42 protein-coding genes and 1 tRNA gene (1 of these 43 running past the window's edge) are annotated in these 48,931 nt (G+C 63.4%); 20 read left to right on the top strand and 23 right to left on the bottom strand.

Annotated elements, in window-relative coordinates; genetic code table 11:
- Positions 1-49 precede the first annotated feature (49 nt).
- Together V6767_RS15255 and V6767_RS15250 are read right to left on the bottom strand one after the other, a co-directional pair.
- Entirely contained in the window at positions 50-1,639 is a 1,590-nt protein-coding gene (locus tag V6767_RS15255; RefSeq protein WP_448474262.1) for a DHA2 family efflux MFS transporter permease subunit, read from the bottom strand.
- A 100-nt stretch (positions 1,640-1,739) separates the two neighbouring features.
- The gene (locus tag V6767_RS15250) at positions 1,740-2,867 is read right to left on the bottom strand and encodes an HlyD family secretion protein (RefSeq protein WP_448474261.1); all 1,128 of its coding nucleotides are present in this window, start codon (positions 2,865-2,867) and stop codon (positions 1,740-1,742) included.
- Positions 2,868-3,137: 270 nt separating this feature from the next.
- Here V6767_RS15250 and V6767_RS15245 point away from each other — a divergent pair, with 270 nt between their 5' ends.
- The 4 genes from V6767_RS15245 to V6767_RS15230 all read left to right on the top strand — a co-directional run bounded on the left by V6767_RS15245 (position 3,138) and on the right by V6767_RS15230 (position 7,745).
- Positions 3,138-3,917: a TerC family protein gene (locus V6767_RS15245; RefSeq protein WP_448474260.1), complete on the top strand. Its 780-nt coding sequence runs from the start codon at positions 3,138-3,140 to the stop codon at positions 3,915-3,917.
- A gap of 164 nt (positions 3,918-4,081) precedes the next feature.
- Positions 4,082-5,548 carry a glutamate--tRNA ligase gene (gltX, locus tag V6767_RS15240; protein WP_448474259.1) on the top strand — a complete coding sequence of 489 codons (1,467 nt, stop codon included), beginning with the start codon at positions 4,082-4,084 and terminating at the stop codon, positions 5,546-5,548.
- Between the two features lies 1 nt (position 5,549).
- Positions 5,550-7,037 (top strand): lysine--tRNA ligase, encoded by a 1,488-nt coding sequence (gene lysS / locus V6767_RS15235; RefSeq protein ID WP_448474258.1) that lies wholly within the window; start codon positions 5,550-5,552, stop codon positions 7,035-7,037.
- Positions 7,038-7,055: 18 nt separating this feature from the next.
- A complete protein-coding gene (locus tag V6767_RS15230; RefSeq protein WP_448474257.1) occupies positions 7,056-7,745 on the top strand; it encodes a phosphotransferase in 690 nt (229 codons plus the stop codon).
- Positions 7,746-7,766: 21 nt separating this feature from the next.
- Here V6767_RS15230 and V6767_RS15225 read toward each other — a convergent pair whose 3' ends face one another.
- Together V6767_RS15225 and V6767_RS15220 are read right to left on the bottom strand one after the other, a co-directional pair.
- Positions 7,767-8,948 (bottom strand): MFS transporter, encoded by a 1,182-nt coding sequence (locus tag V6767_RS15225; protein WP_448474256.1) that lies wholly within the window; start codon positions 8,946-8,948, stop codon positions 7,767-7,769.
- Between the two features lie 118 nt (positions 8,949-9,066).
- The gene (locus tag V6767_RS15220; protein WP_448474255.1) at positions 9,067-9,834 is read right to left on the bottom strand and encodes a LamB/YcsF family protein; all 768 of its coding nucleotides are present in this window, start codon (positions 9,832-9,834) and stop codon (positions 9,067-9,069) included.
- A 173-nt stretch (positions 9,835-10,007) separates the two neighbouring features.
- On the opposite strand from V6767_RS15220, the gene pyrC reads away from it, so the two are divergent.
- Entirely contained in the window at positions 10,008-11,051 is a 1,044-nt protein-coding gene (gene pyrC / locus V6767_RS15215; RefSeq protein ID WP_448474254.1) for a dihydroorotase, read from the top strand.
- Here the strand turns inward: pyrC and V6767_RS15210 are convergent.
- The 4 genes from V6767_RS15210 to V6767_RS15195 are packed head-to-tail and all read right to left on the bottom strand — an operon-like array spanning position 11,027 to position 14,502.
- Positions 11,027-11,884 (bottom strand): metal ABC transporter permease, encoded by an 858-nt coding sequence (locus V6767_RS15210; protein ID WP_448426740.1) that lies wholly within the window; start codon positions 11,882-11,884, stop codon positions 11,027-11,029. The genes pyrC and V6767_RS15210 overlap by 25 nt on opposite strands.
- Positions 11,881-12,744: a metal ABC transporter permease gene (locus V6767_RS15205; RefSeq protein WP_448474253.1), complete on the bottom strand. Its 864-nt coding sequence runs from the start codon at positions 12,742-12,744 to the stop codon at positions 11,881-11,883. Before V6767_RS15205 ends, V6767_RS15210 begins: the two co-directional genes overlap by 4 nt.
- Positions 12,737-13,621 (bottom strand): manganese/iron ABC transporter ATP-binding protein, encoded by an 885-nt coding sequence (locus V6767_RS15200; RefSeq protein ID WP_448474252.1) that lies wholly within the window; start codon positions 13,619-13,621, stop codon positions 12,737-12,739. Before V6767_RS15200 ends, V6767_RS15205 begins: the two co-directional genes overlap by 8 nt.
- Complete coding sequence (locus tag V6767_RS15195) at positions 13,618-14,502, bottom strand: metal ABC transporter substrate-binding protein (RefSeq protein WP_448474251.1); 885 nt, start codon at positions 14,500-14,502, stop codon at positions 13,618-13,620. The genes V6767_RS15200 and V6767_RS15195 overlap by 4 nt, the downstream gene beginning before the upstream one ends.
- A gap of 353 nt (positions 14,503-14,855) precedes the next feature.
- Between V6767_RS15195 and V6767_RS15190 the strand changes: the two genes are divergently transcribed.
- From V6767_RS15190 to galE, 3 genes are read left to right on the top strand one after another with little or no spacing between them, the layout of a single operon-like run.
- Positions 14,856-16,013 carry a galactokinase gene (locus V6767_RS15190; protein WP_448474250.1) on the top strand — a complete coding sequence of 386 codons (1,158 nt, stop codon included), beginning with the start codon at positions 14,856-14,858 and terminating at the stop codon, positions 16,011-16,013.
- An 8-nt stretch (positions 16,014-16,021) separates the two neighbouring features.
- Positions 16,022-17,059, top strand: coding sequence for a UDP-glucose--hexose-1-phosphate uridylyltransferase (locus tag V6767_RS15185; protein WP_448474249.1), 1,038 nt, complete (start codon positions 16,022-16,024; stop codon positions 17,057-17,059).
- A gap of 52 nt (positions 17,060-17,111) precedes the next feature.
- The gene (gene galE, locus V6767_RS15180; protein WP_448474248.1) at positions 17,112-18,104 is read left to right on the top strand and encodes a UDP-glucose 4-epimerase GalE; all 993 of its coding nucleotides are present in this window, start codon (positions 17,112-17,114) and stop codon (positions 18,102-18,104) included.
- A gap of 252 nt (positions 18,105-18,356) precedes the next feature.
- On the opposite strand, the gene V6767_RS15175 is transcribed toward galE, so the two are convergent.
- Positions 18,357-19,523: a pyridoxal phosphate-dependent aminotransferase gene (locus V6767_RS15175; RefSeq protein ID WP_448474247.1), complete on the bottom strand. Its 1,167-nt coding sequence runs from the start codon at positions 19,521-19,523 to the stop codon at positions 18,357-18,359.
- A 185-nt stretch (positions 19,524-19,708) separates the two neighbouring features.
- Here V6767_RS15175 and V6767_RS15170 point away from each other — a divergent pair, with 185 nt between their 5' ends.
- Positions 19,709-23,212: a PAS-domain containing protein gene (locus V6767_RS15170; protein WP_448474246.1), complete on the top strand. Its 3,504-nt coding sequence runs from the start codon at positions 19,709-19,711 to the stop codon at positions 23,210-23,212.
- Positions 23,213-23,228: 16 nt separating this feature from the next.
- Here the strand turns inward: V6767_RS15170 and V6767_RS15165 are convergent, their stop codons facing one another.
- Positions 23,229-24,281: a DUF475 domain-containing protein gene (locus V6767_RS15165; RefSeq protein WP_448474245.1), complete on the bottom strand. Its 1,053-nt coding sequence runs from the start codon at positions 24,279-24,281 to the stop codon at positions 23,229-23,231.
- A 349-nt stretch (positions 24,282-24,630) separates the two neighbouring features.
- On the opposite strand from V6767_RS15165, the gene V6767_RS15160 reads away from it, so the two are divergent.
- The 3 genes from V6767_RS15160 (at position 24,631) to V6767_RS15150 (ending at position 26,608) form a co-directional block, all read left to right on the top strand.
- Complete coding sequence (locus V6767_RS15160; protein ID WP_448474244.1) at positions 24,631-25,089, top strand: DUF4126 family protein; 459 nt, start codon at positions 24,631-24,633, stop codon at positions 25,087-25,089.
- Positions 25,086-26,462, top strand: a complete 1,377-nt coding sequence (locus V6767_RS15155) for an FAD-containing oxidoreductase (RefSeq protein WP_448474243.1) — start codon at positions 25,086-25,088, stop codon at positions 26,460-26,462. Before V6767_RS15160 ends, V6767_RS15155 begins: the two co-directional genes overlap by 4 nt.
- 72 nt (positions 26,463-26,534) lie before the next feature.
- Positions 26,535-26,608, top strand: a tRNA-Gly gene (locus V6767_RS15150).
- An 8-nt stretch (positions 26,609-26,616) separates the two neighbouring features.
- Here V6767_RS15150 and V6767_RS15145 read toward each other — a convergent pair.
- The 4 genes from V6767_RS15145 to V6767_RS15130 all read right to left on the bottom strand — a co-directional run bounded on the left by V6767_RS15145 (position 26,617) and on the right by V6767_RS15130 (position 30,563).
- Positions 26,617-28,494 carry a glycosyltransferase family 2 protein gene (locus V6767_RS15145; RefSeq protein WP_448474242.1) on the bottom strand — a complete coding sequence of 626 codons (1,878 nt, stop codon included), beginning with the start codon at positions 28,492-28,494 and terminating at the stop codon, positions 26,617-26,619.
- A 210-nt stretch (positions 28,495-28,704) separates the two neighbouring features.
- The gene (locus V6767_RS15140; protein WP_448474241.1) at positions 28,705-29,121 is read right to left on the bottom strand and encodes a tellurite resistance TerB family protein; all 417 of its coding nucleotides are present in this window, start codon (positions 29,119-29,121) and stop codon (positions 28,705-28,707) included.
- A gap of 24 nt (positions 29,122-29,145) precedes the next feature.
- On the bottom strand, positions 29,146-29,820 hold the full coding sequence (locus V6767_RS15135; RefSeq protein ID WP_230720398.1) for a S24 family peptidase: 675 nt from the start codon (positions 29,818-29,820) through the stop codon (positions 29,146-29,148).
- A gap of 95 nt (positions 29,821-29,915) precedes the next feature.
- Positions 29,916-30,563 carry a response regulator gene (locus tag V6767_RS15130; RefSeq protein ID WP_448474240.1) on the bottom strand — a complete coding sequence of 216 codons (648 nt, stop codon included), beginning with the start codon at positions 30,561-30,563 and terminating at the stop codon, positions 29,916-29,918.
- A gap of 255 nt (positions 30,564-30,818) precedes the next feature.
- On the opposite strand from V6767_RS15130, the gene V6767_RS15125 reads away from it, so the two are divergent.
- A complete protein-coding gene (locus tag V6767_RS15125; protein ID WP_448474265.1) occupies positions 30,819-31,166 on the top strand; it encodes a DUF952 domain-containing protein in 348 nt (115 codons plus the stop codon).
- A complete protein-coding gene (locus V6767_RS15120) occupies positions 31,166-32,257 on the top strand; it encodes a quinone-dependent dihydroorotate dehydrogenase (RefSeq protein WP_448474239.1) in 1,092 nt (363 codons plus the stop codon). The genes V6767_RS15125 and V6767_RS15120 overlap by 1 nt, the downstream gene beginning before the upstream one ends.
- Here V6767_RS15120 and V6767_RS15115 read toward each other — a convergent pair.
- Entirely contained in the window at positions 32,247-32,738 is a 492-nt protein-coding gene (locus tag V6767_RS15115; protein WP_448474238.1) for a CAP domain-containing protein, read from the bottom strand. The genes V6767_RS15120 and V6767_RS15115 overlap by 11 nt on opposite strands.
- Entirely contained in the window at positions 32,735-33,001 is a 267-nt protein-coding gene (locus V6767_RS15110) for a DUF6460 domain-containing protein (protein WP_448474237.1), read from the bottom strand. Before V6767_RS15110 ends, V6767_RS15115 begins: the two co-directional genes overlap by 4 nt.
- A 130-nt stretch (positions 33,002-33,131) precedes the next feature.
- Here V6767_RS15110 and V6767_RS15105 point away from each other — a divergent pair, with 130 nt between their 5' ends.
- The 6 genes from V6767_RS15105 to V6767_RS15080 all read left to right on the top strand — a co-directional run bounded on the left by V6767_RS15105 (position 33,132) and on the right by V6767_RS15080 (position 39,383).
- Positions 33,132-34,079 (top strand): methyltransferase, encoded by a 948-nt coding sequence (locus tag V6767_RS15105; protein WP_448474236.1) that lies wholly within the window; start codon positions 33,132-33,134, stop codon positions 34,077-34,079.
- An 88-nt stretch (positions 34,080-34,167) separates the two neighbouring features.
- On the top strand, positions 34,168-34,473 hold the full coding sequence (locus tag V6767_RS15100) for an XRE family transcriptional regulator (protein ID WP_448474235.1): 306 nt from the start codon (positions 34,168-34,170) through the stop codon (positions 34,471-34,473).
- Between the two features lie 81 nt (positions 34,474-34,554).
- Positions 34,555-35,190 (top strand): YitT family protein, encoded by a 636-nt coding sequence (locus V6767_RS15095; protein ID WP_448474234.1) that lies wholly within the window; start codon positions 34,555-34,557, stop codon positions 35,188-35,190.
- Between the two features lie 52 nt (positions 35,191-35,242).
- Complete coding sequence (locus V6767_RS15090; RefSeq protein ID WP_448474233.1) at positions 35,243-37,771, top strand: ligase-associated DNA damage response DEXH box helicase; 2,529 nt, start codon at positions 35,243-35,245, stop codon at positions 37,769-37,771.
- A complete protein-coding gene (gene pdeM, locus V6767_RS15085) occupies positions 37,768-38,475 on the top strand; it encodes a ligase-associated DNA damage response endonuclease PdeM (protein ID WP_448474232.1) in 708 nt (235 codons plus the stop codon). The genes V6767_RS15090 and pdeM overlap by 4 nt, the downstream gene beginning before the upstream one ends.
- On the top strand, positions 38,475-39,383 hold the full coding sequence (locus tag V6767_RS15080) for a phosphotransferase (protein WP_448474231.1): 909 nt from the start codon (positions 38,475-38,477) through the stop codon (positions 39,381-39,383). Before pdeM ends, V6767_RS15080 begins: the two co-directional genes overlap by 1 nt.
- Here the strand turns inward: V6767_RS15080 and V6767_RS15075 are convergent.
- The 7 genes from V6767_RS15075 to acnA form a co-directional block, all read right to left on the bottom strand.
- Positions 39,364-40,137: a TIGR02186 family protein gene (locus V6767_RS15075; RefSeq protein WP_448474230.1), complete on the bottom strand. Its 774-nt coding sequence runs from the start codon at positions 40,135-40,137 to the stop codon at positions 39,364-39,366. The two genes, V6767_RS15080 and V6767_RS15075, sit on opposite strands and share 20 nt — an antisense overlap.
- Positions 40,134-41,060 carry a sulfite exporter TauE/SafE family protein gene (locus V6767_RS15070; RefSeq protein ID WP_448474229.1) on the bottom strand — a complete coding sequence of 309 codons (927 nt, stop codon included), beginning with the start codon at positions 41,058-41,060 and terminating at the stop codon, positions 40,134-40,136. Before V6767_RS15070 ends, V6767_RS15075 begins: the two co-directional genes overlap by 4 nt.
- Positions 41,061-41,177: 117 nt before the next feature.
- Complete coding sequence (locus tag V6767_RS15065) at positions 41,178-45,182, bottom strand: peptidoglycan-binding protein (RefSeq protein WP_448474228.1); 4,005 nt, start codon at positions 45,180-45,182, stop codon at positions 41,178-41,180.
- Positions 45,183-45,373: 191 nt separating this feature from the next.
- Positions 45,374-46,111, bottom strand: coding sequence for a DUF1223 domain-containing protein (locus V6767_RS15060; RefSeq protein WP_448474227.1), 738 nt, complete (start codon positions 46,109-46,111; stop codon positions 45,374-45,376).
- Positions 46,112-46,240: 129 nt separating this feature from the next.
- Positions 46,241-46,834: an exopolysaccharide biosynthesis protein gene (locus tag V6767_RS15055; RefSeq protein ID WP_448474226.1), complete on the bottom strand. Its 594-nt coding sequence runs from the start codon at positions 46,832-46,834 to the stop codon at positions 46,241-46,243.
- A gap of 226 nt (positions 46,835-47,060) precedes the next feature.
- Positions 47,061-47,792, bottom strand: coding sequence for a hypothetical protein (locus V6767_RS15050; RefSeq protein WP_448474225.1), 732 nt, complete (start codon positions 47,790-47,792; stop codon positions 47,061-47,063).
- A 313-nt stretch (positions 47,793-48,105) separates the two neighbouring features.
- Positions 48,106-48,931 carry the 3' end of an aconitate hydratase AcnA gene (gene acnA / locus V6767_RS15045; protein ID WP_448474224.1) on the bottom strand. It continues 1,868 nt past the right edge of the window, so 826 of the gene's 2,694 nt are visible here — the last part of the coding sequence; its start codon lies off the right edge, out of view — the gene reads right to left on this strand; it ends in the stop codon at positions 48,106-48,108.

The raw sequence follows: 48,931 nt of genomic DNA, 5'->3' as shown, positions 1-48,931 counted from the left end.
ATCGCACCAAAACGGAATCCCATACGATTCATTCATCACGCCTGATGCTCTAGTGCCCGCCACCGCCGGCGCCGGCCTTGGGCTTGCGCACGACAATGATGCAGAAGCTCAGGCAGACGAACAGCACTGTCAGGATCGTGAAGATGTCGATGAACGCCATCAGCCATGCCTGCTGATTGACGATCTGGTCGAGCTGTAGCACGGCGGCCTTTTCGCCGTCGATGCCATGGCTGTTGTAGACCCCGGCGAGCCCGTTCACCCATTCCTGTGTGGTCGCGCTGGCCGCATTCACCGTTTCCGCCAGCCGGTCGAAATGAAAATCGGTGCGGCGGCTGAGCAGCGTGTTGATCACGGCAAGGCCGACCGCGCCGCCGAGATTGCGGGTCAGGTTGAACAGGCCTGATGCGTTCTTGATATCCTGCGGCGGCAGCGTGCCAAGCGCGATGTTGGAGACCGGGATCATCGAGATCATCAGCGCCACGCCGCGGCCGGCCTGCGGCCAGAACAGCTCCCAGTAATCCCATTCGGCGGTGATATGGGTCATCTGCCAGGTGCAGAGCGCAAACAGCGCCAGCCCCGCGCCCATCATCACGCGCGGGTCGAGTTTGTTCTGCAGCATGCCTGCAACCGGGGCGGTCGCCATCATGAACGCGCCGGTGACGAACATCGTCTCCCCGATCATCAGCGCGTCATAGCCGCGAATGCGGGCCATATAGAGCGGAAACAGGTAGACGAGGCCGTAGAGCCCGATGCCGAGCGAGAACGAGAAGATCGAGCCGACGGCGAAGTTGAAATTGCCGAAGGCGCGCAGGTCCACGACCGGATAGCGGCTGGTGAACGAGCGGTAGAAGAAGGCGATGGCGCCGACGATCATCACCACGAACACGACGCGGATGACCTCATCGGAGAACCAGCCCTTGATATTGCCCTCTTCCAGAAAATATTCGAGCGTGCCGAGGAACGTCGCCATGGCGGCAAGGCCGATCCAGTCGAAGTGGCGCATGATCGAAAGGTCGGGCTTGTCGAAGTCGATCAGCAGCCAGGCGCTGATGGCGACCAGAATGCCCGGGATGACGTTGATCAGAAAAAGCCAGTGCCATGACAGCGCATCGACGAGATAGCCGCCGACTGTCGGGCCGATCGTCGGCGCGAGCGTGGCCACAAGTCCGACGACCGGGATAACGGTCGAGCGCTTGGAGGGCGGGAAGGCGGTGAAGGACACCGCAAAAACCGCCGGCACCATACCGCCCGACATGAAGCCCTGCAGCGCGCGGTAGATGATCATCTGGTCGATGCTGGTCGCCGTGGCGCAAAGCGCGCTGCAGGCGGTGAACGCCGCGGCCGAAACGCTGAACACGACCCGGGTCGAGAAGATCCGCGCCAGAATGCCGGAAAGCGGGATCATGATCACTTCGGCGATCAGATAGGACGTCTGCACCCAGGCGATCTCGTCGGCGCTTGCCGAGATGCCGGCCTGAATGTCGGTGAGCGCCGAGGCGACGATCTGGATATCGAGGATCGCCATGAACATGCCGAACGCCATGACGATGAAGGCGATCCATGTGCGGGCGGAAACATGGTCGGAGGGCGGTGCCCCCGCCTCAGTCGCGACCGGCGCGTTTTCGGCTGTGTCTGTCATCGAAGCATCCGTGGGATGCGGGCGTCAGACGCCCGCTCATAGCAATTCCAGGTGAAGTGGACACCGGTTCACCGTCCGGTATTGCGTAAAAACAAAGGTGTCAGCGGTTGGCGGCGACCGTTTCGCCGATCGTGCCGTCGGGGGCGGTGCGGCTGTCGACTTCGGCGGTGACGGACAACCCGGCCTTGAGGTACTGCCCGTCAAGCACGTCCTTGGGGATCGAAATCCTCACCGGCAGGCGCTGGACGATCTTGGTGAAATTGCCTGTCGCGTTCTGCGGCGGCAGCAGCGCGAAGACGGCGCCGGATGCCGGCGAGAAGGATTCGACCGTGCCGATGAAGTCATCCTTTTCGAAGGCGTCGATCGAGACATGAACCTTCGCCCCTATTCCGAGGCGATCGAGATCGGTCTCCTTGAAATTGGCGACGATGTAGAGATCATCGGTCGGCACCAGCGCGCCGAGCCGCGTGCCGGAGGAAACGAGATCGCCGACCTGGACGTTCTTGTTGCCGAAAACCCCGTCGAAAGGAGCGCGGATTTCGGTGAAGGCGAGATTGCGCTTGGCCATGTCGATCGCGAGCTTGCGCTCCTGCAGGGCGGCCTGCTGCTGTGCAAGCTGGGCCTCGGCGGTGGTGATATTGGATTTCGCCACTTCGACTGCCGCATCGGCGGCCTGCACCTTGGCCTTCAACTGGTCGAGCGCCGCCCGAGCATCGTCGAAGGCGGCAACCGTGGCGGCTCCCTTCTCGCGCAGCGTATCGGCGCGCTGCAGCACGGTCTTGGCGTTGTCGATCTGCGGATCGAGCGCCTCGCGATTGGCCTTGGCCTGGGCGAGCGAGGCCTTGGCGCCGGCGATCTGCGCCTTGGTCGCCTCCAGCGCCACGTTCTGGGCGTGGAGCTGCGCTTCGGCCTGGGCAACCGCGTTCTGGTAGTCGCCGTCATCGATCTTGACGAGAAGGTCGCCCTTCTTGACCTGCTGGTTGTTTGAAACCGCGACGCTTTCGACATAGCCGGACACCTTGGGCGCGATCATGGCGATGTCGCCTTCGATATAGGCGTCGTCCGTGGATACGATGAAGCGGCCTTCGGTCCACCAGTGATAGCCGAACCATCCGCCGCCGGCGATCAGCGCGATGCCGATCAGCGAGAAAATGATCTTGCGGACCCCGCCGCCGCGTTTCTTCTCGGCCGGGCGCGGTTCGGGGTGCACATCTGTCTCGTTCGTCATGTTGAAAAATGCCTTTCTGGCGCTGAAGGGAGGAGGGTTCAGCACGGAGAGAGCGAATTCGAACTCGCCGGTTCGATTTGTTGACGTGGTAATGCGCCTCGCGGCGTTGACTGTCAAGCGGTGGACCGGCGGGAACTGCCGAATGTCAATTACGTTGATAGTGAAGAAATGGATTTCGCGTTATAGAACGCCGACGCTTCCGCGCCGGTTCCGGGACGCGACCGCAACAGCCGCATGCCGGGTTTGGCCGGGTTTTTGAAGGAGACTGACTTGAACGACATTCTTGTGTTGGCCGCCCAGCCCGAAGCATGGGCCGCGCTCGTGACCCTGATCGTGATGGAGGTGGTGCTCGGCATCGATAACCTCGTCTTCATCTCGATCCTCACCAATAAGCTGCCGGAGGCCAGCCGGCAGAGCGCGCGGCGCATCGGTCTCGGTCTCGCCCTTGTGCTTCGCCTTGTCCTGCTCGGCGCGGTCGCCTGGATCGTGCAGCTCACCGAACCGGTGTTCACCGCATTCGGGCACGGCTTCTCCTGGAAGGATATCATCCTGATCGCCGGCGGTCTGTTCCTTGTCTGGAAGGCCACCAAGGAAATTCATCACAATGTCGATCCGGAGGAAGAGGCCGGCGAGATCGTCGGCGGCGCGGTGAAGACGGGCTTTGCCGCCGCGATTTTCCAGATCCTGCTGCTCGATCTGGTGTTTTCGGTCGACAGCATCATCACCGCCGTCGGCATGACCGATCATCTGCCGATCATGATCATCGCGGTCGTCGTCGCCGTCACGCTGATGCTGATCGCCGCCGGCCCGCTCGCCCGTTTCATCGAGGCCAATCCGACCATCGTGATGCTCGCGCTCGCCTTCCTGCTGATGATCGGCATGACGCTGATTGCCGATGGTCTCGGCTTCCACGTGCCGAAGGGCTATATCTATGCGGCGATGGCGTTCTCGGGTCTTGTCGAGGCGCTCAACATGCTGGCGCGACGCAAACGGAAGAAGGATCGCGCCATGCGGGGCGAGAGTACAGCGAGCGCATCGACGGTTCACTGAACCTGCCGGAGAGGGCCGATGGCCGGGTCGATGGCTTGACGGAAAGGGTTGAATATGGCCTAAGGCTGGCCTGAACGGGCCGCCGTCCTCCAAGACCTTTCGCGGCCAGCACATTCAGCATTTTCAGGGAAGCCGCCGGCCCGGCCGGCGCCACGGACAAAACAATGAGCACAACCGGCCCGCGCCTTCGCATCGCGCCATCCCCGACCGGCGAGCCGCATGTCGGCACTGCCTATACCGCGCTGTTCAACTATCTTTATGCCAAGAAGATGGGCGGCACCTTCATTCTCCGCATCGAGGATACCGACGCCACGCGCTCGACGCCGGAATTCGAGAAGAACGTGCTCGACGCGCTGAAATGGTGCGGGCTGGAATGGGCCGAGGGCCCGGATGTCGGCGGCCCCTACGGCCCCTATCGCCAGTCCGACCGCAAGGACCTCTACAAGCCCTATGTCGACCGCCTGGTCGAAGAAGGCCATGCCTTCCATTGCTTCTGCACGCCCGAGCGGCTGGAGCGGATGCGCGCCGGCCAGCGCGCCGAGGGCAAGGCCCCGAAATATGACGGGCTCTGCATGCATCTGAAGGCGGAGGAAGTGAAGGCCCGCATTGAGGCCGGCGAGCCCAATGTCGTGCGCATGAATATCCCGACGGAAGGCGCGTGCAAATTCACTGACGGCGTCTATGGCGATGTCGAAATCCCGTGGGATGCTGTCGACATGCAGGTTCTGCTGAAGGCCGACGGCATGCCGACCTATCACATGGCGAACGTCGTCGACGACCACATGATGAAGATCACCCATGTGGCGCGCGGCGAGGAATGGCTGGCCTCGGTGCCGAAGCACATCCTGCTCTACACCTATCTGGGTCTCGAGCCGCCGCAGTTCTTCCATCTGCCGCTGATGCGCAATCCCGACAAGTCGAAGCTTTCCAAACGGAAAAACCCGACCTCGATCTCCTATTACTCGGCCCTCGGCTATCTGCCGGAAGCGCTGATGAACTTCCTCGGCCTGTTCTTCATCCAGATCGCCGAGGGCGAAGAACTGATGGACATGCCGACGCTCATCGAGAAGTTCGATGCCGACAACCTCAACAAGTCGGGCGCCGTGTTCGACACCCAGAAGCTTGAATGGCTGAACGGCCGCTTCCTGCGCGAAACGCTGACGGAGGAGGATTTCATCCTCCGCGTCGCCGCCTGGGCATCCGAGAACGCGCGGCTCAAGGAAGGGCTGAAACTCTCCCAGAGCCGGATCACCAAGCTTGGCGAACTGCCGGCGCTGATGGGCTTCCTGCTGCAGTCGGACATGGTTCCGGAGGCCGAAGCCTTCGCGAAAATCAAGAAGACCAATCCGGAAGAGATCCTCGAAATCCTCAAGGCCGTCCAGCCGGTGCTGGAAAAGCTGGTCGAGTGGAACGCCGCGACCGTCGAAGAAGCGCTGCGCCAGCTTGCCGAGGACATGGACAAGAAGCTGCGCACCGTGGTCGCGCCGCTGTTCGTCGCCATGTCCGGTTCGTCGCGCTCGCTGCCGCTGTTTGACAGTATGGCCATTCTCGGCCGTGCCGTTGTCCGCCAGCGGCTGAAGACGGCCGAGGCCGTTGTCGCGGGCATGGTCGCAGAAGAGGCAAAGAAATAAGATGAACAAGAAGACAGAAGAACTCTCCTCCGACGCAACGGAAGTCCGCGCCCAGAAGCTTGAAATCCTGCGCGAGAAGATCGGCGACGTCTATCCGGCGCATTTCCACCGCACCATGACCAATGCGGAACTGGCCGAAAAATACGCCGATCTGCCCGATGATGTGACCACCGAGGATGTCGTCACCGTTGCCGGCCGCGTCTATTCGATGCGCAATTCCGGCATGTTCGTCGATCTGCGCGATGCCTCCGGCAAGATCCAGATCTTCTCGCACAAGGACACGACGCCCGAAGAGGTGCGCGAATTATGGTCGCTGGTGGACCTTGCCGACATCGTCGGCGTCACCGGCGTCGTGCGCCGCACCAAGCGCGGCGAGCTGACGATCAACGCGCAAGAGCTCACCATCCTCACCAAGGCGCTGAAGCCGATGCCCGAGAAATATCACGGGCTTGCCGATATCGAGACGCGCTATCGCCAGCGCTATCTCGACATCATGAGCAACGAGGATTCCAAGCTGCGCTTCATCCAGCGCTCCAAGGTGCTGTCCGGCGTCCGCCGTTTCCTCGAGGACGAAGGCTTCATGGAAGTCGAGACGCCGATGCTGCAGTCGATCTATGGCGGCGCAACGGCCGATCCGTTCAAGACCCACCACAACGCGCTCGACATGGACATGTATCTCCGGATCGCGCCGGAGCTTTACCTGAAGCGCATTCTGGTCTCGGGGCTGACCGACAAGGTGTTCGAGGTCAACCGCAACTTCCGCAACGAGGGCGTGTCGACCCGGCACAATCCCGAATTCACCATGATGGAGTGCTACTGGGCCTATGCCGACTACGAGGACATGATGGGCCTCGTCGAGCGGATGTTCGAAAGGCTCGCGCTCTCGCTCCACGGCGATACGAAGCTGATGTTCGGCGAGACCGAACTCGACTTCAAGGGCCCGTTCAAGCGCGTGCCGATGCCCGATGCGGTGAAGGAAGCAACCGGCATCGACTTCCGTGCGATCGCGACCGACGATGAAGCCCGTGCCGCTGCCAAGGCTGCCGGCTTCGAGATCGAGAATGACTGGACCTGGGGCGAATGCCTCGCCTTCATCTTCGAGGAAAAGGTCGAGTCCACGCTGATCCAGCCGTCCCACGTCACCCATTTCCCGAAGGACATCTCGCCCTTTGCCAAGGAAGTGCCGGGCGAGCCGCGCCTCGTCGAGCGCTTCGAGACCTATGTCAATGGCTGGGAACTCGGCAATGCGTTTTCCGAGCTCAACGATCCGGTCGAGCAGCGCCGCCGCATGGTCGAGCAGCTTGAACAGTCTCACGCACGCGGCGAGACCGAAAAGCGGCTGGACGAGGATTTCCTCAACGCCATGGACCACGGCATGCCGCCCGCCGGCGGGCTGGGCATCGGCATCGACCGCCTGATCATGCTCCTGACCAACGGCCCCTCAATCCGCGACGTCATCCTGTTCCCGGCGCGGCGCCACAGGGATTGAGTTTTCTGGGAGAGCGGCATGGACGAAGAGGAGATTTCCCTTTCCGGCGGCCGCTTTACTCCCGGGGTGGTGCGGCTCGGTGACACGGTACGCCGGCCTTTGCGCGAGGGCCTTGCCGAGTCCTTGCTCGGCTACCTGGCGGAGGCGGGCTTTTCCGGCGCGCCGCGCTTTCTTGGGCGCGATGACAAGAGTAGGGCGATTCTGACCTATGTCGAGGGTAGTGTGCCCTCCGAACTTGGCCATTTCGACGATGCTGCCCTGGCTGCCGCTGCGGGTTTGCTGCGACGGTTTCATGATGCCACGGTGGAATTTCCGGTTGTCGTCGAGGCCTCTGCCGAAGTCGTCTGCCACAACGACTTCTCGCCAACCAACGCCGTTTTCCGGGATGGCCTGTCCATTGCGTTGATCGATTTCGATACGCTCGCCCCCGGAGCAAGGCTTTGGGACCTGGGCTATTCCGCCTTTACCTGGCTCGATCTCGGCAATGACGATTATTCCGGTGCCGAGCAGTTGCGGCGACTTGCCGTTTTTGCGGATGGCTACGGGCTGGCGGCATGTCCGGCCGAGGCTATCTTGTCGCATGCGGTGGTTCGCCAGAACGCGCTGGCGGCAAAGGCCCGCGCCGCCGGGCAATCCGACATGGCGGAGTGGGCGACGGCAGCTGCCGAATGGACGGCGCGCCATATGGCGTCGAAGAGCATGCCGTAACCGGGGCGCAAGCTGTGGTCTTCAGCCAACCCGCGCAAAAAGCCGGCGGCTGAACATCAGCGGCACCAGCACCAGCGCCACGGCCGGAAACACCAGCCAGTTCATCATGCTCCAGCCATTGTCGATATGCACCAGCGCGCCGGCGAGGAAGGAGGCGGTGGCGGTGGAGCCGAAGACGAGGAAATCGTTGAGGCCCTGCACCTTGCCGCGTTCTTCCGGGGTGTGGCAGTCTGTGATCATCGCGGTCGCGCCGATAAAGCCGAAATTCCAGCCGACGCCGAGCAGGATCAGCGCCAGCCAGAAATGCGTGAGCCCGAGGCCGGAAAGCGCGATCGCCGAGCAGGCGGCAATCAGCGCCAGACCGGTCGCGGCGATCGTTTCCTTGCCGAAGCGGGCGATCAGCCGGCCGGTTACGAAGCTCGGACCGAACATCGCCAGCACATGCCACTGAATGCCGAGCGTCGCCTGGCCGACGGAATGGCCGCAGGCGACCATGGCGAGCGGCGTCGCCGTCATGATGAAGGCCATCAGCGCATAGGAAACGACGCCCGTGGCGGCCGCCATGATGAAGCGAGGGGAGCGGGCGATCTCGGAAAGCGGCCTCCCGCCGGAGATGGTGACCGCGACGGGACGGGGGATTCTCAGCCGCGAGACCAGCAGCAGCGTGATCAACGCCAGCGCGGACAGTCCGATGAAGCTTGCGACATAAGGGTGGCCGGGCACGGCATCGACCGTCCAGATCGCCACCTGCGGGCCGATGATCGCGGCGGCGAGCCCGCCGATCATGACCCGCGAAATCGCCTTCGCCTTCATGTCGCCATCGGCGGTGTCGGCGGCGGCGAAACGGAAGCTCTGGATATAGGAGCCATAAAGCCCGACAGTCATGATCGCGAGGCAAAACAGCAGGAACAGACCGGCGGTGATTGCCGTTGCGGCCAGAAGCCCGCCGAGGATGCCGATCATCGCGCCGAAAATATAGCCCTCACGTCGGCCGAAGCGGCGCATGATCCATGCCGCCGGCAGGGTGCCGACGGCGACCCCCACATTGTAGAGGCTGACCGGAAAGGTCGCGAAGGCCGGGTCCGGCGCCAGCGCCGTGCCGACAATCCCGCCAAGCGAGATAACGATCGGCGGCGCGGCGCCGCCGATGGCCTGTCCCATTGTCAGGATATTGATGTTGCGGAAGGCATTGCTGTCGGTCATCGGGCGTCTCCGGCCTTGTCATGCTCCGCCTTTGGCAAGCGGAAGGGCCGGTTCGTGCCTAGCGCATTAGCGCGAAAATCGGAAACGGTTTTCGCGCTGCCGGATATATGCGCGGCAATCAGTGGATGAAATTGGCGATGGCGTAGCCCTGTTTTTCCAGGCCCGCCCGCACAGCCGCCGCAATCGGAATGGCTCCGGGCGTATCGCCATGGACGCAGATGGAATCGATCGCTGTGGGGATTCGTTTGCCGGAAAGGGTGATGATCGCGCCCTCGCGCACCATTTCGCCGACGCGGCGCGCGGCCTCCTCGGGGTCGTGGATCACCGCGCCCTGCAGGCCGCGCGACACCAGCAGGCCATCATCGCCATAAGCGCGATCGGCGAAGACTTCCGATACCACCGTCAGCCCCATTTCCGTGGCTGCGCGCTGCTGCTCGCCATGGGCGATCGTGAGGCAGATGAGGGCGGGGTCGACCGCCTTGATGGCATTGCAGATCGCGCGGGCGACCTCCTTGTTTTCCTGCGCAAGATTTCCGAGCGCGCCATGGGGCTTCACATGGGTGATCGGGTGGCCGACATATTGCGCCATCGCCTGCGCCGCGCCGATCTGATAGGCGACCAGCCGCTCGATCTCGGTCGCGGAATAGGGGATGCGCCTGCGTCCGAAGCCCATGAGATCGGGAAAGCCCGGATGGGCGCCGACGGCGACATTGCGGTCGCGCGCCAGCACGAAGGTTTTCGCCATCGTATCGGGATCGCCGGCATGGAAGCCGCAGGCGACATTGGCCGAGGAGACGATCTTCAGCATCTCGGCATCGTCACCCTTGTCCCATGCGCCGAAGCTCTCGCCCATGTCGCAATTGATGTCGATGCGCGGTGCTGTCATGTGGCTATCTCCCGGGTCGGTTGATGTGCACTATTTAAGCCCAGCACCGTGTTGAGACAACGGCCTACCGTCAAACCGCCCGAATTTCGCGGCAAGGGCTGGTGGTCGGCCGAGGCTTCCAATTTTTGCGCAGAGGCATTATGCCCTGAACGAGAGCGCCCTGGAGATATGCGATGAACAGCCTGACGATCCGCCGCCCCGATGACTGGCACCTGCATTTGCGCGATGGCGCGATGATGGAGGGCGTGATCGGCGATACCGCGCGCCATTTCGCCCGCGCGATTATCATGCCCAATCTGGTGCCGCCGGTGGTGACCGCCGTGGATGCCGCCGCCTATCGCGACCGCATTGTTGCGGCCCTTCCGGCTGGCGCGCGCTTCACGCCGCTGATGACGCTCTATCTGACCGAGACCACCGAGCCCGCCGATGTCGCATCGGCCTTCAGCGAGGGCCTGATCAAGGCGGTCAAGCTCTATCCCGCCGGCGCCACCACCAATTCGGCCAGCGGCGTGCGCAATATCGACAATGCCATGCCGGTGCTGGAAAAGATGGCCGAGATCGGGCTCAATCTCTGCGTCCATGGCGAGGTCACCGACAAGGACGTCGATATTTTCGACCGCGAAGCGGTGTTCATCGAAACCGTGCTGGACAAGATCAGGTGGCGGCTGCCGGAACTGAAGATCACCATGGAGCATGTCACGACCAAGGACGGCGTCGATTATATCAAGGACGCGCACAAGAACCTCGCCGGTTCGCTGACGACCCACCATCTGATCATCAATCGAAACGATATCCTCGTCGGCGGCATCCATCCCCATTACTATTGCCTCCCTGTCGCCAAGCGCGAGGAGCACAGGAAGGCGCTGGTCGCGGCCGCGACCTCGGGCGACAAGCGGTTTTTCCTGGGCACCGATTCCGCGCCTCATGTCGATCCCGCCAAGGAATGCGGCTGCGGCTGCGCCGGCATCTACACCGCGCCCAACACGATGAGCTGCCTTGCCCATGTGTTCGAAAACGAGGACGCGCTCGATAAGCTCGAAGCCTTTGCCTCGCTCAACGGCCCGGCCTGGTACGGTCTGAAGCCGAACGATGAGACGATAACGTTGGTGAAGCGCGACGCGCCATTGAAATATCCGGAAAAGCGGGAGACTGGGGCCGGCCCGGTAACGGTCTTCGATCCGAAATTTCCGCTCTACTGGGATGTGGAAACCGCCTGACGCGCGCGGCGTCCGGCGACCAGCATGGTCCGCAGAAAACTCGCGATGAAGGCGAGAGTCATCACCAGAACGATGGTGGGGGCAGGGGCGCTATCGATGTAGAAGCTGGCATAGATGCCGGTGAGCGTCGAGCCGAGCGCCACGGCGAGCGCGACCAGCAGCATCGCGGAAAACCGCCGCGTCCACAGGAACGCGATCGCGCCCGGCGCGACCAGCAGCGCGACCGACAGGATGATGCCGACCGCCTTCAGCGCCGCGACCACCGTCAGCGACAGCACGATCAGCAGGCCGTAATGCAGCAATTTCGTCGGCAGGCCGATGGCACGGGCGTGCTGCTCGTCAAAAGCGTGGACCAGCAGATCCTTGCGCTTCAGCACCAGAAAGGCGGTGGCAGCCAGCGCGATCAGCCCGGCCTCGATCAGATCGCGCATGGTGATGCCGAGCATGTCGCCGAACAGGATGTGGTCGAGATGCACGGCGGAATGGACCTTCACGTAAAGCACCAGACCCAGCCCGAACATGCCGGAGAACACGATGCCGAGCACCGTATCCTCCTTCACCCGGCTGTTTTCGGCGAGGAACCCGGTCGATAGCGCGCAGACCATGCCGGCGACGAAGGCGCCGAGGCCGAGCGGCAGGCCGATCATATAGGCGAGCACCACGCCCGGCAGCACCGCATGGGAAACCGCGTCACCCATCAGCGACCAGCCCTTGAGCACCAGAAGGCAGGACAACAGCGCCATCGGCGCGGCGACCATCAGCGTGATCGCGAACGCCTTCAGCATGAAATCGAGCTGGAAGGGAAAGGTGGCCATCATCCAGAAATCGCTCATGGCCTGGCCTCCGCAAGAGCAAGCCGCGCGCGCCGCTTCGCCGCCAGCAGCCCGTGTTTGGGTGCGAACGCAAAGGCAATCAGGAACAGCGCCGTCTGCATCACGATGATCACGCCGCCGGTCGCGCCGTCGAGGAAATAGGAGATATAGGCCCCGAGCGCCGAGGTGGCCGCGCCGATCAGGGCGGCGAGCGCGATCAGCCGCGGGAAGCGGTCGGTCAGGAGATAGGCGGTCGCGCCGGGGGTGACGACAAGCGCGATCACCAGAAACGCGCCGACCGTTTGGAGTGCGGCCACGGTGGAGGCGGCGAGCAGGGTGAAGAACAGCAGCTTCATGGCGTCGGGATTGATGCCGATCGAACGGGCGTGGTTCTCGTCGAAGAACACCACCATCAGGTCCTTCCACTTCACCGCCAGCAGGGCCAGCGTGACGCCGCCGATGATCGCGAGCTGGATGGTGTCGGAACGGGTGATCGCGAGCACATTGCCCATGATGATGGTCTGGATGTCGATCGGGACCGGCGAGACCGAGACCATGAACAGGCCGAGACCGAAAAAGCCGGTGAAGATCAGGCCGATGATCGCGTCCTCCTTCAGTCTGGTCTTGTTGTTGAAGAACAGCATCGCGCCCGCCGCAAGGCCGCCGGCGGCAAAGGCGCCGAGCGAGAACGGCAGGCCGAGCATATAGGCGCCGGCGACGCCGGGCACGATCGAATGGGACAGCGCGTCGCCGATCAGCGACCAGCCCTTCAGCATCAGATAGGCGGAGAGAAAGCCGCAGACGCATCCGACCAGCGCGCTGACCCAGATCGCGTTCTGCATGTAGCCATAGGTAAGCGGTTCGATCAGCCGGTCAAGCATCGCCGCCTCTCCCGCGGCTTGCCGCCGGCGCGGTATCCGTGCCGCGTTCGCCATAGATCACGAATGGACGCTCGTCATCTGTGATCACCTTCAGCCGCCGGGTGTCCTCGTCGTCGTGCAGGGCGGGGCCCTCCAGCACGAAATGGCGCAGCACGCCGCCGAAGGCCTTTTCCAGATTGGCCTGGGTGAAGGTGGTTTCGGTCGGACCATAGGCCAGCACCGTGCCTTTCACGAACACCGCCCGGTCGCAGAATTCCGGCACCGAGCCGAGATTGTGGGTGGAGACCAGCATGATCCGGCCCTCGTCGCGCAATTCGCCAAGAAGCGCGATGATCTGTTCCTCGGTCTTCACGTCGACGCCGGTGAACGGTTCGTCGAGCAGGATGACCTGACCTTCCTGCGCCAGCGCGCGGGCCAGAAACACGCGCTTGCGCTGGCCGCCGGAAAGCTCGCCGATCTGGCGTTTGGAAAAACCGGTCATGTTGACCCGTTCGAGGGCGGCGGCGACCATGTCGCGATCGATGCGGGAAGGGCGGCGCATGAAGCCCATATGGCCGTAGCGCCCCATCATCACCACGTCTTCGACCAACACCGGAAAGTTCCAGTCGACTTCCTCGGATTGCGGAACATAGGCGACGAGGTTCCGCTTCAACGCCGCGCGCGCCGGCTGGCCGAGGATGTCGACCGTGCCGCGGGCAAGCGGCACGAAGCCCATGATCGCCTTGAACAGCGTGGATTTGCCGGCGCCGTTGACGCCGACCAGCGCCGTGATCGTGCCGCGCGGGATCTCGAAACTGGCATTGGCAAGCGCAGTGTGGCCGTTGCGATAGGTCACGGTTGCTTCGCGGACCGCAAGGCCGGGCTCTGCTTTTGTCATTCGCTGAGGCCTTTCGCCACGGTTTCGGTGGTGACCGACAACAGGTCGAGATAGGTGGGCACCGGCCCGTCCGGCTCGCTCAGGCTGTCGACATAGAGCACGCCGCCATAATCCGCCCCGGTCTCGCGCGCGATCTGGCGGGCCGGCTTGTCGGAAACCGTGCTTTCGGAAAAGATCACGTGGATATCGTTCTCCTTCATGGTGTCGATCACGTGCCGGATCTGCTGCGGCGTGCCCTGCTGGTCGGCATTGACCGGCCAGAGATAGAGTTCCTTCAGATCAAGGTCGCGGGCAAGATAGGAAAACGCGCCCTCGCTCGTCACCAGCCAGCGCCGATCATCGGGCACATCGGCCAGCATGGCGCGCATCGGCTGAAGCCGGGCAGCGATTTCATCGGCATAGGCGCGGGCGTTTTCCGTATAGGCCTCGGCATTGTCAGGATCGATCTCGATCAGCGCATCGCGGATATTCATGACATAGATTTCGGCGCTGTCGGGCGACATCCAGGCATGGGGGTTGGGCTTGCCATCATATTCGCCGCCGGCGATGTCGATGGGATCGATGCCCTCGGAGACAACGACATTCGGCACATCGCCCAGATTTTGCAGGAACTTCTCGAACCAGCGCTCGAGGTTGAGCCCGTTGGACAGAATGATGTCGCCATCGCGGGCATTCAGGATGTCGCGCGGCGTCGGGGCATAGCCGTGGATTTCGGCGCCCGGCTTGGTGATCGAAACCACCTCGGCATGCTCGCCCGCGACATTCTCCGCCATATCGGCGATCACGGTGAAGGTGGTCACCACTTTCGGCTTGTCGGCGGCAAGCGCGGAGGTTCCGATCATGGCGATCGCCGCCACGGCTACGGTTCTGGCAAGGCTCATCTTTTTCCCTTTAATGCAGTTAAGAATTATTTGCAACTAATATGGCAATGTTAGATGTAGGTGTCAAACGCTATTGCAAATCATTCGCAAAAAGATTCATTCACCAGACTGCTGACAAAGCGCCAGCATTGACCATCATGTGTCATCCGCACCTCGTGCCCGGAATATGGGAGACATTTGTGAGCAGACTGATTCACTCGGCAGTGCCTAGCGTCCCCGGCCGCCGGAACGCAGCCGTCGCGCGCTGCCTGCGCATCGCCGCAAACGGCGCTGCTCTCCGCGAACGCACCGCATCTTGACGCGGCGGGGTTTTCTACCCCAAATGCACCCGGCATGAATTGGGAGGATTTGGAATGCCTGCGGTTGACTTGCTGCGCGCGCGGTTTCTTGAACATTTTGATGGCGAGCCGCAGTTCTTTCGCGCGCCGGGGCGGGTCAATCTGATCGGCGAGCATACCGATTATAATGACGGCTTCGTGATGCCGGCGGCGCTTGAATATGAAGCGCAGGCCGCGGCGGCTGCCCGGTCCGACCGGGTGATCCGCATTCACTCCCTCAACAATGGCAAGACCGCCGAAATCGATCTCGACGGCGGGAAACCCGAACCGCGCGGCGACTGGACTGATTATGCCTTTGGCGTCGCGGTCATGCTGGAGGCGGCGGGGGTGAGGCTTTCCGGCGCCGATATCGTGGTTTCCTCCTCGGTGCCGGTCGGCGCGGGGCTCTCGTCCTCGGCTGCGCTCGAAGTGGTGGTCGGCTACGCCCTGCTTTCGCTTGTGGGGCGTGAGGTCGATACGGTCGAGCTTGCGAAGCTGTGCCAGAAGGCGGAAAACGAGTTCGTCGGCATGCGCTGCGGCATCATGGATCAGTTCATCTCCTGCAATGGTGTGGTCGATCACGCGCTGATGATCGATTGCCGCTCGCTTGCAAGCCGGCCCGTTCCGATCGATCCGCGGGCGCGGATCGTGGTCGCCAATTCCATGGTGCATCACGCGCTGGCCGATGGCGAGTACAACAAGCGCCGCCAGTCCTGCGAGGAGGGGGTAAGGCTGCTCCGTCCGGCGCTCGGCGCAATCCGGGCGCTGAGGGACGTCAGCTTCGAGGATCTCGAGGAGAACCGCGATTTCCTGCCGGACCTCACCTATCGCCGCTGCCGCCATATCGTCACCGAGAACGAGCGCGTTCTGCAGGCGGCCGATGCCTTGCAGAGCGCCGATCTCGACACGTTCGGACGGCTGATGAATGCCTCGCATGTTTCGATGCGCGACGATTACGAAATTTCCTGCGAGGAGGTCGATAGCCTCGTTGATATCGCGCAGGCGCAGAAGGGCGTCTATGGCGCGCGCATGACCGGCGGCGGTTTCGGCGGCTCGGTGGTGGCTCTGGTGGAAAGCGGCGCGGTGGAAAGCTTCATCGCCAATGTCCGCACCGCCTATCAGGATGCCACCGGGCACATATCGGAAATCTTCGCCTGTGCGCCGAAAAATGGCGTCGGGCCACTTACGGATTGAGCGTAGACATGAGCACATTCACCGATCACCCGCATCGTCGCTACAATCCGCTTGCCGGCGAGTGGGTGCTGGTATCGCCGCATCGTTCCAAACGCCCGTGGCAGGGGCAGGTGGAGGATGCCGAGGTGCCGGACATGCCGGCGCATGATCCGGACTGCTATCTCTGCGCCGGCAATACCCGCGTCAACGGCGCCAAAAACCCCGGTTACACGCACACCTTCGTGTTCGACAACGACTTCGCCGCGCTGACAGAAGATGCGCCCGCCGAGAGCTTCCGTGACGGGCTGTTGATGGCGGAGGGCGAGAGCGGCATCTGCCGGGTGATCTGCTTTTCGCCCCGCCACGATCTGACGCTTGCCCGCATGGCCGTGGACGATATCGCGCGGGTCGTCGATGCCTGGGTGGAGCAGTATGTCGAGCTCGGCGCACGGCCGGATATCGGCCACGTTCAGATCTTCGAGAACCGGGGCGCGATGATGGGCTGTTCCAATCCCCATCCGCACGGCCAGATCTGGGCAAGCCGCAACCTGCCGAATGCCGCCGCCAAAGAGACCGAAACCCAGCGCGCCTATTACGATCAGCACGGCACGCCGCTGCTGATGGCCTATCTCGATCAGGAACGCGGGCTCGGCGAACGCATCCTGTTTGAAAATGACGGCTTCGTCGTGCTGGTGCCCTATTGGGCGGTGTGGCCGTTCGAGACCATGGTGCTGCCGAAGCGCCATATCCGCTCGATGGAGGAGATGGAGGCGGACGAACGGGTGCAGCTTGCCGAGGCTTTGTCCAAGGTCACGATCCGCTACGACAATCTGTTCGCCACCTCGTTTCCCTATTCTATGGGCTTCCACCAGCGCCCGACCGATGGGGCGGCGCATGACGAATGGGTGATGCACGCCCATTTCTATCCGCCGCTGTTGCGTTCGGCGACGGTGAAGAAATTCATGGTCGGGTTTGAGCTGCTCGGCACGCCGCAGCGCGACCTGACCCCGGAACAGGCGGCTGACCGCTTGCGCGGCCTGTCCGATATCCATTATCTCGCCGGCTGAGCCGCGCCATGAAAGAACCCGCCGCAGCGTTGGCGGGCAAGGGAGAACCAAAATGACCATTCTCGTTACCGGCGGTGCCGGTTATGTCGGATCCCACATGGCCCACGCGCTGGTCGATCGCGGCGAGAAGGTGGTGGTGCTGGACGATCTGTCCACTGGTCACGGCGAACTGGTGCCGTCGGCCGCCAAGCTCGTCAAGGGCGATATCGCCGACCGGAAACTGGTAAGCAAGCTGATCGCCGATGAGGGCATCAACGCGATCGCCCACTTCGCCGGCTCGATCGTTGTGTCGGATTCGGTCGCCGACCCGCTGACCTATTACGACAACAATACCGTCAAATCCCGCGCGCTGATCGAAACGGCGGTCGCCGCCAAGGTCGAGGCGTTCCTGTTCTCCTCCACCGCCGCCGTCTATGGCGAGCCGGGCGCGGACCTGCTGGACGAGGAGCAGAACCTGCAGCCGGTCTCGCCCTATGGCTGGTCGAAGCTGATGACCGAGGTGATGCTGCGCGATAGCGCCGCCGCCTACGGCCTCAGATATGCGGCGCTGCGCTATTTCAACGTCGCCGGCGCGGATCCAGCGGGTCGCACCGGGGAGACCCGCGAACACGCCACCCACCTGATCGAGATCGCCGCCCAGGCGGCAACCGGCCGGCGCAACCGCATGGAGGTGTTCGGCACGGACTACCCGACGCCGGACGGCACCTGCCTGCGCGATTATATCCACGTCACCGACCTGATCGATGCTCATGTCAAGGCGCTGATGCATCTTCTGAACGGCGGCGAGAACTTCGTCGCCAATTGCGGTTACGGCCATGGCTTCTCGGTGTTGCAGGTGGTCGACGCGATCAAGCGCGTCTCCGGCGTCGACTTCCGCGTCGACATGTCCGACCGCCGACCCGGCGATCCGCCGGCGCTGGTGGCCGACAGCGCTCGCGTGCGCGAAATCCTCGGCTGGGAACCGCAATATGACGATCTCGACACGATCGTGAAACACGCGCTGGCGTGGGAGGATCAACTGGTGAAGGGGCGGGTGAAGCTGTAGGGGGCGAGGTCGCGGCTGTTTTCGTGCTCGCGTGCAAAGCGACAGCCTCGGCCTTCGCCGCATAGCCCCCAATCTTCTCGCCCCGGAGGGGAGAGATGTCGCGAAAGCGACAGTGAGGGGGGAGTCCATCCCCGCGAACGCCCTCACGATCTGATATGCTGCACCACCCTCACTGCCCCTTTCGGGGCATCTCTCCCGCCAGCGGGAGAGAGTATTGGGGGGCTATGCGGCAATCTTTGTGCCGCAACCCCCTCAAAGCCGCGTGATATAATCCGCCAGCCGGTCGGCGGCCTCGGCGAGTTGATCGCCATTGCGCAGGAAGCAGGCGCGCAAAAACGGGTCGCTTGGGTTGCCGAAGGCGGAGCCCGGGGCGAGGCCGACGCCGGTCTTGTCGACGATGTCGAGCGCGGCCTTGCGGCTGTCGGTGATGCCGTCGATCTTCAGATAGGCGTAGATCGCGCCAGCGGGCTTCAGCGTCTCGACCCGATTGGTCGCAAGCAGCCGGTCGCAGAAGATGTCGCGGCCGGCCGTTGCCCGGGCAATGTTCTCGGCAATAAATTCGTCACCCTCCGTCACCGCCGCTACGGCCCCGCGCTGCATGAACTGGGCGACGCCCGAGGTCGTGTACTGCACGAGATTTTCGATCGCATCGCCGAGTTCCGGCGGGGCCACGACCCATCCGACGCGCCAGCCGGTCATCGACCAGTTCTTGGAGAACGAATTGGCGAACACCACCCGGTCGCCTTCCTCGATAATGTCGAGGAAGGAGGGCGCGCGGTTGCCGGCATAGTGATAGAGCGCATAGATCTCGTCGGCCAGAATCCAGATGCCGTGGCGGCGCGACAGGTCGAGCAGAGCCTTGAGATCGGCGAGGCTCGCCGTCCACCCGGTGGGGTTAGCCGGCGTGTTGACGAAGATCATCCGCGTTTTGGGCGTGATCGCGCGCTCCACCTCACCGATATCGAGCGACCACTGGCCATCGGCGAAGGTCAGCGGCACGCCAACCTTGCGGGCGCCGGAAACGCCGAGGGCGGCCGCGATATTGGGCCAGCATGGCGTGAAATAGATCGCCTCGTCGCCGACATCCGTCAGCGCCTCGACCATCAGCTTGATCGCATGCATGCCCGAGCCGGTGACATAGATGTGCTCCGGCAAGAGACGCGCCTTGAAATGGCGGGCGTAATAATCGGCGATGGCGCTTCGAAGCTCGGGAATGCCGCGCTGATAGGTGTAGAAGGTCTCGCCATTGTCGAGCGCGGTTTTAGTGGCGTCGCTGATGAAGGCGGGGGTCGGCAGATCGCCTTCGCCGGCCCATAGCGGCAGCAGGTTGTCGCGGCCGCGGGCATGATTGATGATCTCGACGATGCCGCTTTCCGGGGCTTCGAGGGCGCGGCGGCTGAGGTTTTCGGTAAGGTGCATGCGGGGTCTCCTGTCGCACCAGTCATAAAACGGCGCAGGTGGTGAATGCCATGAATTTTAAGCTTTGATCAATTGATTCTTTTGATGGGTGTGCTGCGACAGTCGCATTTGAAAATCTCGGGCCTTGGCATATCGTGAGGGCCTGCGGCCGGGAGCGCCGCAATGGGAAACGGGAGAATGCGCGGATGTTGCCCGGCTGGCTGATATTGTTGTCGGCGCTGCTTTACATCCTGCTGCTGTTTGCCGTCGCCAGTTTTGGCGATCGGCAGGCCAAGCGGCAGATGCGGCCGCGCGACGGGCGCAATATGGTCTATGCGCTCTCGCTCGCGGTCTACTGCACCTCCTGGACCTATTTCGGCGGCGTCGGGTTGGCGTCAACGCGCGGTCTCGAATTCCTCGGCATCTATATCGGCCCAATTCTGGTGTTCACGGTCGGTATGCCGGTTGTCAGGCGGATCGTGGCGCTGGCAAAGGCGGAAAAGCTGACCTCGGTCGCCGATTTCCTTGCCGCCCGCTACGGCAAGAACCCGATCGTCGCCGCCCTTGTGGCAATCATTTCGCTCGCCGCGGCGATCCCCTACATCGCGCTGCAATTGAAGGCGGTGTCGGATTCGGTCTCGGTCATGGTCGGCGGCGAAACCGGGTTTCTCTCGGCGGGCGCCGCCTATGGCGTCGGCCTGCCGCTTGCCGTTACGCTGGCGCTGGCAAGCTTCGCCATCGTGTTCGGCACCCGCCACACAGACGCCACGGAACACCAGGACGGCCTGATCCTGGCGATCGCGATGGAATCCGTGATCAAGCTGGTGGCCTTCGCCTCGGTCGGCCTGTTCGCTTTGTTCATTCTGTTTGACGGGCCTGCCGATCTTCTGACCCAGGCGCGCGAAAACGCGGTGACGGCCGCAGCCCTCAGCTATGAAACGCCGATCAGCCGCTGGATATTGCTGACCGGGCTTTCGGCCTGCGCCATCCTGCTTCTGCCGCGCCAGTTTCATGTGACCGTCGTCGAAAACCGCTCGGAAGGCGAGCTGAACCTCGCCCGCTTCCTGTTCCCGCTCTATCTGATCGCGATCAACCTGCTGGTGCTGCCGGTTGCGATCGGCGGAGCGATGACCCTCGGCCCCGGCGCCGACCCCGATCTCTACGTGCTGCAACTGCCAATCGCCGCCGGCCAGCGGTTGATTTCGCTGATCGCGTTTCTCGGCGGTTTTTCGGCCGCCACGGCCATGGTCATCGTCGCCTCAGTGGCGCTGGCGATCATGCTGTCGAACGATATCGTCAACCCGATCTTCCTCAGGCGTCGGATGATGTCGGGCGAGGGCCGACGGCATGATTTCTACGCCCTGCTGCTCAATGTCCGCCGCGCCTCCATTCTCGGCGTCATGCTGCTCGGCTATGCCTATTATCGCCATATCGACAGCGATCGCGGCCTGTTCTCGATCGGGCTTCTGGCCTTCGCGGCGATCGCGCAGGTCGCGCCGGCGCTGTTCATCGGGCTGGTATGGCGCAACGCCAATGCCCGCGGCGCGATCGTCGGCCTGTCGCTCGGCTTTATCACATGGGTCTATCTGCTGTTCGTGCCGAGCCTTGGGGGGCCGGATCAATCCGCCGTCGCCGGCATGGTGATGAATTTCCTGATCCCCGGCACCCACCTCTTTACCGGGCCGGATGCCGATATCCTGCTCAACGTCACCTGCCTGTCGCTGCTGGTCAATATTGCCGGCCTCGTGATCGGCTCTCTCAGCCGCCCGGCGCGGCCGTTGGAGCGCATCCAGTCCGGCATTTTCGTCAAGCGCCAGGCGCGCTGGCAGTCGACCGCGCGCGGCATCGGCACCGGCGTCTCCGTCGGCGTGCTGCGCGAAACGCTGAAAGGCTATCTCGGCGCGGAGAGAACGGCGCGGTCTTTCGCCACCTTCGAACGCACGGCCGGGCGCAGGATGGCCGATGACGAGCAGGCCGATATGGCGCTCATCCATTTCTCCGAGCAGTTGCTGGGCACCGCCATCGGCTCGTCCTCGGCGCGGCTGGTGCTGTCGCTGGTGCTGCAGCGCGCCGAGGCGGCTTCCGGCGATGCCGCCTTCCTGCTCGATCAGGCAAGCGAGGCGCTGCAGTATAATCAGGGCCTGTTGCAGACGGCCCTGTCGCAGATGGATGAGGGGATTGCCGTCTTCGACGCCGCCAACCGGCTTACCGTCTGGAACAAGCGGTTTCGCGCGCTGCTCGATCTGCCGGAGGAGGTCGGCCAGGTCGGCTATCCGCTGATCAACATCATCGGCCGGCTGTCCTCGCGCGGCGACCTGACCGGCGATGAGGCGAAGGAGGCGCTGCGCAAGCTGCGCGCTCACGAAACCGCCTTTCCGCTGGTGCTGGAAAGCGGCAAGCGGATCATCGAGGTGCAATCGCGCGCCATGCCGGATGCCGGCATGGTCGTGACCTTCACCGACATCACCCGCCGCGTCGAGGCCGATCTGGCGCTCAAGCAGGCGAACGAAACTTTGGAGCAGCGCGTCGCAGCCCGCACCGCCGAACTCACCGAGGTCAACAAGGCGCTGCGGCTGGCGCGGGCGGCGGCCGACGAGGCCAATATCGGCAAGACCCGGTTTTTCTCCGCCGCCGGCCACGACATTCTCCAGCCGCTCAACGCCGCCCGGCTCTATGCCACAGCACTCGGCGAGCGGTTGCCGGCCGAAAGCGAGGTGCGCGGCTTTTCCGACAAGATTGATTCCGCCCTGCAATCGGTCGAGGATATTCTCGGCGCCGTGCTCGACATCTCGCGGCTCGACGCCGGCGCGATGAAGCCGCATTTCGCCACCGTCAATCTCGGCGACACGCTGAAGCGGGTCGAGACCGATTTCAGGCCGCTTGCCGATGAAAAGGGCCTTGAACTGGTGGTGGTGCCGTCCTCGCTCAAGGTGCGCTCGGATGCGCAGGCGCTGAGGCGGCTGGTGCAGAACCTCGTGTCCAACGCGATCAAATATACGGTCAGCGGCAAGGTGCTGGTCGGCGCCAGGCGGAGGGGCGATCACGCGGTGATCGAGGTGCATGACACCGGCATCGGCATTCCCGCCGAAAAGGCCGAAAGCGTGTTCAAGGAGTTCACGCGGCTGGATGAGGGCGCGCGCGCGGCGCAGGGGTTGGGGCTTGGCCTGTCGATCGTCGACCGGCTGGCGCGCATGCTCGAACATCCGGTGACAATGGCCTCTGCGCCCGGCGAGGGGACGGTATTCCGCCTCTCCGTTCCGCTGGCCGAGGCCGGCGTCGAAAGCGGCCAGCCCGCAGTGAAGCCGGCCGGCAAGCTGCCCGGTCACGCGATCGCCGGGCTCAAGGTGCTGTGCATCGACAATGAGGAGGCGATCCTGGAGGGCATGCGGGTGCTGCTCGGCGGCTGGGGCGCCGACGTGCATGTGGCGCGGGGACAGCGGGAAGCCCGCGCGCTCGATATCGTTCCCGACGTGATCATCGCCGACTATCATCTCGACAATGGCGCAAGCGGGGTCGATGCGGTGACGATCCTGCGCGAGCACTACCAGCGCCATATCCCGGCGCTGCTGATTACCGCCGACCGCACCCAGGAGGTGCGCGATCTGGCCGAGGAGGAGGACATCGCCGTTCAGCACAAGCCGCTCAAGCCCGCGCTGGTGCGCGCCTTCCTCAACCAGATCGCGATCTTCCACAAGGCGGCCGCCGAATAGTCCGGCGGTCCGGCTGTCAAAGCGTCTCGGCGAGTTCCTGCAGCTTGCGCCACCGGATCGATGACCATAGCGAAAGCGCGATCAGGCCCGCGCCCACAAGCCCGGTGATCGCCTCGGGAATGTGCAGCAGCGTCTGGGCATACATGATCACCGCCAGCACCAGGATGGCGTAGAACGCGCCATGCTCGAGGAAGCGGAAATGCGACAGCGTCTGGCGGTCGACCAGCATGATGGTGAGCGAGCGCACATACATCGCGCCGATGCCGAGACCGATCGCGATCACCAGCAGGTTCTTGGTCAGCGCGAAGGCGCCGATAACGCCGTCGAAGGAGAAGCTGGCATCGAGCACTTCGAGATAGATAAAGGCGCCGAGGCCGCCCTGGGCCGCAGCCTTTGCGGTCTGCGTCTGGGTCGCGTCGATCAGGCCGCTGAAGACCTCGATCGCGAGATAGGTCAACAGGCCATAGATCGCAGCATAGAAGAACTCCTCCGCCCGTGCATCCTCCACCAGCGTGGAAAAGACCAGCACCAGCACCAGCGCGATGCCGGTTTCGATGCCCTTGACCGCGGCGAGCCTCGCCATCGGCTTTTCCAGCGGCGCGAACCAGTGGACATCCTTTTCATGGTCGAAGAAGTAGGAAAGCCCGACCATCAGCAGAAAGGTGCCGCCGAAGGCCGCGATCGACAGATGGGCGTCATGCATGATCGCGGCATAGGCCTTCGGCTCGGCGAAGGCGAGATGAATGGCGGCAAGCGGCCCGATCTTGGCGGCAAGCACCACGATTACCAGCGGGAACACCAGTCGCATGCCGAACACGGCGATCAGTATGCCCCAGGTGAGAAACCGCCGCTGCCAGGCGTGGCTCATGGTCTTGAGCTTGTTGGCGTTGACGACGGCATTGTCGAAGGACAGCGAAATCTCCAGCACCGCCAGCACGGCGGTGATGAACAGGAAGGCAAGCGCGCCGCTGATGCCGAAGCTGAAATAGCCGTAAAGCATGCTGGCCGCGAGCCCGGCCAGGGTGACGATAAAGGCCCATTTGAAATAGGAAATCGTGGAGGCTCTCATGGGCGGGCCTCCCCGATCGGGCAGAAGACCGTATTCCGGTCGAGGGCAAAGGGGAAAGCGCGCATGCGAAAATCTCGCACGCGCGGCCAAAACGTCGCAATGTGAAGCATGGTAACCATGTCCGCCGGCTAATTTGCGGGCGGTACCGACATCACGAGAGCGCCGTCAAACTCTCGCCAGAGGGGCCCGGCACCGGGTTCGTCGCGGCTCCTCCAGGGTGCGCGGGACTGCACCAGACTTAGCCGCAAAATCGCTGACGTCAAGTGTTGCGTCATTCTTACTTTCCATATTGCGGCGCACCCGAGGCGTGTTAAATTGACAAATCACAATCGGGTTGGGAGTTGGCGGCATGCTTTATCTTCTGGCGTTGTTCATCGGTATTGTTGCGGGACTAAGGGCGATGACGGCGCCGGCTGCTATCAGCTGGGCCGCCTATCTGGGCATCCTTGATCTTTCCGGCTCATGGCTCTCCTTTCTGGCCTCGCCATGGGCCGTCGGCATATTGAGCGTGCTGGCGCTCGGTGAACTTGTTACCGACCAGCTTCCCTCCACGCCTAGCCGCAAGGTGCCGCCGCAATTCGGGGCGCGCATCGTCATGGGCGCGGTCTGCGGCGCGGCAATCGGATCTGCGTCCGGCCTCTGGATCGCGGGTCTCGTGCTCGGCGTGGCCGGTGCGGTGATCGGCACGCTTGGCGGCGCCGCCATTCGGCAAAAGCTCGCCGTCCGGTTCGGTCGCGATCTGCCTGCCGCCCTCATCGAGGATGCGGTTGCCATTCTCGCCGCAGCGGCTATCGTGTGGAGCCTATGAGGACATTCGACGCCATCATCATCGGGGCAGGGCAGGCGGGGCCGCCGCTTGCCGCGCGTTTTGCCGCCGAGGGTCAAGAGGTCGCGCTGATCGAGCGTCATCAGGTGGGCGGCACCTGCGTCAACACCGGCTGCACGCCGACCAAGACAATGGTCGCCAGCGCCCGCGCCGCCCATGTGGCAAGGGTTGCGGCTGATTTCGGCGTGGATATCGGTGGCTCCGTCAGCGTTGATATGAAGCGGGTCCAGGCGCGCACGGCCGAGATTGCCGGGGCTTCGCGCTCCGGCCTTGAGAGCTGGCTTTCCGGACTCGACAATGTCACGCTGCTGCGCGGCCATGCCCGTTTCACAGGGCCCGATCGGGTCGCGATTGGCGACGCGGTGCTGACCGCGCCGAAGATCTTCATCAATGTCGGCGGCCGGCCGACGGTTCCGGATATCGAGGGTCTCTCCGAAATTCCGTATCTCACCAACACTGACATGGTGAACCTCAACCGCCTGCCGGAGCATCTGCTTGTACTCGGCGGCAGCTATATCGGGCTGGAATTCGCCCAGATGTTCGCCCGTTTCGGTTCGAAGGTGACGGTGGTGGAGCGCGGCGCGCATCTGATCGGCCGCGAGGATCCGGAGGTCAGCGAGGCAGTGCGCGGCTTCCTGGAGGACGAAGGCATCACGGTGATGACCGGCGCGGAGTGCATCCGGGTCGAGCGGCGCGGCGACGGCATCGTCATGCATGCCGATTGCGACGGCGAAACCCGGACCGCCACCGGCTCGGACCTGCTGGTGGCGCTCGGCCGCAAGCCCAATACCGACGATCTCGGTCTCGACAAGGCGGGCGTCGCCACCGGTGACCGGGGCTTCGTAACGGTCGGTCCCGGTCTTGAGACCAGCCAGCCCGGCATTTTCGAGCTCGGCGATTGTAATGGCCGCGGGGCCTTCACCCACACGTCCTATAATGATTACGAGATCGTCGCCGCCAATCTTTTCGATGGCGAAAGCCGCTCGGTTGACGATCGCATCGCAGGCTACGCGCTTTACACCGATCCGCCGCTCGGCCGCGCCGGGATGAGCGAGACGGAAGCGAAAAAGGCCGGCTACACTATCGCCGTCAGCAGCCGGCCGATGACCAACGTTTCTCGCGCGAAGGAAAAGGGCGAGACGGCGGGGCTGATGAAGCTTATCGCCGATGCCGATAGCGGCAAGCTTCTCGGCGGCGCCATTCTCGGTCCCGGCGGGGATGAGGCGATCCACGCCGTTTTGAACCTGATTAATATGGGCGCTGCGGCCAAAGACCTTCAATGGGCGGTTCCCATCCATCCGACGGTTTCGGAACTGTTGCCGACGCTGGCCGGCGGGCTGCAGCCGGTTCGCTGACCCACTCGCTTTTTCAGCTTGCCGCCGGTGCGCAGGCAGTGGTATGGAACGGCTTCCGACGCGGTCGGACGGGCGGGTATGATGTAATGGTAGCCTGTCAGCTTCCCAAGCTGAACGCGCGGGTTCGATTCCCGCTACCCGCTCCAGGGTCTCTTCACTTTTCCGATGGCTTGTGCTCGGTTTTGCGCCACAGATAGGGCGCGTGGTAGAGTTCCACGAATGCCTTCCACGCCGAAAACGACAGCATCAGCCAGTAGAGCGGCAGCCAAAGGACGCTTGCGCGCATGCTGACCGCCTCTCCCTTGCGCATTTTCGACACGCCCAGCCGCAGGAATATCCAGTAGCTGGCGATAATGTTGATCAGGTCTATGCCGGTCAGGATCTGTTGCAGCGGTCCCGGATTGGGGGTCGGTTGCAGCAGCAGCCATCCCGTCGTCAGCACCGATACGAACAGCAGCGGGTGCAGCAGCGATGACAGGATCATCCCGCCGGTATTGGCCAGGAAAACGGCAAAGCCGAGCAGGCCCAGTTCGTCGCGCAGCCGCCCCGGTTCCCTCAGCGCCACCAGCGTCGTCTGGAGCCATCCCTTGATCCAGCGTGATCTCTGGGCAATCCATGGACGAACCGCTGTCGGCGCGTCCTCCAGCGTTTGCGTGGTGATTGCGCCGCAATAGAAGCCGAGACGGTGCAGGCGCAAGCCCAGATCGGCATCCTCGGCGACATTGTAGGGATCCCAGCCGCGGCAGGCCCGCAGCGCCTGAATGCGAAAATGATTGGAGGTGCCGCCGAGCGGTATCGGAAACCGGTGAAGAGCGAGAAACGGCAGGATGCCGCGGAAAAGACCGGCATATTCGCAGGCGTAAAGCCCCGTGATCCAGTTTCTTCCGACATTGGAGATCGTCAGCGGCGCCTGAAGGCACGCAAGCTCACGCGGCGATTGCCGGAACGTGTTCCAGGCTTCGCGCAGCTGGTCGGGATGCGGCCGGTCCTCGGCATCATAGATCACCACGAACCGGCCCCTGGCGCCGCAGAGCGCGTAGTTGAGCGCATTCGGTTTGGTCCGGGGGCCGCCGGCGGGCACGACCACAAGCTCGAATTGCGACGGCAGCCGCGCCCGCGCGATGGCGTTGATGGTTTCCGCGTCATCCGCCTCGCAAACCAGCTTGATATCGAGCTTGGAGGTCGGCCAGTTGATGCGTTGCATACTCTCCGACAATTGCGCGATCATCCCGGCCTCGCGGTAGAGCGGGATCAGGATGGTATAGACCGGCAGGTCCGGCGGTTCGCTTTCAGGCTTCGGGGTGCGCTGGCGGGGCCTTGCCCGCGTGGCGGCAATGCGGACGAGCAGCGCGAACAGATAGAGCGTCGTGAACGCGATATGGGCGAGCAGCAGGGTCTCGGCGGGAAAGAACAGCAGGCCGGCAACCAGCGTCGCCGCGCCGCCACCGAGCAGGAAGCCCTGTTTGCCCCAGAACACGATCCGCGCGGAAAAGCGCGGCTCCCAGACCATGAGGTCGTTGACGGCGTTGGTGAGCCGCCGGCCTTCGCCGGTCTTCCACACTGACGCGCGCACGGCTTCCGGCGTCGTGATGATGACGCAGCGCCTGATTTCGGGCCGCGACGCCAGACGGAGATGAAGGTCGGCAAGATCGCCGGCGGTGGGCACCACGGCGAAGCGACGCTCGGCCTCTCCGCTGTCGAGCCTGAGGCCGCGCGGGTCGGCCAGGAGGCGGTCGATCCCCGGGCGGTCCGTGACGCAATCCGGATCGATGCTGTCCTGGAACGGCAGCACGAGATAGCGGGCGAGCCTCCTGTAATAGTCGTCCGAAGCGACCGCGCCGCTGAAAAGAAGCTCCTTTTCGATCGTGGTGTTGTTGGCGAGCGCGGCCTTGATCCCATCCTCGATGACGGTTTCGTCAAAGCCGAGGCGACGCAACATCTGGCGCTCCTTCCAGATCGCTTTCGGGAGCGAACGCAGGGCAGCAGAGGCGCGATCCGGCGTGCGGACAACGGCCTGCCTGAACACGGACATGATACCCCTCTTTACCGCGCGCCCTTTATATTTTTTTACTAGTAAAGACTCAAGGTAACGGAAAATACAAGCCGGAAATGTTGCTGTGACGTCAGGTCGGTATGTGCCGTTCAACCAAGTGGTCGACGCTCTCCAGGAGTATAGACTTAGGAAATGCTTTAGCTATATCTAATCAAGCGAAGCTGAGTATTCACGCCGGCGAAAACCGCCTCAAACGGTGCGGTAGCGGGCGATGGCACCGCGTTCGATCGCGGCGCAGGTCAGCTTGTCGAGGTGGAGCCGGTCGCGGAGGAGCTGCAGCAGGCGGATTTCCTCGGCGCGGATGACCTGATCGACGGACATGATCTCGACGGCCAGCGCATAGGCCGTGTCGTAGAGCCGCTTGGGCAGCGTGTCGCGAATGATCTCCAGCGCGATATCCATGCCCTCCGGCCCGGACACGATCCCGGCGCAGTCATGGGCGATGCGGGTGAGGTCGTTTTCGTCGAACCCGTCGAAGACCGGCAGCGAGCGGGTGATATGGCCGATCCGCGCCATCTCCGTGTCGCTCATCGCGCTGTCGACGGCGGATGCCATCACCATCACATAGATCAGCGCGTCATAATGGGTAAGCTCGGATCGGGACATGGGGTCTCTCTCGGTCTTGGAAAATTACTGGCTGGCCCAGAGAATCCGGGCAATCCATTCTATGTCTGAAAGGTCGAAGACGATATTGGCGTGGGCCGGGTTGATCGACATCAGTTCGATCTGGCGGGTGGTGCGGCGCACCAGAACCTTGGCCAGAACCTCGCCCTCGCGGGTGCGCACCACCACGCGGTCGCCCTTGCGGGTCTCGGCATTGGCTTCGACGATCAGCACATCGCCGTCGCGGTAGAGCGGCATCATGCTGTCGCCCTGCACCTCCAGGGCGTAGATCCCCTGGGCGCTGCGGGAGGGAACGGGAAAGTCGACCTCGTCCCACCCCTGGCCGACCGGATAGCCGCCATCGTCGAAGAAGCCGCCGGCGCCGGCGCGCGCGAGGCCGAGAAGCGGGATTGTCGAAGGCTGCGGCGGGAAGCTGCCGATCGGGCCTGGAACGCCGCCGACAGCCGCCGGGCTGTCGTTGACGAACTCCGTCATCGATGTGTTGGTGGCGGCAAGAATCTTGGCGAAGGATTCCATCGACGGCCAACGCTCGCGGCCGTCCGGCGCGCGCCGCTTCGACTTGTTGAAGGTGGTCGGATCGAGCCCGGCCTTGCGCGCGAGGCCCGACGGGGTGAGCTTGTGGCGCGCGGCAAGCCGGTCGATCGCGCTCCAGATCTCGCTATGGGTGAGCTTTTCAAACATCGCCGTCGGGTCGGTTGATATCCACTTAACCTATAGCTTAACGGACAATGCAGCGTAAAGGCGGACAGGAATAAAATCCTGTCTTTTACAAGTTATCAGGCCACCATTGCCATATTGACCTTGCCGAGCTGGATGACGGCCTGGGTGCGGCTGTCGACATTGAGCTTCAGCAGGATCGCGGAGACATGCGCCTTGACGGTTGCCTCCGAAACGCCGAGCTCATAGGCGATCTGCTTGTTCAACAGCCCCTCGCACAGCATTCTGAGCACGCGCGACTGCTGGGGCGTCAGCGTCTGCAACCGCTGCAGCATGTCGGCGATATCGGGATCGCTCTCCTCGCCGCCGCCGTAGTTTTCCGGCGTGTAGACCTCGCCCGCGAGCACCTTGCGGATGCCGTTGCGCAATTCGTCGATCCCGACCGATTTCGAGATGAAGCCGGAGGCGCCGAGCGCGAGCGAGCGGCGAATGGTGTCATCATCGTCGCTGCCGGAGATCACGACGATCGGAAGGCTGGAGAATTCGGAGCGCAGCGTGATCAGGCCGGAGAGGCCGCTCACGCCCGGCATGGCGAGGTCGAGCAGAAGCAGTTCGGCTTCCGGGTTGTCGCGCGCGGCCTGCTGGGCGCTTTCGAAATCGCCCGCCTCGACCACGGCATAGGGCGTGGTCATGCCGCCGATCGCCTGTTTCAGCGCGCTGCGGAACAGCGGGTGGTCGTCCGCGATCAGAATGGTTTGTCCGGTCATTCCTGGCCTCCTCCCAAAGGCAGTTTCACAACCCTTAACATTCGACCTCGCGCTGCTGCAACTGTTTGACGGCACAACAATGGTGGTCCTGCTATTTATGATCGCCGTGATGCCGCATTAGCAACCCAAAAAAGCGCATAATGCCGTCAAATACGCGATTTCCCCTTGCTTTCAGCCGCCGAGACCGCGTGGCGATGGACATTTGCGCCACTCTTTGCCAAACCCGATGCCGGACAGCAAAGCGACGGGACGGATATGAACCAGCAACCGATTTACAAGATCGTCACCGAGGACGAATGGCAGGCGGCGCGGTCGGCCGGCGTCTTCAGGGGCGCGGCGGTCGATCTCGCGGATGGATTCATCCACTTCTCGACCGCCAGTCAGGTGGAAGAGACCGCCGCGCGGCATTTCGCCGGCCAGACAAATCTGCTGCTGGTCGCCGTCGACGCCGCGGCGCTGGGTGATGCTCTGAAATACGAGCCGTCGCGCGGCGGGGCGCTTTTTCCCCATCTCTATGGCGATCTGTCTTTCGATGCCGTTCTGTGGGAGAAGCCGCTGCCCATCCAACGCGACGGCCGTCACGATTTTGCGGGATTGCTTTGATGATCGACCTCTACCGTTGCGGCGGCCGCCGCGCCGCCTTCGCGCTCGATCCCGAGCTTGCCCACGGCCTGACGCTGAAGGCGATCCGCACCGGTCTCCTGCCCGGCGCCCGCCATGCGGACGACAAGAGCCTTGCCTCAACTGTGGCCGGCCTCGCCTTGAGGAACCCGCTGGGCGTTGCCGCCGGGCTCGACAAGAATGGCGAGGCGCTCGACGGGTTGCTGAAACTCGGCTTCGGCCATGCCGAGGCGGGTACCGTCACGCCGCGTCCGCAATCCGGCAACCCGAAGCCGCGGCTGTTCCGGCTGTTGAAGGACGAGGCGGTCATCAATCGCATGGGCTTCAACAATGACGGCCATGACGCGCTTGCAGCCCGGCTCGAGCGCCGCAACAGATCGGCGGGCGTGGGCGTCATCGGCGTCAATATCGGTGCCAACAAGACGTCGGAAGACAGGATTGCTGACTATGTTGCCGGCGTTACGCGGTTTTCGGGGCTTGCCGACTATCTTACCGTCAATATTTCCTCGCCCAACACGCCGGGCCTGCGCGATCTGCAGGCCCGCGCGGAGCTCGCGCGGCTTCTCGGCAGGGTTGCCGAGGCGCGGGAGAAAGCCGCCCGCAAACTGCCGGTGTTCCTGAAGATCGCGCCGGACCTGACGGAGGAAGGCCTCGATGATATCGTCGCCGAAGTGCTGGACAGCGCGCTTGACGGGGTCATCGTCTCCAACACCACGCTGTCGCGCGCGGGGCTCAGGGAAGAAAAGCTGGCGGGCGAGGCCGGCGGGTTGTCCGGCGCGCCGCTGTTCGAGCGCTCGACCGCACTTCTCGCCCGCATGCGCCAGCGACTCGGGCCCGATCTCGCACTCATCGGCGTCGGCGGGGTCAATTCCGGCGCGCGGGCGGTGGAGAAGATCCGCGCCGGCGCCGATCTGGTGCAGATCTATTCCGGCATGACCTATGAGGGGCCGCAGCTGATCGAGGACAGCCTGACGGCGATCATCGCCGCCATGCGCGAAGCCGGCGTCAGTTCGCCGCGCGAGCTGCGCGACAGCGGCGTTGCGGAATGGGCGGCCAAACCGTTTACTGGCTGAGACACATCGCCCAGAACGGCTGGTTGCCGGAGTTGGGGCTGACGGCGCGGGCAACGCCGATATGGGAATAATTTCCCAACATGTTCTTCAAATGCCCCGGCGAATTGACCCAGGCCTGGAAGGCGCGTTCCGGTGAGCGCTGCTGCGTGGCGATGTTTTCGGCGGCCGGCAGCGGCAGGCCCATGCGCTTGAACCGGACAAGCACGCTTTCACCGCCGGTGATGTGGTTCATCTTGTCGGCAAGCGCCATCCGGCTTGCCTGGTCGATCGCCGCCTGTTCGCAGGCGCGCGAATAGGAGAGCGCTGAAAGCCCCCGGCTTTTGCGCAACTCATTGACCCAGGGCAGGAAGGTCGCGGTCATCGCCTCGCTGTCGACATCGCCGCGCGGAAGGTCGCTGCCGAAAAACGGGCTGCAGGCGGAAACGCCGGCGGCAAGCGCGCCCAGAACGAGGACGCGGCGGGTGGTGGCGATTTGGGTCAACGGCGATAGCTCAGAATGCGGATGATCAGGAACACCGGCACGACGATGATCGCGCCCAGCACGAAATAATGGCCGACCTCGCCAAGGGCGGCAAAGCCGCGATTCCAGATGTTTCGCAGGAAATCGATGATGCCGTAATAGATGTCGAGCGGATGGATGCCGAGCGCCGACAGGATGAAGCCCACGATCAGCGAGACCACCAGCAGGCGGACGATTGTGCCCACCACTGTGCCGCCGAGAAACCTGTTGATGTCGTTGCTCATACCGCTCTCCTTTTCCGGCTAGATAAAGAGGCTTTGCGGCGCATTCAAGAAAAAACGGCGGATGCGATTCCGCTTGCTTTTCGCTTCGAAAGGCGACATTGGCGCTCAGTTTCCTTTCGGTTTTCGAGACATGAGCCATCTTTCCCTTTCCTCGGGCGATCTGATTGCAGATCGCCGCGCCGATTATGCCCGCATGCTGGACGAGGCGGGCGATCATGCCGCCGCGGCTGAAGTGATGGAGCAGGCGATGGCGCTTGTGCCGGACTGGCCGGCGGGCCTCGCGCTGCTTGCCGCCTATCGCGAGCATGCCGGCAACGTCGCGGCGGCGATCGAAACGCTGGAAAAGCTCGAGGGCGAGGATGACGACGACCTGTTCGCCGCCAGCCTGAAGCTTGCCGTTCTCGGCGCCGCCGAGCCGCCCGCCCATCCGCCGGGCCGCTATGTCGAGGCGCTGTTTGATTCCTATGCCGATCATTTCGACGCGGCGCTGACCGAGCGGCTCGATTACAACGCGCCGGAAAGGCTTGCAGCCCTTCTGGAGAAGAGCGAGGGCGAAGCGCGCCGCTTCAGGCTTTGCGTCGATCTTGGCTGCGGAACCGGGCTTTCGGGCGGGGCCTTCTACGCGCGGGTCGACCGCCTGGAAGGCTTTGACCTGTCGGCCAATATGCTGGCCAAGGCGGAGGAGAAGGCGGTCTACCAGCACCTTGCTCAGGCCGATCTTCTGCTTGCGCCGGAGCAAAGCGGCCTGTTTTCGCCGGAGCTTGCGCGTCACCGCGCCGATCTGGTCGTGGCCGCCGATGTGCTGATGTATCTCGGCGCGCTTGAAAGCCTGATGGCGAATGTCGCGGCGCTGATCGCGCCCGGCGGCGTCTTCCTGTTTTCGGTCGAGGATGGCGGGGAGGCCGAGGCCTATACCCTGCTGCCATCGCTGCGCTACGCCCACGCCTTTGGCTATGTCGAGGACCTGTTGACGGGCGCCGGTTTCGCGCTGAAGCGCCATGAACGGGCGGCGCTGCGCAAGGATGCGGGCGAACCGGTTCCCGGAATCCTGTTCCTGGCGGTCAAACGGCTTCCCTGACGCCGCCGATATGTCGACGGAGGGAACCCCGCGCGGTCCTGCGCGTTTACCCTTAAAACGTGTCCAACAGACCGAAAGGAGGCTGACCATGACCTTCACGCCTGAACTTTGCCATGCCGCGCGCATTCTCGCCCGGATCGATCGCCCGACGCTTTCCGCCGAAAGCGGGATGGCGGAAGACCGGATAGAGGCATTCGAGAATGGCACCGCCGAACTGGGCGACAATTCGGTCGAAAAGCTGAAGACGACGCTGGAAGCGCTCGGCGTGATCTTCCTGCCTGAGGAGAAGGAGGGCGGCGTCGGCATACGCCTGAAATTCACCGGCAGCGAAACCCGCCGCATCCTGAACTGGGAAGGCGAGGGCGGTCGCGTCAATCAGGATGACGTGGTTTAAGCCGGTTTGACGCGCGCGAAGAATTGAGCGATGGAAATGACGGGGCCGTCCGGTCCCGATTTTTCATGTCCGGAGCCTTGCGTGTCTGAAAACCGTTTTCTCGCCGGTATCGTCAGTTCGACATCCGAAAGCCATTCGGCGCTTGAGGATGCGCAGGGCATCATCGCCGGTTCCATCCTTGCTTGTCTCGGCGTTATGGTGCTGAAGGCCGGCGGGCTGCTGACGGGCGGCACGGCGGGTCTTGCCTTTCTGCTGACCTATGCGACGGCGCTCGATTTCGGTCTTTCCTTCTTCATCGTCAACCTGCCGTTCTACTATTTCGCCTGGAAGCGGCTGGGGCTGAAATTCACCCTCAAGACCTTTCTAGCGGTGGCGCTCACCTCGGTTCTGACGGCGGTGGTGCCGGACTTCATCACGATCGGCGAGACCGATCCGCTGGTCGGCGCGCTGTTCGGCGGCGTTCTGGTGGGCGCGGCGCTGCTGATCCTGTTTCGCCATTCGGCAAGCCTCGGCGGGTTCGGCATTCTGGCGCTCTACCTTCAGGACCGGTTCGGCTGGAAGGCAGGCTATGTGCAATTGATGCTGGACGGCTGCGTGCTGCTTCTGTCCTTCTTTGTGGCGACGCCCTTCATCATCGCCTGCTCGGTCGCCGGCGCGGTGGTCATCAATCTGGTGCTCGCCATCAACCACCGCCGGGATCGCTATATCGCGATGTGAGCCGGTAAAATAACCGCTGGCCATCCTCGCCAATAATTGCCATTTTGCGCTCATGAACGAAACGGAAACATTGCCGGAGCGCTTTCGCCGCTGGTTCGCCGAGAACGGTTGGCAGCCGCGCCCGCATCAGCTTGAACTGCTGGCGCGCGCGGGGGCGGGTGAGGACATGCTGCTGATCGCGCCCACCGGCGCGGGCAAGACGCTTGCCGGTTTCCTGCCGTCGCTTTCCGATCTCGACCGGCGTGGGCCGCAAAAGCCGGGGCTGAGGCCGCGCGGGGTCCACACGCTCTACATTTCGCCGCTGAAGGCGCTTGCTGTTGATATCGCGCGCAATCTTGAACGCCCGGTGGTCGAGACCGGACTTCCCATCACCATGGAGACCCGCACCGGCGATACGCCCCAGGCCAAGCGCCAGCGCCAGCGCCTGAAACCGCCGGATATCCTGCTGACGACGCCGGAACAGCTTGCCCTGCTGCTCGCCGGCAAGGATGCCGACCGGTTCTTTGAGGATTTGCGCTATGTGATCTTCGACGAGCTGCATTCGCTGGTCACCTCCAAACGCGGCCATCTGCTCTCGCTCGGGCTTGCGCGGCTTCGGCGGCTGCGGCCGGAGCTCACCGCCATCGGCCTGTCCGCCACCGTCTCCGACCCGATGGAGCTGCAGCGCTGGCTGGTGGCGCAGACCGGCGAGGTCGATCCGCCCCATGCCGGGCTGATCACGGTGAAAGGCGGGGCCCGGCCGGAAATCACGATTTTGAAGGCCTCCGCCCGGATTCCCTGGTCCGGCCATTCGGCCCGCTATGCCGCGCCCGATATCTATGAGGAGCTGAAACAGCGGCGGATGACGCTGATCTTCGTCAATACGCGGTCGCAGGCGGAGATCGTGTTTCAGGAGCTTTGGGGCATCAATGACGATAATCTGCCGATCGCGCTGCATCACGGTTCGCTCGATGTCGGCCAGCGCCGCAAGGTCGAGGCGGCGATGGCGGCCGGAAAACTGCGCGCGGTCGTCGCCACCTCCACGCTCGATCTCGGCATCGACTGGGGCGATATCGACCTCGTCATGCATATCGGCGCGCCGAAGGGGGCAAGCCGGCTGGCCCAGCGGATCGGCCGCTCCAACCACCGCATGGACGAGCCGAGCCGCGCCATTCTGGTGCCCGCCAACCGGTTCGAGGTGATGGAATGCCAGGCGGCGCTCGACGCCAATTATGTCGGCGCGCAGGATAGTCCGCCGATCGGAGAGGGCGCGCTCGATGTGCTGGCGCAACACGTGCTCGGCATGGCCTGCGCCGAGCCGTTCGACATCGATGCCCTCTTTGACGAGGTGCGCACTGCGCTGCCCTATACCGGGCTTGACCGCGAGACCTTCGTCCGCGTGGTCGATTTCGTTGCGACCGGCGGCTATGCGCTGCGCAGCTATGAGCGCTACGCCAAGATTCGCGAGACGGCGGACGGCACGTGGCGGATTTCCCATCCCGATGTCGCCCGCCAGTACCGCCTGAACCTCGGCACCATCGTCGAAATGCCGATGCTGAAGATCAGGCTTGTGCGCGCAGGCAAGCGCGGCGGGCCGCTGCGGGGCGGGCCGACGCTGGGCGAGGTCGAGGAGTATTTCATCGAGATGCTCAGGCCCGGCGACACCTTCCTGTTTTCCGGCAAGGTGCTGCGTTTCGAGGGCATTCGCGAGAGTGAATGCCTGGCCTCGGTCGCCTTCGATACAGACCCCAAGATCCCCGCCTATGCCGGCGGCAAGTTTCCGCTGTCGACCTACCTTGCAGACGGCGTACGGGCGATGCTCGCCGATCCGGAGCGCCGCAAGGCGCTGCCCGGCCCGGTTCGCGAATGGCTTGCGCTGCAACAGCAGCATTCGCATCTGCCGAAGCGCGGCGAATTGCTGGTGGAGACCTTTCCGCTCGAAAACCGGTTCTACATGGTGGCCTATCCCTTCGAGGGCCGGCTGGCGCATCAGACACTCGGCATGCTTCTGACAAGGCGGTTGGAGCGCATGGGTGCCGCGCCCACCGGCTTCGTTTCCACCGACTATTCGCTGGCGATCTGGGGGCTGAAGGATATCGGCGCGATGCTGGCCGACGGCACGCTCGACCTTAGGGAACTGTTCGACGAGGACATGCTCGGCGACGATCTCGAGGCCTGGCTCGACGAGAGCTACATGCTGAAGCGCACCTTCCGCGCCTGCGCCACAATCGCCGGCCTGATCGAGCGGCGCTATCCGGGCAAGGAAAAGACCGGAAGGCAGATGACGGTCTCCGCCGATCTGATCTATGACGTGCTTCGAAGCCATGAGCCCGATCATATCCTGTTGCAGGCAACGCGGGCGGACGCGGCGTCCGGCTTGCTGGACATCGCCCGCCTTGGCACAATGCTGGAACGAATCAAGGGCCATCTCGTGCACTACCGGTTGGAGCGGGTTTCGCCGCTGGCGGTGCCGGTGCTCTTGGAAATCGGCCGCGAAAGCGTCAATGGCGGCGCCGGCGATGCCGTGCTTCAGGAAGCCGCCGATGAATTGGCGGCGGCACTCGAGGCGGCCGAGATGTTGCATGAAGAGGCAGGCGAATGAACGTGCAGGCGATGGAACGGGAAGGTCAGGCCGGCCGCGCGCGCCGGTTTTCGGGCCATGCCGTTCAGTTCGATGCGTCCGGAGCGGCCTTCTTCCCCGAACTCGACCTCCTCGTCGTCTCCGATCTCCATCTGGAGCGGGGCGCCGCCCATGCGCGCCGCGGCTTCTTCCTGCCGCCCTATGATACCGGGCGCACGCTTGCCGCCCTTTCAGCCGTGATCGCCCGCTATCGCCCCGCCCGCGTGGTCTCGCTCGGCGACAATTTCCACGACCGTGTGGGGGCCCGCGAAATGCCGGCGAACACCCGTGAAACGCTCTCCTCCCTTGCCGAAGCCTGCGACTGGGTGTGGATCAACGGCAATCACGATCCCGATGGCGTCGGCGGCCTTCCGGGTCGGGTGTTCGACGTCTGGGCGTTCGAGGGACTGACTTTCTGTCATGAACCGTCCCAAAAGGCCGAGGCGGAAATCTGCGGCCATCTCCACCCCTCCGCCGTACTTCATCGACCGGGCAAATCCGTCCGCCGCCCCTGTTTCGCCGCCGACGAGACGCGGCTGATGCTGCCGGCCTTCGCCACCACCCGCGGCGGGCTCGACCTGCGCCACCGCGCCTTTGCCGGATTGTTCAATCGAAAGCTGCTCAACGTGCACATGCTGGGCCCGGATAGGGTCTATTCGCTGCCCTTTGCAGCGCTTGGCTGCTGATGCACGCCGATGAGGTGCCCGTCAGCCTCCCGACGGCGCGCGCGCTGATCTCCGCACAGTTTCCCCGGTATCGCGATCTGCCGGTGAGCCCGCTTGTGGGCGGGACGGACCATGCGATCTTTCGTGTCGGCCAAAACATCGCGGCGCGTTTTCCCAGGCGGTGGGAGGACGCCGAAGCGTGCCGCATCCGGCTTGAGGCCGAAGCGCGCGCGCTTGCCGAACTGGCAGCCTGTTGTCCGGTACCCTGCCCGGAGCCGTTGGGTCTCGGCCAGCCGGGCGACGGCTATCCGATGTACTGGACGCTGCAAACATTTCTGCCGGGTGAAATCGCGACGCCCGCGGGGCTGGCCGGGTCCGATGGATTTGCCGATGATATCGCGCGGTTGATCGCATCGCTCCGACAGGCGGATACGAAAGGGCGGCGGTTTGACGGGCGCGGGCGGGGCGGCAGTCTGACGGATCACGACGCCTGGATTTCGACCTGCCTTGAAAACAGCCGCGGCCTTCTCGATGTCGCGCGGCTTTCGGCCTTGTGGGAAAGATTGCGGCTCCTGCCGCCGGGTGGCCTCGACGTGATGAGCCATCGGGACCTGATCCCGGGCAATCTTCTGGTGAACGGGGATCGGCTTGCGGGCGTGCTCGATGGCGGCGCCTTCGGGCCGGCCGATCCGTCGCTCGATCTGGTGGCCTGCTGGCATCTCTTCGACGCACCGCGCCGGGCGCGCATCAGGCAGAGCCTCGGCTCGGACGCGCTGGAATGGCAAAGGGGCGCCGGCTGGGCGTTTGCGCAGGCGATCGGGCTTGCCTGGTATTATGATGCCAGCAATCCCGGTATGGCGGCGCTTGGCCGCAGCACGCTCGCCCGCCTTGTTGAAGAAGAGATCTGGATCAGCTCTTGCGGAAGATGACGCTTGCGAACCAGCCGGAAAACAGCGCGATGGCCACCGCGCCGAGGCCGTAGAACAGCGGATATTCGTGCGCGGCCACGGTGAGCCGGGCTTCAAGCCCGGTCTTCACGACCTTCAGCGGCAGGGTCTCGGTGGCGATCTGGCGACCGTTCTTGAACAGATAGGCGCGCACCGTGTGGGTGCCCTGGGGAATGTTTACCGAGAGCCTGAGGCTCGCCCTGAACAGGCTGTTCGACACGAAGGACACCCCGTCCGGCTCGCTGTCGTACAGCGCGTCCGTGGCGTTCAGCCGCAGCATCGCCTCGCGGAAGGTCGCGACGTCGCTGGCATCGCCGAAATAGCCGACGGGCGAGATGCGCAGATGCGAAACGCCGATGCCGGACGAATTCAGCGCCTGCGGCGTGGTGACCTCATCCAGCGGCCGCGTGCTCGAGATCGAGTAGGAGCGCGGCACATGCTCGAAGGTCACCGTCTCGCGGTTGACCCAAATGCCGAAGACGCGTTCCTTGCGGCGTACGTCGGCCTCGGCCTTGGGGCCTTCCAGGATCACAACGATGTCGTAGGCGCCCTTGGAAAGCAGGATCGGATCGGCATCGTTGATCGCGCCGAACACGGTGAGGTCGGCGCCGGAGAAATCCGAGGTGATCGCGATCTGGTTGGTCGAGGTGCCGATTTCGAGCGTTTCCTGCTGCGGCACCTGGGCAAGGGCTGCGGCGGGAAACAGAAGCGCGGCGAGGAGGAGGTTGCGGATCATTGCGGCGCTCCCTCGAAGACGACCGAGAACACATCGCTTGGCGTGACGACCAGACCGAAGGCGAGGCGGACGCCGACGGCAAGGATAAGGATCGCGAGCAGCGCGCGCAACTGCTCCCCCTTGAGCTTCTGGCCGACGCGCACGCCATATTGCGCGCCGATAACGCTCGACAGCATCAGGATGGTGGCAAGCACGATGTCGACCGAATAGTTGGTGGTTGCCTGTATCACGGTGGTGTAGGCGGAAACGAAGATGATCTGGAACAGCGACGTGCCGACCACGATATTGGTCGGAATGCGCAGCAGATAGATCATCGCCGGCACCATGATGAAGCCGCCGCCGATACCGAGCGATGAGGTGAGCACGCCGATCATGCCGCCAAGCGTGAACACCGGAATGACGCTGAGATAGAGCTTCGACTTCTTGAAGCGCATCTTGAACGGCAGGCGGTGGACCCAGTTATGCTGCCCCGGTTTTCGCAGGGAGACGGATTGCTGCTTGGCGCTGCGGCGAATGGCGCGGATGCTTTCCACCAGCATCAGCCCGCCGATCGACGACAGCAGCACCACGTAAAGCAGCGAGATCACCAGATCGAGCTGGCCGAGATCGCGCAACAGCGAGAACAGCCAGATACCGACGGTCGCGCCGACAATACCGCCCGTCAGCAGCACAGTGCCAAGCTTCATGTCCAGCGTGCCGCGCCGGAAATGGGTGAGCGTGCCGGAGACCGAGGAGGCCACTACCTGGCTTGCGCCGGTTGCGACCGCCACCACGGGTGGGATCTGGTAGAAAATCAAAAGCGGCGTGATCAGAAACCCGCCGCCGACGCCGAACATACCCGATAAGAAACCCACTGCCGCGCCCATGCCGAGTATCACGAGAATATTGACCGAAAGTTCGGCAATCGGCAGGTAGATCGACACGCGTTTCCCCAATAGCATTTGGGCCGGATGTTGAATCCAGCCTTCTTAAGAATGCTTTCTTTCTGCGACTCAAAGCCCTGCAAGTCAATTCGCAAAGCCGTGATATTGCAATTCTTTTCAGGCGCTGTTGCGGGCCAGCAATGCCTTTACCAGTTCGGGCGTGATCGCACCGTCGGCGGCAAAGCCATTTGCCTTCTGGAATGCCTTGATCGCGGCATCGGTCTTGGCGCCGAGCACGCCGTCGGCGGGACCGGCATCGTAGCCGTTCTTGTTGAGGATGGTCTGGATATCGCGCACCACGGTTTCCTTGTCGACGGGCGCGCTGGCGGCGACGAGATCGGCCGGGGTCCACTCTTTCGGGCTTGTCAGGCGATTGGCGGATTCGTCGAGCGGCTGGGCCTTCCACGCTTGCGCCAGTTGCTTCGCACGGCTGAGATCGGCATCGCCGAGCGCCTCGGCAACCTCGTCGCGGCGCTTGGCGGCCTCGGCATCGCCTTCCCTGGCGGCGACGGCGAACCATTTGTAGGATTGCACCAGATCGGCATCGGCGCCGGCGCCGCGGGCATGCAGGATGGCGAGATTGAACTGGCTGTCGGCGACGCCGTGATCGGCGGCCTTCTGGAACCATTCGGCCGCTTCGGCAAAATCGGGCTTGCCGCCGTCCGCGCCATTGGCGAGCATGACGGCGAGATTGTGCATGGCGCTGACATTGCCCTTTTCGGCGGCTTCGCGATAAAGCGACACGGCCTTGCCGGCATCCTCGTCGACCCCGGTGCCCTTCTCGTAAAGACTGCCGAGTTGGAAGGCGGCGGGCGCGGAGCCGCGCTCGGCCGCCAGTTCGAACCAGAAGGCGGCCTTTGAGAGATCCTGCTTGAAGCCGAGGCCATCAAGGTAACGCAGGCCGATCTCGTAGAGGGCTGCCGGATCGCCGGCCTTGGCGGCATCGGCGAGAAGCTTGGTTTCAAGGCCGGCCGGTAGGTCAGCCGTGATCGGCCGGAACCCGGTGTCATCAGCCTTTGCGGCGGCTTCGGCCTGCCGGGTCGGGGTTTCTGCCGGGGGCGCGCTGGCGACGGGCGTTTTCGCTTCGGCGGCTTCGGGAGACGCTTTCGCCGGCGTGTTCAGCACGTCAAGCACATCCCGTGTGGTGACGGCAGCGGTCTGCACCGCTTCTTCCGTCTTGTCTTCCAGCGCGGCAGCCGCCTTCTTGAGCTTTGCCGCCACGGGCGAAGGAGCGGCGGCGTCCGTGGTCGCATCGGGCTCGATGCTGCCGGTCACGACATTGTCGGTTTCGATCATGCTGAAGGCGCGCACCGGTGCGCTTGCGACCTCTTCTGGCGCTTCGGCGGCGAAATTGTTCTTCACCACCGGCGTCATGGTCAGGTCGATCGTGGCCGGGGCGGCATTGCTGACCTTGACCGGCGCCGGGGCCGGCGCTTCCCGCCTGATCGTGGCGGCGTCGAGCGATTGCGCAGCCTGGAGAATGGCGTCGCGGTCGCGGCCCATGCCGGTCAGGAGCGGATAGGCCATGATCGCAAGCAGGATCGCGCCGCCGGCGAGATAGACCGGGCGGCGGGAGAACCTGTCCTTCGGCGGCTCGGCCGCCTCGGTCTGTTCCGTTTCGCTGGTTTCCTCGACCGCCGTGTGGACCGCGCGGCGCGCCGCGGCGATCAGGTCGGCGCGCGGCGTGCGCGGGCCGAGACCTTCGCTGATGACGCCGGCGGGTTTGGAGCGCGCGCCTTTTCGGCTTTCCGCCGCCGGGCGTTCATGCACCGGCAGCACCGGGCCGTGGCTCGGCATCGCGTCCTTCTTCTGTCCCGCGCGCACCCGCGACAGGATATCCAGAACGTCCTGGCTACCGTCTTCCTCTGGTTTCGCGGCGGAAGAACCGGCGTTGAAACGGGTTTCGAACGGCGGCGGGCCAAGGGGGGCAGACGGCTGAACCCGCGGTCGCGGCAACGGCTTCTCGCGCGTTTCCGACGCTTCGGCGGCGTCCGGGGCCTCTGAGACTTTGACGCCGGGCATGGCATCGAGGCGGCTCGCGATCGTCTTCAATGTGTCGTGCAGGCCTGCGCTCGCTTTGTCCTGATCGGCGTTCGCCGGGACCCGGAGCGCCTTCAGATCGGCCGCGAGACCCTTGATGATTTCGATATGTTCGTCGGTCTCGCCCTTGCGGCCGGCCTCGAAATTCTTCAGCGCTTCTTCTGCCGCATGCTGGGCGGCCTCGATCACCAGATCGTCATTGCTGGCCGACAGCGCCTCAATGCGCGCGCCGATCCGTTCCTCAAGCTCGCCAATCGGCAGTTTCGGTTCCGGCCGGTTCATCAGCGTGGTGAGTTCGGCGATCTGGCGTTCGAGCTTCTGCAGTTCGGGACCACTCTTGTCGCGGCGGCTTTCTTCCAGCCGGGTGGCAAGCGCCGTCAGCTGCGCGGAGAGGCGGCTTTCCGCGCCATTCTGCTCCACGGCCGCGATCTTGCGCGACAACCGCTCCTCAAGCCCGGCGATATCGAGGGCGTCAAGACGCTCTACGACACGGCTTTCGGTCTCAAGGTTGGCCTCGATCTTGCGACGCAGCTCGGGGTCGGCGCCGGCGACCGGCATGGCGGAAATCTGGGCTGCGAGCCGGCGTTCGGCGGCGGAAAAGTCAATCTGGCCGATCTTGCCGGTGATGCGGGAGACGGCGTCTTCGAGGGCTGCCGGCTCGATGCCGCGCCTGTTCTCGATCAGCGTTGCAAGGTTTGAAAGCTGGCTCTTCAGCTCGCGCCGGTCATGGGCGCTGAACCCATCCGAGCCGGCGGTTTCGATCTTCTGCGCCAGGCGGCGCTCGGCGCCCTTGAGGTCGAGCCCGGCGATATTGTCGTTGAGCCGGTTGACCGCATCCTCGATTGCGCGGGGATCACGGGTTTCGATCAGGCCCGCCAGATGGCCGATCTGGTCCTTGATTTCGCGCCGATCGGCCTCGCTCAGTCCGCCCGCGCCGACGCCGTCCAGCTTCGCGGCCAGCCGGCGCTCAAGGCTTGTGAGATCAATATCGCCGACCTTGTCGGAGAGCGTGGCGACGGCCTTGCCCAGCGTATTGCGCTCGGCGCCGATCCGCTCGACCGCGCCTGCAAGAGCCTCTATCCGGGCCTCAAGCCGGGTATGGGCATCGGCGCTGTTGTGGCTTTCAATGCGGCGGGCAACCGCGTCGAGGTTTTCCAGAAGCGTCGCCTGCTTGGTGCTCTGGTCGCGCATCTGCCAGTCGACGGCGGCAACGGCGTTTGAAAGATCGCCAAGCCGGGATTCCAGACGCTCCACCGCCGGGTCGCGCACGGTTTCGCTCTGGCGGCGGCCGATCCGCTCGAGGTTCCGGTCGATATCGTCGATGCGACGCTCGATTGCGTGCATCTGGCCGTCGAGACGGTCGCCGGACGCGGGAATGCGCGTGCACAGCACCTCCATGGCTTCGGCAAGCCCCGCCATCCGGGCCTCGATCTCCTGAAGACTGTGGCCGCTGTCATCATTCTCGAGAAAGCGGCGCACGTCGTCGAGCCCGCGCGCCAGCGCCGTCAGTTCGAGATCGAGCCGGGCCGGATCGAAGGGCGCGATCTGGCGTTCGAGAGTGTCGAAACGGCTTTCCAGGCGGGCGACGCTCTTGGCATCGGCAAGGCCGCGCAGCAGCGATTGCAGATGATCGAACTCGGCCATCAGCCGGCTGTCGTCATCGGCGGCGGCGTTGCTCAACAGCCAGTCGACGCCCTCGGAAATCCGGAGCAGCTCGCTGCGGGTGTCGTCGTCTATGTCGCGGGTATCGGTCTGCCGCTCGATCTGGGAGAGCATGGTGTGCAGGCCGGCGAGTTCGTCCCTGAGGCTCGCGGTGAAATCGTCGCGCACGGACTGGCGGAGATCCTTCAGCGTGCGGGAGATGTCGCGCAACTCGGCATCGAGACGGGCGTTGGCGGGCTCGGCCGGCAGGCGGCGCTCGCGGGGGGCGCGGTCGCGGTAGTCGGGCGATCTGGCAGGCCCGCGCGGCGCGATGCCGGCGGCGCGGGCTTCCATCATTTCGGAAAGCCGGGCCTCGAGGCCTTCGATCGTCTGGCTGAGCGCGTCGAGACCGGGTCTTGCCTCTGCCCTCTCCTGTGCCATCCGCGCCTGCGCCATACCGCTGCCCCAAAATGTTGGCGGCTGCGCGCAAATCCCCCGGCGCGCAGAACCGCATCAAAAGTCCTGGGACAAGGATTCGCGCAACATGGTAAAGAAGTTGTTAATTTTCCGCACTGAAGCGGGCGGAAAGTGCTGGAGCGGCGGCTTTTTCGGCTTTTCGGGACGCGTGCGGCTCAGTCCGCGCTCACCATGGTTGCGCCGAAGATTGCGCCGGGATTGCCGTCTGCGTCGGTGGCCTGCAGCAGGATCGCGCAGCCGTCGCTCTCGCGCGGTTCCAGCACGCGCGCCGGCAGCGTCACCTTGGTGGCCTCGCCGTGCCACATGCCCACCGTCTGCACATCGGTGACGATGTTGCGGTAATCGATGGTCCGGCCTTCGTTCTCGCCGTCCTTGATCGCGACCTGTTCGCGGCTCTTGAAATAGACCACCAGCACATCCGCCTTGCCCTTGCCGCTGCCGATATCGATGATCACCTCGTCGCCGGATTTGCGCAGGCTGACGGGCACGGTCAAGCCCTTGTCATCGGATTTGAGATCCGCAATCGTTCCGCGCAGCTTGTCCAGGCTGGTGCCGACCATCTCGGCCCGCCCGTTGACCACGGCCTGCGGCGTGTAGACGCCGGAACGGCCCATCGCGGCGCTGTAATCATACTGCCGCTTGGTGTTTTCCGGGCTGCTCATCGTGTCGGTCCAGCCGAGATAATTCCAGTAGTCGACATGGTAGCTGAGCACGATCACGTCGCCCTGGTCCGCAAGCGCCGCCGCGGCCTTGTCGGCCGGCGGGCAGGAGGAGCAGCCCTGCGAGGTGAACAGTTCCACCACGCCGAGCGGCTTTTCTATTTTGCCGGCATGCGCCGCGGCGGCGGCGAACGCCGCGAGAACGGCGGCCGATATGATCGTCTGCTTCAGCACGGCAGGAGCCTTCACCGGTTTGCAATCGCTGCGTGGCCATGGCGGCCGACGCGTATCGAACATGGCGGCCAATCTAGCGCCTTACAAATTCAACGGAAAGTCACGATGGGGTGAAAAACGCGTGTGAGGTTACAGGATCACGGTCTTGCCGACCCATAGCGCCCCCGCAACCGGAATGATCGCCAGCACCGCGAACAGCCCGTCGCGGCTGAGCATCGAATAGGCGATCAGCGTGACCGCGAGGCCCAGAAAGGCGGAGGCGAACGGCACCAGTTCTAAAACCGGCATCAGCGCGCCGGCGAGTACGCAGGCAAGCGGCAGAATGCGATCAAGCGGGCTTTGGAACAGGAAGGAGAGCCGCCTGTGCGAGTGGCGGTCGATGAAACGCGTGACGGGCAAGATCTTTTTCATCGCCTTGGTTGCCTTGTCGCGTGCGATCGAACGATGACGAATGAAACCGGGTAACCAGATGCTGTTCCGCCCGATCAGCCCTTGAACTGCGATCAGCACGATCATGATCCCGAACAGGGAGGAGAGCCCCGGCACCCCGCCAAGCGGCGACATCACCAGCAAGGAGGGCAGGATCAGCAGCGGCACGAAGGATGCCGACCCGAAGGTCGAAAGCATGTCGTCCACCGAAACCTGCTCGCCCTCGGCATGGTCCAGCGCTTCCTTGGTGATGCCGCTCAGCGATCGCGGGTCTTGCTCGTTGCTGTCGCTCACGTGGTGCTCCGCCGGTCTGGCTCTCTTCGGGTGCTATCGGGTGAACGCCGGTGGCCGGACAACGTTCCGGTTGCACGATTGAAAGATTCACGAAGCGGGAGCTTTCTCTGCGAGATAGGCGATTCGATCGAAACCAAATTTTCTGCGATCGTAATTGCATTGCAGTTCGCTACTGCTGTGCATTTATTTGTTCTGACAATCAGGCTAGCATTTCAGAAAAGATGGTTTAATCGCCGATCCCTAAAATGAGTATAATAGACGCTATAAAGGCGCTGACCGAAAATACTATTATTGACGAATATATGAGCCAGTTCGAGATATTTATAACGCGGTCGTGGTAGCGCTCAAGGTATCTGCCTATTGCATATAACCGACTATGCCTTTGAAAACCGACAAGAGCGCCTCTGACTCTGCCGGTGATTGATACTAATCTCATTGCCGATATGAGGTGTCCTGTTGCCATAAGAATTAGGCTTACTACGGACAAAAGAAGCATTAACTTTGCAGCCAAAATCGCAGATGCGGACGGTGTCGTAACTTCGCCGGACAAGATTGCCAAGCATGCCAAGATTGCGGCTCCATCCACCAAAATCATTCCACGAAGAGCTTCAAGTGATAGCGATCGCAGGCCGCTGGTTGTTTCTTGATACCATTCCAACCAAAGAGCCTTCAGCGCATCGTTGTGGGCTCTCCGATTCAAAACGAAGTCACGTTTAATGTTGTGAAGTCTAAAAGCGTTTAACCAGTCTGTTTCCCAGTCATAGTGCTGGTCCATAGCCTTCTTCTCAAAAATTTCTACGCGATGGTGTTCAATCAATTGATCGACTCTCTCAACTTGAGTTTCGGCGTGCCAGCCTTTCTCCCACTGCGCAATAATGTCGTTCCAGAGGTTCTTAGTTTCCTCATGGACGCTGAGTTCCCTCGGGGGGAGTGGTGCTTTTCTTTCTTTCTCATCCATTGGATTAGCCCTCTCTTGCCGCAACACTTTACAAAAAAACGGGCGGTTTGCATCGCCCGGCCAGCCGTCTGACCAACCATCTTGCAGACGCTTTGAACTTTCCTGCCCCTTTGTCCGTCACCCCGGACTTGATCCGGGGTCCAGGGCTACAGAATGCTGCGCGTAGAGAGGGGCGTTTGATAGCCCTCAAGATTTGGCCTTGGATGCCCGGTCGGGCCCAGCATGACGGACGTATCTGTCAAGGCCTTCGATAGCAAATGGGCCGGGCGTTTGAAGCGCCCGGCCCATCGTTTTCAATCCCTGAGGAACAGCCTTACGCCGCCAGGTCGCGCAGCACCGTCTGCAGGATGCCGCCATTGTTGACGTAGGTGAGTTCGTCGAGCGTGTCGATGCGGCAGAGAATCGGGACGTCCTTGACCGTGCCGTCGGCGAAGGTGACCTTGGCGATCTTCTTCTCGCGCGGTTTGATGTCGGCGAGGCCTTCGATCGAGACGGTTTCGTCGCCCTTCAGGCCGAGGCTTTCCCACGTCGCGCCGCCCTCGAAGGTGAACGGAATGACGCCCATGCCGACGAGGTTGGAGCGGTGGATACGCTCGTAGCTTTCGGCAATCACGGCGCGCACGCCAAGCAAGTTGGTGCCCTTGGCCGCCCAGTCGCGCGAGGAGCCATTGCCATATTCGCCGCCGGCGAAGATGACGAGCGGAACGCCTTCCTTCTTGTATTCCATCGCCGCGTCGAAGATCGACATCTCTTCCTTCGACGGATAGTGGATGGTGTAGCCGCCTTCCTTGCCGTTCGGGCCGAGCATGTGGTTGCGGATGCGGATATTGGCGAAGGTGCCGCGCATCATCACTTCATGGTTGCCGCGACGCGTGCCGTACTGGTTGAAGTCGGCAACGCCGACGCCGTGACCGATGAGGTATTCACCGGCGGGCGACTGCGCCTTGATCGAACCGGCCGGGGAGATGTGGTCGGTGGTGATCTTGTCGCCGAAGAGGCCGAGAATGCGGGCATCCTTGATGTCGGAAACGGCCGTCGGCGTCTTGCCCATGCCGACGAAGTAAGGCGGGTTCTGGACATAGGTCGAGTTGTCGTCCCAGGCATAGGTCTGGCCGTCGGGAATCTGCACCGCCTGCCAG

This window comes from Martelella sp. FLE1502 (assembly GCF_053484255.1).
Note: the sequence above shows the minus strand (reverse complement) of the source record. Positions and strands in the feature narration are given on the sequence as shown.

What these genes read in the sequence shown, in the direction of transcription:
- V6767_RS15160 (WP_448474244.1), top strand. Translation starts at nt 24,631, where the DNA reads ATGCTTTATCTTCTGGCGTTGTTCATCGGTATTGTTGCGGGACTAAGG.
- V6767_RS15110 (WP_448474237.1), bottom strand. Translation starts at nt 33,001, where the DNA reads ATGAGCAACGACATCAACAGGTTTCTCGGCGGCACAGTGGTGGGCACA.
- V6767_RS15190 (WP_448474250.1), top strand. Translation starts at nt 14,856, where the DNA reads ATGCCTGCGGTTGACTTGCTGCGCGCGCGGTTTCTTGAACATTTTGAT.
- V6767_RS15255 (WP_448474262.1), bottom strand. Translation starts at nt 1,639, where the DNA reads ATGACAGACACAGCCGAAAACGCGCCGGTCGCGACTGAGGCGGGGGCA.
- V6767_RS15210 (WP_448426740.1), bottom strand. Translation starts at nt 11,884, where the DNA reads ATGAGCGATTTCTGGATGATGGCCACCTTTCCCTTCCAGCTCGATTTC.
- V6767_RS15140 (WP_448474241.1), bottom strand. Translation starts at nt 29,121, where the DNA reads ATGTCCCGATCCGAGCTTACCCATTATGACGCGCTGATCTATGTGATG.
- galE (WP_448474248.1), top strand. Translation starts at nt 17,112, where the DNA reads ATGACCATTCTCGTTACCGGCGGTGCCGGTTATGTCGGATCCCACATG.
- V6767_RS15120 (WP_448474239.1), top strand. Translation starts at nt 31,166, where the DNA reads ATGATCGACCTCTACCGTTGCGGCGGCCGCCGCGCCGCCTTCGCGCTC.
- V6767_RS15105 (WP_448474236.1), top strand. Translation starts at nt 33,132, where the DNA reads ATGAGCCATCTTTCCCTTTCCTCGGGCGATCTGATTGCAGATCGCCGC.
- V6767_RS15075 (WP_448474230.1), bottom strand. Translation starts at nt 40,137, where the DNA reads ATGATCCGCAACCTCCTCCTCGCCGCGCTTCTGTTTCCCGCCGCAGCC.
- V6767_RS15080 (WP_448474231.1), top strand. Translation starts at nt 38,475, where the DNA reads ATGCACGCCGATGAGGTGCCCGTCAGCCTCCCGACGGCGCGCGCGCTG.
- V6767_RS15135 (WP_230720398.1), bottom strand. Translation starts at nt 29,820, where the DNA reads ATGTTTGAAAAGCTCACCCATAGCGAGATCTGGAGCGCGATCGACCGG.
- gltX (WP_448474259.1), top strand. Translation starts at nt 4,082, where the DNA reads ATGAGCACAACCGGCCCGCGCCTTCGCATCGCGCCATCCCCGACCGGC.
- lysS (WP_448474258.1), top strand. Translation starts at nt 5,550, where the DNA reads ATGAACAAGAAGACAGAAGAACTCTCCTCCGACGCAACGGAAGTCCGC.
- pdeM (WP_448474232.1), top strand. Translation starts at nt 37,768, where the DNA reads ATGAACGTGCAGGCGATGGAACGGGAAGGTCAGGCCGGCCGCGCGCGC.
- V6767_RS15225 (WP_448474256.1), bottom strand. Translation starts at nt 8,948, where the DNA reads ATGACCGACAGCAATGCCTTCCGCAACATCAATATCCTGACAATGGGA.
- V6767_RS15125 (WP_448474265.1), top strand. Translation starts at nt 30,819, where the DNA reads ATGAACCAGCAACCGATTTACAAGATCGTCACCGAGGACGAATGGCAG.
- V6767_RS15090 (WP_448474233.1), top strand. Translation starts at nt 35,243, where the DNA reads ATGAACGAAACGGAAACATTGCCGGAGCGCTTTCGCCGCTGGTTCGCC.
- V6767_RS15050 (WP_448474225.1), bottom strand. Translation starts at nt 47,792, where the DNA reads ATGGATGAGAAAGAAAGAAAAGCACCACTCCCCCCGAGGGAACTCAGC.
- V6767_RS15165 (WP_448474245.1), bottom strand. Translation starts at nt 24,281, where the DNA reads ATGAGAGCCTCCACGATTTCCTATTTCAAATGGGCCTTTATCGTCACC.
- V6767_RS15185 (WP_448474249.1), top strand. Translation starts at nt 16,022, where the DNA reads ATGAGCACATTCACCGATCACCCGCATCGTCGCTACAATCCGCTTGCC.
- V6767_RS15205 (WP_448474253.1), bottom strand. Translation starts at nt 12,744, where the DNA reads ATGCTTGACCGGCTGATCGAACCGCTTACCTATGGCTACATGCAGAAC.
- V6767_RS15175 (WP_448474247.1), bottom strand. Translation starts at nt 19,523, where the DNA reads ATGCACCTTACCGAAAACCTCAGCCGCCGCGCCCTCGAAGCCCCGGAA.
- V6767_RS15145 (WP_448474242.1), bottom strand. Translation starts at nt 28,494, where the DNA reads ATGTCCGTGTTCAGGCAGGCCGTTGTCCGCACGCCGGATCGCGCCTCT.
- V6767_RS15065 (WP_448474228.1), bottom strand. Translation starts at nt 45,182, where the DNA reads ATGGCACAGGAGAGGGCAGAGGCAAGACCCGGTCTCGACGCGCTCAGC.
- V6767_RS15220 (WP_448474255.1), bottom strand. Translation starts at nt 9,834, where the DNA reads ATGACAGCACCGCGCATCGACATCAATTGCGACATGGGCGAGAGCTTC.
- V6767_RS15100 (WP_448474235.1), top strand. Translation starts at nt 34,168, where the DNA reads ATGACCTTCACGCCTGAACTTTGCCATGCCGCGCGCATTCTCGCCCGG.
- V6767_RS15130 (WP_448474240.1), bottom strand. Translation starts at nt 30,563, where the DNA reads ATGACCGGACAAACCATTCTGATCGCGGACGACCACCCGCTGTTCCGC.
- V6767_RS15230 (WP_448474257.1), top strand. Translation starts at nt 7,056, where the DNA reads ATGGACGAAGAGGAGATTTCCCTTTCCGGCGGCCGCTTTACTCCCGGG.
- V6767_RS15155 (WP_448474243.1), top strand. Translation starts at nt 25,086, where the DNA reads ATGAGGACATTCGACGCCATCATCATCGGGGCAGGGCAGGCGGGGCCG.
- V6767_RS15200 (WP_448474252.1), bottom strand. Translation starts at nt 13,621, where the DNA reads ATGACAAAAGCAGAGCCCGGCCTTGCGGTCCGCGAAGCAACCGTGACC.
- V6767_RS15250 (WP_448474261.1), bottom strand. Translation starts at nt 2,867, where the DNA reads ATGACGAACGAGACAGATGTGCACCCCGAACCGCGCCCGGCCGAGAAG.
- pyrC (WP_448474254.1), top strand. Translation starts at nt 10,008, where the DNA reads ATGAACAGCCTGACGATCCGCCGCCCCGATGACTGGCACCTGCATTTG.
- V6767_RS15170 (WP_448474246.1), top strand. Translation starts at nt 19,709, where the DNA reads ATGTTGCCCGGCTGGCTGATATTGTTGTCGGCGCTGCTTTACATCCTG.
- V6767_RS15195 (WP_448474251.1), bottom strand. Translation starts at nt 14,502, where the DNA reads ATGAGCCTTGCCAGAACCGTAGCCGTGGCGGCGATCGCCATGATCGGA.